Annotated in this window: 48 protein-coding genes (2 of these 48 cut by a window edge); 21 read left to right on the top strand and 27 right to left on the bottom strand. The window is 59.8% G+C overall.

Features of this window, described 5'->3' with window-relative positions; translation table 11 throughout:
- From yccS to betI, 12 genes are all read right to left on the bottom strand, one after another.
- Positions 1–940 carry the 5' portion of a YccS family putative transporter gene (gene yccS / locus F8N62_RS12645; protein WP_150711230.1) on the bottom strand. The gene continues 1,244 nt to the left of window position 1, outside the view, so the window shows 940 of its 2,184 coding nt (coding positions 1–940); the start codon lies at positions 938–940; its stop codon lies off the left edge, out of view.
- A gap of 280 nt (positions 941–1,220) precedes the next feature.
- Positions 1,221–2,399, bottom strand: coding sequence for an NAD(P)/FAD-dependent oxidoreductase (locus F8N62_RS12640; protein ID WP_150711229.1), 1,179 nt, complete (start codon positions 2,397–2,399; stop codon positions 1,221–1,223).
- 145 nt (positions 2,400–2,544) lie between these two features.
- The gene (dbpA, locus tag F8N62_RS12635) at positions 2,545–3,882 is read right to left on the bottom strand and encodes an ATP-dependent RNA helicase DbpA (protein ID WP_263597213.1); all 1,338 of its coding nucleotides are present in this window, start codon (positions 3,880–3,882) and stop codon (positions 2,545–2,547) included.
- A gap of 105 nt (positions 3,883–3,987) precedes the next feature.
- Positions 3,988–5,415, bottom strand: coding sequence for a multidrug transporter subunit MdtD (gene mdtD / locus F8N62_RS12630; protein WP_150711227.1), 1,428 nt, complete (start codon positions 5,413–5,415; stop codon positions 3,988–3,990).
- Positions 5,416–5,603: 188 nt separating this feature from the next.
- Positions 5,604–6,941, bottom strand: coding sequence for a TldD/PmbA family protein (locus tag F8N62_RS12625; protein ID WP_150711226.1), 1,338 nt, complete (start codon positions 6,939–6,941; stop codon positions 5,604–5,606).
- Positions 6,938–8,383: a TldD/PmbA family protein gene (locus tag F8N62_RS12620; protein WP_150711225.1), complete on the bottom strand. Its 1,446-nt coding sequence runs from the start codon at positions 8,381–8,383 to the stop codon at positions 6,938–6,940. Before F8N62_RS12620 ends, F8N62_RS12625 begins: the two co-directional genes overlap by 4 nt.
- A 229-nt stretch (positions 8,384–8,612) precedes the next feature.
- Positions 8,613–8,957: an AzlD domain-containing protein gene (locus F8N62_RS12615; protein WP_150711224.1), complete on the bottom strand. Its 345-nt coding sequence runs from the start codon at positions 8,955–8,957 to the stop codon at positions 8,613–8,615.
- Positions 8,954–9,679, bottom strand: coding sequence for an AzlC family ABC transporter permease (locus tag F8N62_RS12610; RefSeq protein ID WP_150711223.1), 726 nt, complete (start codon positions 9,677–9,679; stop codon positions 8,954–8,956). Before F8N62_RS12610 ends, F8N62_RS12615 begins: the two co-directional genes overlap by 4 nt.
- Positions 9,679–10,671: a hypothetical protein gene (locus F8N62_RS12605; protein ID WP_150711222.1), complete on the bottom strand. Its 993-nt coding sequence runs from the start codon at positions 10,669–10,671 to the stop codon at positions 9,679–9,681. Before F8N62_RS12605 ends, F8N62_RS12610 begins: the two co-directional genes overlap by 1 nt.
- Before the next feature lie 228 nt (positions 10,672–10,899).
- Entirely contained in the window at positions 10,900–12,603 is a 1,704-nt protein-coding gene (gene betA / locus F8N62_RS12600) for a choline dehydrogenase (RefSeq protein ID WP_150711221.1), read from the bottom strand.
- A gap of 217 nt (positions 12,604–12,820) precedes the next feature.
- Complete coding sequence (gene betB, locus F8N62_RS12595; protein ID WP_150711220.1) at positions 12,821–14,293, bottom strand: betaine-aldehyde dehydrogenase; 1,473 nt, start codon at positions 14,291–14,293, stop codon at positions 12,821–12,823.
- A 109-nt stretch (positions 14,294–14,402) separates the two neighbouring features.
- Positions 14,403–14,996, bottom strand: a complete 594-nt coding sequence (betI, locus tag F8N62_RS12590; protein WP_150711219.1) for a transcriptional regulator BetI — start codon at positions 14,994–14,996, stop codon at positions 14,403–14,405.
- Positions 14,997–15,375: 379 nt separating this feature from the next.
- Between betI and F8N62_RS12585 the strand changes: the two genes are divergently transcribed.
- Complete coding sequence (locus tag F8N62_RS12585; RefSeq protein ID WP_224791367.1) at positions 15,376–17,325, top strand: BCCT family transporter; 1,950 nt, start codon at positions 15,376–15,378, stop codon at positions 17,323–17,325.
- Positions 17,326–17,500: 175 nt separating this feature from the next.
- On the opposite strand, the gene choV is transcribed toward F8N62_RS12585, so the two are convergent.
- From choV to F8N62_RS12570, 3 genes are all read right to left on the bottom strand, one after another.
- Positions 17,501–18,679: a choline ABC transporter ATP-binding protein gene (gene choV, locus F8N62_RS12580; RefSeq protein WP_150711217.1), complete on the bottom strand. Its 1,179-nt coding sequence runs from the start codon at positions 18,677–18,679 to the stop codon at positions 17,501–17,503.
- On the bottom strand, positions 18,676–19,521 hold the full coding sequence (gene choW / locus F8N62_RS12575; protein WP_109635476.1) for a choline ABC transporter permease subunit: 846 nt from the start codon (positions 19,519–19,521) through the stop codon (positions 18,676–18,678). The genes choV and choW overlap by 4 nt, the downstream gene beginning before the upstream one ends.
- Positions 19,522–19,593: 72 nt before the next feature.
- On the bottom strand, positions 19,594–20,541 hold the full coding sequence (locus F8N62_RS12570; protein WP_150711216.1) for a choline ABC transporter substrate-binding protein: 948 nt from the start codon (positions 20,539–20,541) through the stop codon (positions 19,594–19,596).
- Positions 20,542–20,976: 435 nt separating this feature from the next.
- On the opposite strand from F8N62_RS12570, the gene F8N62_RS12565 reads away from it, so the two are divergent.
- Together F8N62_RS12565 and F8N62_RS12560 are read left to right on the top strand one after the other, a co-directional pair.
- Positions 20,977–22,353, top strand: coding sequence for an L-serine ammonia-lyase (locus F8N62_RS12565; RefSeq protein ID WP_150711215.1), 1,377 nt, complete (start codon positions 20,977–20,979; stop codon positions 22,351–22,353).
- Positions 22,354–22,963: 610 nt separating this feature from the next.
- Positions 22,964–24,067: a GlxA family transcriptional regulator gene (locus tag F8N62_RS12560; RefSeq protein WP_150579272.1), complete on the top strand. Its 1,104-nt coding sequence runs from the start codon at positions 22,964–22,966 to the stop codon at positions 24,065–24,067.
- A gap of 81 nt (positions 24,068–24,148) precedes the next feature.
- On the opposite strand, the gene F8N62_RS12555 is transcribed toward F8N62_RS12560, so the two are convergent.
- From F8N62_RS12555 to choX, 6 genes are all read right to left on the bottom strand, one after another.
- Positions 24,149–24,412 carry a hypothetical protein gene (locus F8N62_RS12555; RefSeq protein WP_150711214.1) on the bottom strand — a complete coding sequence of 88 codons (264 nt, stop codon included), beginning with the start codon at positions 24,410–24,412 and terminating at the stop codon, positions 24,149–24,151.
- Between the two features lie 394 nt (positions 24,413–24,806).
- On the bottom strand, positions 24,807–25,970 hold the full coding sequence (locus F8N62_RS12550; RefSeq protein WP_150711213.1) for a gamma-butyrobetaine dioxygenase: 1,164 nt from the start codon (positions 25,968–25,970) through the stop codon (positions 24,807–24,809).
- A gap of 13 nt (positions 25,971–25,983) precedes the next feature.
- Positions 25,984–26,460 carry a thioesterase family protein gene (locus F8N62_RS12545; protein ID WP_150711212.1) on the bottom strand — a complete coding sequence of 159 codons (477 nt, stop codon included), beginning with the start codon at positions 26,458–26,460 and terminating at the stop codon, positions 25,984–25,986.
- Between the two features lie 135 nt (positions 26,461–26,595).
- A complete protein-coding gene (locus F8N62_RS12540; RefSeq protein ID WP_150711211.1) occupies positions 26,596–27,561 on the bottom strand; it encodes an L-carnitine dehydrogenase in 966 nt (321 codons plus the stop codon).
- A 128-nt stretch (positions 27,562–27,689) separates the two neighbouring features.
- Positions 27,690–28,577 (bottom strand): 3-keto-5-aminohexanoate cleavage protein, encoded by an 888-nt coding sequence (locus tag F8N62_RS12535; RefSeq protein ID WP_150711210.1) that lies wholly within the window; start codon positions 28,575–28,577, stop codon positions 27,690–27,692.
- A gap of 75 nt (positions 28,578–28,652) precedes the next feature.
- Positions 28,653–29,597, bottom strand: coding sequence for a choline ABC transporter substrate-binding protein (gene choX, locus F8N62_RS12530; protein WP_150711209.1), 945 nt, complete (start codon positions 29,595–29,597; stop codon positions 28,653–28,655).
- 193 nt (positions 29,598–29,790) lie between these two features.
- Between choX and F8N62_RS12525 the strand changes: the two genes are divergently transcribed.
- Positions 29,791–30,735, top strand: a complete 945-nt coding sequence (locus tag F8N62_RS12525) for a GlxA family transcriptional regulator (RefSeq protein WP_150711208.1) — start codon at positions 29,791–29,793, stop codon at positions 30,733–30,735.
- 121 nt (positions 30,736–30,856) lie between these two features.
- Here the strand turns inward: F8N62_RS12525 and F8N62_RS12515 are convergent, their stop codons facing one another.
- From F8N62_RS12515 to F8N62_RS12505, 3 genes are all read right to left on the bottom strand, one after another.
- Positions 30,857–31,273, bottom strand: a complete 417-nt coding sequence (locus F8N62_RS12515) for a DUF3010 family protein (RefSeq protein WP_150711207.1) — start codon at positions 31,271–31,273, stop codon at positions 30,857–30,859.
- Between the two features lie 32 nt (positions 31,274–31,305).
- Positions 31,306–31,629 carry a helix-turn-helix domain-containing protein gene (locus tag F8N62_RS12510; RefSeq protein ID WP_150711351.1) on the bottom strand — a complete coding sequence of 108 codons (324 nt, stop codon included), beginning with the start codon at positions 31,627–31,629 and terminating at the stop codon, positions 31,306–31,308.
- A gap of 243 nt (positions 31,630–31,872) precedes the next feature.
- Positions 31,873–32,274: a lysozyme inhibitor LprI family protein gene (locus tag F8N62_RS12505; protein ID WP_150711206.1), complete on the bottom strand. Its 402-nt coding sequence runs from the start codon at positions 32,272–32,274 to the stop codon at positions 31,873–31,875.
- A 220-nt stretch (positions 32,275–32,494) separates the two neighbouring features.
- On the opposite strand from F8N62_RS12505, the gene F8N62_RS12495 reads away from it, so the two are divergent.
- From F8N62_RS12495 to F8N62_RS12460, 7 genes are all read left to right on the top strand, one after another.
- Positions 32,495–33,472 (top strand): dipeptidase, encoded by a 978-nt coding sequence (locus tag F8N62_RS12495; protein ID WP_008033250.1) that lies wholly within the window; start codon positions 32,495–32,497, stop codon positions 33,470–33,472.
- Between the two features lie 77 nt (positions 33,473–33,549).
- Positions 33,550–34,080, top strand: a complete 531-nt coding sequence (locus F8N62_RS12490; RefSeq protein WP_010565965.1) for a DUF5943 domain-containing protein — start codon at positions 33,550–33,552, stop codon at positions 34,078–34,080.
- A gap of 15 nt (positions 34,081–34,095) precedes the next feature.
- Positions 34,096–36,156, top strand: a complete 2,061-nt coding sequence (gene dgcA, locus F8N62_RS12485) for a dimethylglycine demethylation protein DgcA (protein ID WP_150711204.1) — start codon at positions 34,096–34,098, stop codon at positions 36,154–36,156.
- A gap of 145 nt (positions 36,157–36,301) precedes the next feature.
- Complete coding sequence (gene dgcB / locus F8N62_RS12480) at positions 36,302–38,251, top strand: dimethylglycine demethylation protein DgcB (RefSeq protein ID WP_150711203.1); 1,950 nt, start codon at positions 36,302–36,304, stop codon at positions 38,249–38,251.
- On the top strand, positions 38,251–39,471 hold the full coding sequence (locus tag F8N62_RS12475) for an electron transfer flavoprotein subunit alpha/FixB family protein (protein WP_150711202.1): 1,221 nt from the start codon (positions 38,251–38,253) through the stop codon (positions 39,469–39,471). Before dgcB ends, F8N62_RS12475 begins: the two co-directional genes overlap by 1 nt.
- Positions 39,472–39,486: 15 nt before the next feature.
- A complete protein-coding gene (locus F8N62_RS12470) occupies positions 39,487–40,257 on the top strand; it encodes an electron transfer flavoprotein subunit beta (RefSeq protein ID WP_150711201.1) in 771 nt (256 codons plus the stop codon).
- 105 nt (positions 40,258–40,362) lie between these two features.
- A complete protein-coding gene (locus F8N62_RS12460) occupies positions 40,363–40,929 on the top strand; it encodes a GNAT family N-acetyltransferase (RefSeq protein WP_150711200.1) in 567 nt (188 codons plus the stop codon).
- Between the two features lie 855 nt (positions 40,930–41,784).
- On the opposite strand, the gene gbcA is transcribed toward F8N62_RS12460, so the two are convergent.
- Positions 41,785–43,080 carry a glycine-betaine demethylase subunit GbcA gene (gbcA, locus tag F8N62_RS12455; protein WP_150711199.1) on the bottom strand — a complete coding sequence of 432 codons (1,296 nt, stop codon included), beginning with the start codon at positions 43,078–43,080 and terminating at the stop codon, positions 41,785–41,787.
- A gap of 295 nt (positions 43,081–43,375) precedes the next feature.
- On the opposite strand from gbcA, the gene gbcB reads away from it, so the two are divergent.
- On the top strand, positions 43,376–44,476 hold the full coding sequence (gbcB, locus tag F8N62_RS12445; protein ID WP_150711197.1) for a glycine-betaine demethylase subunit GbcB: 1,101 nt from the start codon (positions 43,376–43,378) through the stop codon (positions 44,474–44,476).
- Between the two features lie 105 nt (positions 44,477–44,581).
- Here gbcB and F8N62_RS12440 read toward each other — a convergent pair whose 3' ends face one another.
- Both F8N62_RS12440 and F8N62_RS12435 read right to left on the bottom strand, forming a co-directional pair.
- On the bottom strand, positions 44,582–45,409 hold the full coding sequence (locus tag F8N62_RS12440; RefSeq protein WP_150711196.1) for an SDR family oxidoreductase: 828 nt from the start codon (positions 45,407–45,409) through the stop codon (positions 44,582–44,584).
- 233 nt (positions 45,410–45,642) lie between these two features.
- Positions 45,643–46,683 (bottom strand): low specificity L-threonine aldolase, encoded by a 1,041-nt coding sequence (locus F8N62_RS12435; protein WP_150711195.1) that lies wholly within the window; start codon positions 46,681–46,683, stop codon positions 45,643–45,645.
- 133 nt (positions 46,684–46,816) lie between these two features.
- Here F8N62_RS12435 and F8N62_RS12430 point away from each other — a divergent pair, with 133 nt between their 5' ends.
- The 9 genes from F8N62_RS12430 to F8N62_RS12390 all read left to right on the top strand — a co-directional run.
- Positions 46,817–47,527: a TraX family protein gene (locus tag F8N62_RS12430; protein WP_150711194.1), complete on the top strand. Its 711-nt coding sequence runs from the start codon at positions 46,817–46,819 to the stop codon at positions 47,525–47,527.
- A 283-nt stretch (positions 47,528–47,810) separates the two neighbouring features.
- Complete coding sequence (gene glyA / locus F8N62_RS12425; protein WP_150711193.1) at positions 47,811–49,064, top strand: serine hydroxymethyltransferase; 1,254 nt, start codon at positions 47,811–47,813, stop codon at positions 49,062–49,064.
- 23 nt (positions 49,065–49,087) lie between these two features.
- Positions 49,088–50,338, top strand: a complete 1,251-nt coding sequence (locus F8N62_RS12420) for a sarcosine oxidase subunit beta (RefSeq protein ID WP_038981138.1) — start codon at positions 49,088–49,090, stop codon at positions 50,336–50,338.
- A gap of 14 nt (positions 50,339–50,352) precedes the next feature.
- Positions 50,353–50,682 carry a sarcosine oxidase subunit delta gene (locus tag F8N62_RS12415; RefSeq protein ID WP_150711192.1) on the top strand — a complete coding sequence of 110 codons (330 nt, stop codon included), beginning with the start codon at positions 50,353–50,355 and terminating at the stop codon, positions 50,680–50,682.
- Entirely contained in the window at positions 50,679–53,696 is a 3,018-nt protein-coding gene (locus F8N62_RS12410) for a sarcosine oxidase subunit alpha (RefSeq protein WP_150711191.1), read from the top strand. Before F8N62_RS12415 ends, F8N62_RS12410 begins: the two co-directional genes overlap by 4 nt.
- Positions 53,697–53,845: 149 nt before the next feature.
- A complete protein-coding gene (locus F8N62_RS12405; protein ID WP_150711190.1) occupies positions 53,846–54,478 on the top strand; it encodes a sarcosine oxidase subunit gamma in 633 nt (210 codons plus the stop codon).
- Between the two features lie 154 nt (positions 54,479–54,632).
- Positions 54,633–55,490, top strand: coding sequence for a formyltetrahydrofolate deformylase (gene purU, locus F8N62_RS12400; RefSeq protein WP_150711189.1), 858 nt, complete (start codon positions 54,633–54,635; stop codon positions 55,488–55,490).
- A gap of 164 nt (positions 55,491–55,654) precedes the next feature.
- A complete protein-coding gene (gene fdhA / locus F8N62_RS12395) occupies positions 55,655–56,854 on the top strand; it encodes a formaldehyde dehydrogenase, glutathione-independent (protein WP_007947729.1) in 1,200 nt (399 codons plus the stop codon).
- A gap of 314 nt (positions 56,855–57,168) precedes the next feature.
- Positions 57,169–57,671 carry the 5' portion of a DUF2780 domain-containing protein gene (locus F8N62_RS12390; RefSeq protein WP_150711188.1) on the top strand. It continues 52 nt past the right edge of the window, so the window shows 503 of its 555 coding nt (coding positions 1–503); the start codon lies at positions 57,169–57,171; its stop codon lies beyond the right edge, outside the window.

The raw sequence follows: 57,671 nt of genomic DNA, 5'->3' as shown, positions 1-57,671 counted from the left end.
CGGCGAAACTGGCGTCATAGATGAACGGCTGACGCATCTGGATCGATTCCGCCAGCGCCCGGCACGCTTTGCCTTGCTGGCGTAACAGGCGCTGACAGCGGAACAGCACATCACTGTGGAAGAAGGCGTCGGCCAGCGCGTTGTATGGGTAGTGCGACGAACTGGCGCGCTCGTGGATATCCTGGGCAAGGAAGTAAAGCTTGAGGTAGCGGCTGACTTTCGAGCCCGGTCGACCATTGCCCACCCGGTGCAGAATGATTTCCTTGGCCGCGTTCAGTGCCGCCACCACGCGCCCGTTCTGCTGGGCCAGTTCCAGGCGCCGTGCCTCCACGTCCATCTGCCGGATCGGCTCGAACAGCGAGGATTTCAGCTTCAGGTAAAACCCCAGCTCCCGGAATAACCGCGCCAGACTTTGCTGCACCGGTTGATTGGAAAACATCGCCTGCCACAACACCGACAGCGCGCCGTACCAGGCCGCGCCAGCCACCAGCAGCAGCGGCTCGTGCCAGAAATCGGTCACCGCGCCGCCGCGCTGGTCCACGCCGATCATGGTGTAGACCGACAGAATCAGCGTCGCCGAGGCAATCGCACCATAGCGTTCGCCGAGGGCGCCGAGCATGGTCAGGCCGAAACTCGCCAATGCCAGGGCAATGACAAAAATGATGGGGTAGGGGAACAGCAGTTCGACAGAGAGGGCGGCAATGCTGAAGCACACCAGCGTCACGGCCAGCGAGTTGAGGCGACCCTGCCAACTGTCGTCGGTCTCGGCCAGGGCGCTGGCGATGATCCCGAGGAACAACGGGATCAGCAGCCCCATTTCATCCTGATACCAACACAGCGCCATGCTGCCGGTCAGGGCGATGAATACCCGCACGCTGTAGCTGAATTTATCCAGCGCCCAGAGGCGACGCAGTGACTGATGGAATGGGGTCGATGGCATGAAGTGCGAGGGCCTTCCGAGGCAATGACGCTAAATTGAGCCAGTAATGACGCCGACGCAATGGCGCCGATCACATCTGACAGCAAAATCTGTTCCTTCTCTGTGCGAACCATTCCAGCATTTGAAATGCAATCCCCCTGTAGGAGCTGTCGAGTGAAACGAGGCTGCGATCTTTTGACTTTGTTTTTTAAGATCAAAAGATCGCAGCCTCGTTTCACTCGACAGCTCCTACGGGGAACAGAGTGATCAGGTCGGGGCGGTTGATCAGGGGGCGATGGTGTCAGACGTACTGCGCGGCGGCGTAACCTGAAGCCCAGGCCCACTGGAAGTTGAAACCGCCGAGGTGGCCGGTGACATCAAGCACTTCGCCGACAAAATACAGACCCGGGCTTTTCAGGGATTCCATGGTCTTGGACGACACCTCACGCGTATCGACGCCACCCAATGTCACTTCCGCCGTGCGATACCCTTCGGTCCCGGCCGGCACCACTTTCCAGCTCGCCAGCTTCTCGGCGATGTCGGCGATTTCAGCGTGGGTGTATTGCTTCATCGGTTTGGAGACGAACCAGTTATCCGCCAGCAGGTTGGCCATCTTCTTGGTGAAGATCTCGCCGAGCAGGGTTTTCAACTCGCTGTTCGGGCGTTCGGCTTGCTGCTGTTGCAGCCAGCCCGGCACGTCGTGATCGGGCATCAGGTTGATTTCAACCGTGTCGCCGGATTCCCAGAACGAAGAAATCTGCAAAATCGCCGGCCCGCTGAGGCCGCGGTGGGTGAACAGGATGTTCTCGCGGAAACTCTGCTCGTTGCAGCTCACCAGGCAATCGACCGAGGTCCCGGACAACTCGGTGCACAGCTCTTTGAGCTGATCGGTGATGGTGAACGGCACCAGGCCGGCGCGGGTCGGCAGCAAGTCATGGCCAAACTGCCGGGCGACCTGGTAACCGAAACCGCTGGCGCCCAAGGTCGGAATCGATAGCCCGCCGGTGGCGATGACCAGCGATTGGCAGGTGATCTGGCCCAGCGTGGTGTCCAGCAGGTAACCGCTTTCCAGCTTCTCGATGGTCTGGATCGAGGTGTCCAGATGCAGGCTGACACCGACTTGGTCGCACTCGTTGAGCAGCATGTCGAGGATGTCGCTGGATTTGTTATCGCAGAACAGCTGGCCGAGCTTTTTCTCGTGGTACGGCACGCCGTGTTTGGCGACCATGCCGATGAAATCCCACTGGGTGTAGCGCGCCAGTGCAGATTTGCAGAAGTGTTCGTTTTGCGAGAGGAAATTACCGGGTTCGCTGTACATATTGGTGAAATTGCAGCGGCCACCGCCCGACATCAGGATTTTCTTGCCGGCCTTGTTCGCATGGTCGAGCAACATCACCTTGCGCCCACGCCCGGCGGCGGTCAGCGCACACATCAACCCTGCGGCGCCAGCGCCAATGATCACGACTTCGGTAGAGCGCAAAACGGTGTCCTCGGAATAGAAAAGCCTGTAGGAGCTGTCGAGTAAAACGAGGCTGCGATCTTTTGATCTTGCCTTTAAAAATCTAAAGTCAAAAGATCGCAGCCTCGTTTTACTCGACAGCTCCTACAGGGGGTGTGCGGTGTGCTTACAGGATACGCACGCGCAACGAGCGGCCTTTGATTTTGCCGTCGTTCAGGCGCTGCAAGGCCTGTTTGGCGATCCCGCGTTCAACCGCCACGTAAGCCTGGAAGTCGAAGATCGCGATCTTGCCAACCTGGGCGCCCGGAATCCCGGCATCGCCGGTCAGTGCGCCAAGAATGTCGCCCGGACGCACCTTGTCTTTACGGCCAGCGCCGATCACCAACGTGCTCATCACCGGCAGCAACGGGCCGCCGCCCTGGGACTTGAGGTTGTCCAGCTGATCCCAGCTCAACGGCGACTTCTGCAGCTGCTCGATGGCCTGGGCGCGGTGCGCTTCGGATGGCGCCACCAGGCTGATCGCAATGCCTTTCTCACCGGCGCGACCGGTACGGCCCACACGGTGGATGTGGATTTCCGAATCACGGGCCAGCTCGACGTTGAGCACCATGTCCAGGGCATCAATGTCCAGACCGCGGGCGGCGACGTCGGTGGCAACCAGCACCGAAGTGCTGCGATTGGCGAACATCGCCAGCACCTGGTCACGATCACGCTGTTCCAGATCGCCATGCAGGCCGACGGCGGAGATGCCTTTGGACGTCAGGTGATCGACGGTTTCCTGAACCTGCTGCTTGGTGAAGCAGAAAGCGACGCAGGACGCCGGGCGGTGATGCGCGAGGACTTTGACCACGGCCTCCATGCGCTCGTCGGGGGAAATCTCGTAGAAGCGCTGCTCGATCTGTGTGTCGTCGTGGAACGCTTCGGCTTTGACTTGCTGCGGGTTACGCATGAACTTCGAAGCCAACTGCTTGATGCCCACCGGATAAGTGGCGGAGAACAGCAGGGTCTGGCGACGTTCCGGGCACTGGGCGATGATTTCTTCGATGGAATCGTAGAAACCCATGTCGAGCATGCGGTCGGCTTCGTCGAGGATCAGCGTGTTCAAGCCGTGAAGGATCAGCGAACCCTTGCGCAAGTGCTGCTGGATACGCCCCGGAGTGCCGACGATGATGTGCGCGCCATGTTCCAGCGAGCCGATTTGCGGGCCGAACGCCACGCCGCCGCACAAGGTCAGAACCTTGATGTTGTCTTCGGAACGGGCCAGTCGACGGATTTCCTTGGCAACCTGGTCCGCCAGCTCGCGAGTCGGGCAAATCACCAGTGCCTGGCAACCGAAGAAGCGCGGGTTGATCGGGTTCAGCAGGCCGATACCGAAGGCCGCGGTCTTGCCGCTGCCGGTCTTGGCCTGGGCGATCAGGTCCATCCCCTTGAGGATCACCGGCAAGCTTTGCGCCTGAATCGGCGTCATCTGGGCATAACCGAGGGAGTCGAGGTTAGCCAGCATGGCGGCGGACAGCGGCAAAGTATTAAAAGCGGTGGCGATGGTGGTCACGGGACTGGCCTGCAAAACAAAATGTCGCGCAGTGTACCAGCCCGGTGGCCATTCGCCCTAAGGCTCTATGTGTTGTTCCGGACGCTTGACGCGCCGTCCGTCTTCCCGTGAGAGCTGCGAAAAGATCGTCGCGGCCAGCATCGCCATGATTCCGACCGTCACAAACGTGAGTTGAAACGCGCCCAGAACCGTGTCCACACCATCGTTTCCGACCTCTGCGGTAAAGCCGCCAAGCAGGGCGCCAGCGCAGGCCACGCCAAGACTCAGGGACAATTGCGCAACCACCGACAGCAGGCTGTTGCCACTGCTGGCGCTGGCGTCGTCGAGGTCGATCAGGGTCACGGTGTTCATCGCGGTGAACTGCAACGAGTTGATCGCGCCGAGAATCGCCAGCATTCCCAACAGCAGCCAGTACGGTGTCTGCTCGCTGACCAGGCCCATGCTCGCCAGCATCAGGCCCAGCGCCAGGGTGTTGCCGGTGAGCACGATGCGATAACCCAGGCGCTCGATCAGCGGTCGCGCCACCGACTTGGCGACCATCGCCGCCGCCGCCAGCGGCAACATGCTCATGCCGGCTTGGGACGGCGAATACCCCAGCGCCACTTGCAGCAGCAACGGTACGAGAAACGGCAGCGCGCCACTGCCCAGACGGGCAAACAGGTTGCCGAGAATGCCCACGGCAAAAGTCCGGGTCTTGAACAGCGACGGCGCAAACAGCGGGTTATCGATGTGCCCGGCCCGCAGCCAATATGCCGCCAGGCACGCCATGCCGCCGAACAGCAGCAACATCACCCGCAAGTGCGGCAGGTGCAATTCGCCGAGACCTTCCATGGCGATGGTGATCAGGATCATCGCCGCGCCAAACAGCAAAAAGCCCAGGCTGTCGAAGCGCGTGCGCTCGGTGCCGCGCAGATCGGGAATGAATCTCCACACGGCATAGCAACCGATGGCGCCGACCGGCAGGTTGATCAGGAAGATCCAGTGCCAGGTCAGGTATTCGACCATCCAGCCGCCCATGGTCGGGCCGAGCAACGGGCCGAGCAGACCGGGAATGGTGATGAAGCCCATGATCCGCACCAGTTCCGAACGCGGGTAGGCGCGCAGTACCACCAGTCGCCCGACGGGCAGCATCAACGCACCGCCCAGGCCCTGGATCACTCGGGCGCCGATCAGCGTGCTCAGGGTGCTCGAAAGGGCGCAGAGCAACGAGCCGAGGCTGAACAAAAGGATCGCGCCGAAGAAGATTTTCTTGGTGCCGAAACGGTCGGCGATCCAGCCCGAAGCGGGGATCAGCAGGGCGACGGTGAGCATGTAGGCAATGATCACGCCCTGCATGCGCAGCGGGTTTTCCGCCAGGTCGCGGGCCATGGCCGGCAGCGCGGTGTTGAGGATCGTGCCGTCGAGCGATTGCATGAAGAAGGCAATGGCAACGACCCACGGCACCCAGCGGGCGGTAACAGCGTCGAGAGGTGGACGGTTGGGCATGGGACCTCAGTTGGGTTAGCCGGGAACCATTGTGGCGAGGGGATTCATCCCCGTCGGGTCGCGAAGCGACCCCAAAACCTTTCACTACGGAGTAACAGGCACACCGCGTTCACTGGTTTGCGACTGCTGCGCAGCCGACGGGGATAAATCCCCTCGCCACAGGAGCCCTGTGTGCTGGGGATCTGTGTCTATAGGGGCAAGGTCAGGCGGCTGATCAGGGCGCCCGGCAACAACGCCGAAGCCGTGGCCCGCTGGCTGTAAGTGCTCGCCGACAGCAGCAACTCGCGTTCTTCGGTCAACGCTTCCAGCTGCGATCCGAGCAAGCTGTAGGCACTGTCATCAAAGCGCATGGTGCTGACCGGTGCCTGAATCTCGCCGTTTTCCACCCAGAAAGTCGCAAACCGCGTCATGCCGGTCATGCGCGCCATCGGTTGGTCCGAGTAGTTCAGGTACCAGAGGTTGCTGATGTAAAGCCCGGTGCCCAGTTGCTTGAGAATCTGGGCATCCGGCAAGGTGCCGGCCGCCATGTTCAATGCGTTCGGCATTTCACCGCCGCTGGCGCCGTTGGCTGTCAAACCGTACTCGGCCGCACTGCGTGAACCGACCAGTTGCGCACCGGCCTTGCCCTCGATGATCAGTCGCAAATCACTGCGTGGATAGCCTTCGCCGGAAAACGCCGGACTCAAAGAACCGCTGACTTTTTCATCCAGAGACACCAGCGGGCTGAACGATTGATCGCCGGCATAGAGCTTCTGCAACGGACTGCTCTTGCTCGCAATCGACTGCGCCGAGAAGCCACCCCAGGACAACATGCCCATGATTTCTTCCAGCGCCGCCGGCGCCAGGTAAGCGCGGTACTGACCCGGTGCCAGGGTCCGTTGCGGTCTGCCCAGAAACGCCAACTGTTCGCGCGCCTGCTGGAAGCGTCTGGCAAAGCCTTCGTCGTTCCAGTCGTGCCCGGCATAACTGGCTTTCACGGCCTGACCGTTGTCGTGAAACAGGCTGAAATCGAAGTTGAAGCTATTGGCCTGATGCCAGCCAAACGCGCCCGATGAGCTGGCGAAGCCGCGACTGATCGGCCCGGCCGCATAGAAACCCACCAGATCCAGACCTTCAGCCGCTTCAGTGATTTGTGCGACCACGTGCTCGGTATCCGGCAGTGGATGTTCCTGCACGTTTTTGCTCTGCCAGCCATTGTGATTCAGCAGCAGGTACGGATCCTGCGGCAGCAGCGGCAGGGTGTCGCGCAACTGTTGCAGACCATCGGACAAACGCTGGACATCAACGCTTGCGTCACCCGATAGCGTGATGTCGAGGTCGGCATGACGCCCCTCGTTGATCAGTTTGAAACCGATGCTCGCCTGCTGCACCTGACCGGCCTGACGCACCTTCGCGTGGTTGAAACGCACGAAGGCCGACGACTCGGCGGCGTAGCTGAGGGTGAATTGCTCCGGCTCGCGAATTGCCTCGCGCAGCCAGTTGACCAGTGTTTTAAACGACTCGGCCTGATCTTTGGACATACTCATGAGGCATCTCCCCCAAACACATCCACGTTGTTGAACACGCAGGCCGGCGACGCATGGCCGACGCGGATCACCTGATTCGGTTCGCCCTTGCCACAGTTCGGCGTGCCAAGGACCTTGAACGTGCTGGCGTCGCCAACGGCGCTGAGGCTTTTCCAGAACTGCGCGGAAATCGCCCGGTAATTCGGGTTTTTCACCACGCCCGTCAGTTCGCCGTTCTCGATCAACTGGCCCCATTCGCAGCCGAACTGGAATTTGTTGCGCGCATCGTCGATCGACCACGAGCGGTTGGTGCTCATCAAAATGCCGTGTTCGATGTTGCCGATGAGTTGTTCCAGCGGTTGATCGCCGGGCTCGATGTTGAGGTTGGCCATGCGATCGATCGGTGGTCGGTTCCAGCCACAGGCACGGCTGTTGGCGACACCGGCCATGCCGGCGCGGAATTGCGACAACGCACCGCCCAATGGCCGCAGCAGCAAACCTTCCTTGATCAAAAACTGTTTGCTCGCGGCGGTGCCGTCGTCGTCATGACCATAGCTGGCGAGCTGCTCGGGGATATCCGGGTCGAAGGTTACGTTGAGCAGTTTCGAGCCATATTGCAGATGGCCGAAGTCGGCTGCCTTGACGAAACTGGTGCCGGCGTAATTGCGCTCGTCGCCGAGGATGCGGTCCAGTTCCAGCGGGTGACCGATGGATTCGTGAATCTGCAGCATCATCTGGTCCGGCATCAACAGCAGGTCACGCGGACCTTGCGGCGTGTTTGGTGCCAGCAGCAATTGCAGCGCTTGATCGGCGATTTTCGGGCCGGCGCCGATCAGGCCACAGCGGCTGATCACATCAAAGCCGCCCTGCTGGCCGAAATTTTCCCGGCCAAGGGTGCGGGTCTGGCTGTCGTTGCCGTCGTAGGCCGTAACGTCGAGGCTCGGATACACGAAACGTTGGGCCTGGCGCAACTCGGCACCAGCGCTGTTGAGGTAAATCTGCTCGACGTGGGTAATGCCGATGCTCACTTGCCAGTTCACCAGGCGCTCGTCCTTGGGCACAGCCGCGGACTCGGCGCCGAGCAATTGGTAGCAATCGCTCAGGGACGGGAAGGGCTGGTCAAGGTTCGGCGAAAGGTAATCGGCGCGGTCGCTGGAAACGGCGTGGTCGCGCAGGTCGAGCAAGGCGTGGGGCTTGAGTCGACGAGCTTGCAGTTCGGCCTGGTCCAGCGCGGCTTGCAGGCCGGATGGCGACAGGTCGTTGGTCGCGGCATAGGCTTCAACGCCGTTGACGCGCACGGTCAACATCGCACCTTCGTCACGGCTCATGCCCGGAGGTTCGGCAACGTTCTTGCGCACCGACAAGTACTGGCCGGACTCGCGCACATAACGCAGCGAAAAGAATTCAGCGCCCGTGCGCAAGGCAGCGAAGCGCTGCTTGAGCTGGGGGTGGAAATCGAACATTCGGGAACCTCCCTGGTATGGAGTGGCGATGCAGCGGTGTTGCGAGGGGGTGAAACGTTTGTGTGGCGCTAGATTAGGCTTGGGCGAAGGGTAGATCAAGGGTGGGGCGGTGTGGGAAAGGATCAGGTAGTGCAGAGGGCGCGTGCCCACTTGGCTGATTAATCGGAAGTTCGCGAACACCCCATTGCGGCTTGCTCGCGATCAAGACTTCTCCAGACGAAGGCTGCTTTCAACTGTTCAGATAGGCGAACGCTGCGACATAAATGAAGAGGCTGGCAAAAAAAGCAGGCAGGATCTTCTTCGTTTTGGCGACGGCGATGAAGGTGCCCACAAGCAAAAACATTTTCAGCGCATCCAGAATTTGAAACTGCTGTATCAGTGTTAATCCATCCATCTTGTTGAATGCAGTGTCGTAAATAATGACCCCCAACATGGCTTGCGCGCTGTAGCTGATAAAGCGGTAGAGGGAACCTTGGGTTTGTGTGAGTGCATTGCTGTTTTTGAAGGCGAAGGGCAGGGCACGAAATGCGAAGGCGGTAAAAGCTGAAAACGCGATAAGAAGCCAGATTGTCATGAGTCCACCATTTCTCGTTTTTTGTAATTGTTTTCAATAAGCACGATCAAGCCGCCGATCAGGAAAGGGGTGCAAAGCAAGCTGTAATCCTTGAATAAATAGACCAGGAATGGCGCACCGACGAAGCCGAGCCAGTAACTCGATACTTCCGCATGATGAGGCCAGTGCTTCCCGGCCAAGGCGGTGAATTGAAGTGGTAATAGAAGTGTCATGGCTGCATAGATAATCGGCGAGGTCAATTCTGCACCGGCAACGAAACCGATATAGGTGCAGATAACCGACACGCCGAATATCGGAAGCCCCAGCCCGATCAAATAACTAAAAGGGTGGTCGGTTCGCCGTTTGAAACGAGTGACGCATCCGGTGAATATCGACGGGGTAATCAGGATTAACGAGGCCATGGTGGTCATGGTTGAAGTGTTTCTTATATATGGCGCAAGGGTTGCGGAGAGTAAAACGAAGCGAGCATTGAGCGCCATGATGATGGGGAGCAGCATCCAACCGTCGTGATGGTTCTGTACTATCAAAAACTGCAGTGGAGTGGAGAATATAAGCAGGGTCGTTGCAAGAGCCTGGCTTAAGGTTAGTGATTGCGAAGCGCTTAAAATGCCAATTGATAGGTAAAGAAAGATAAACGCGACGCCGAACGTGATTGCATCGCGTGCCCCTTCTTTAAATACGCAAGCAGATGAAGATTGAGCAGGTGCGTGCGCGGCAACCATCAACATGCCTCCCGCGTGCAAGCTGTTTCATCCAGTGGATAGTATTGCTTTCTAGGGCCTTTGCTTCGGAACAATAGTCGAGGCGTATTGTTGAACGTCGAATTGTTCGCCTGTTCGCGAACCTCGTCGGCATGGAGATTGAGCATCGGCCGTGCATGCAATACTTTGTGGTTGGCCACGATCAGGAACGTGCCGGTTTCAGCGATTGAGACGTGACTTTTCGCGTCGCAAAGACCTGCCCGTATTTTGTCCAGGACGTGTTGGCCGCCGTTTGTCGCACGCATCCGCTCACCGTTCTGCGAGTCAACACGAAAATCCAGCGAAAAGTGAAAGCCGTGGGTCTGAGAAAACTCAACCACATGGCGAACCCGTTTTTTTAGTCCGCTGACGTTTTTGCCGGAAATAAACGCAGCTTTCATCGTCAGTAGTTCGCGAATCTCTTGATCGTTCAATTCGCAGAGCAAGTCACTCGGGAAATAGTAGGCCGTAGGGGTTTTTGTCACGTCGCGGCAAACGGTCAAGGCCAAATAATCAACATTCAGATTTTCATATAAATCATCGGAATGTGGTGTGATATCACCATGCCCGTTGCCCCATTCCCGATACTGTTCTGCCGAGGGTTTTAGAAACAACGCTTTGTGTTCTTCGTATTCGTATTTTATGTCAGTGAGATGAAACAGGTCAGCCAAAGCCTCGTGCACAGTTAACGCCAGTTTCGGCGAGTCAAGGTTGAATATATTTTTTATACAAACTGCAGCGCTGCCATTCTCCAGTCCTACTGTGTCGAAGTAGGAAATATCTTCGGCGCGCAGGTAAGTTAGAAAAAGGCTGATTAATTGGGATTTTAAGATGTGCGTGCCTTGGTTGTTGTTTTTTTTCCACCAAGACTCAATGACGCCAGTTAAATAGCCGAAGTCCAGCATGATTGTCTTTTCTTCTGAGATTTTTTCTCGAAAGAAAGTCACGTCGGTAATTCGGTCGAGGTCGTGCAAGATATTGATTTCCATGAATATTGTTAGCGGCCAGCTTAAGCAGGGGCGCGGATAGTAATGGAAGTTCTTAAGTGTGTGTAAATGCAAGTGTTTCTAGTTTTGTAAAGATATAGCCTTATTATTTAATTGCTTGATGTGTAGATTGTTGGCTGAGGAATTAACTTGTGTTAGACGAAAAAAAACCGCCGACTCGGAAGGTTGACGGTTTTTTAAACTAGTGGGCCAATGTTACTGAGCAGTCAGGCTCACATCCCGCAACGGCTTGCCACGCACCGGCGCATCGCCGGCCACGTAGTAATCCGCCGTGCTGCGCGGCAATGGTTGGCGACCGCGGATCTTGTCGGCGATTTTTTCGGCGATCATGATCGTCGGCGCATTCAGGTTGCCGGTGGTGATGATCGGCATGATCGAGGCATCGACCACGCGCAGGGCTTGCAGGCCATGCACACGACCTTCGCCATCGACCACGGCCATGTCGTCGGTGCCCATTTTGCACGAGCAGGACGGGTGGAACGCGGTTTCGGCGTGTTCGCGGATGAACTTGTCCAGCTGCTCGTCGGTTTGCACGTCGATGCCCGGGCTGATCTCGCGACCCCGGAAAGCGTCCAGTGCCGGCTGCTGCATGATTTCACGGGTCAGGCGGATGCCGTCGCGGAATTCCTGCCAGTCCTGCTCGGTGGCCATGTAGTTGAAGAGAATGCTCGGGTATTCGCGCGGATCTTTCGACTTGGCCTGGATGCGACCACGGCTCGGCGAACGCATGGAACCCATATGCGCCTGGAAGCCATGCTCTTTCACGCCATTGCTGCCGTTGTAGTTAATCGCAACCGGCAGGAAGTGGTACTGAATGTTCGGCCAGTCGAAATCTTCACGGGTGCGAATGAAACCGCCGGCTTCGAACTGGTTGCTGGCGCCGATGCCGGTGCCGTTGAACAGCCATTCGGCACCGATGGCCGGCTGGTTGTACCAGAGCAGCGACGGGTACAGGGAGACCGGTTGGGTGCAGGCGTATTGCAGGTACAGCTCGAGGTGATCCTGCAGGTTTTCGCCGACGCCTGGCAGGTCGTGGACTACCGGGATGTCGAGCTTGTTCAGCAGTTCGGCCGGGCCGACGCCGGAGCGTTGCAGGATCTGCGGCGAAGCGATGGCGCCGGAGCACAGCAGCACTTCTTTGCGGGCGCGAGCTTCAACACGCTCTTCAGCGGCGCCGATCAGGTAACGCACGCCGACCGCACGCTTGCCTTCGAACAGGATCTTGTCGGTCAGGGCGTGGGTGACGATGGTCAGGGTCGAGCGCTTCTTGGCTGTGTCCAGGTAACCGCGAGCGGTGCTGGCGCGACGGCCGTTCGGCGTCACGGTGCGGTCCATCGGGCCGAACCCTTCTTGCTGGTAACCGTTCAAGTCTTCGGTGCGCGGGTAACCGGCTTGCACGCCGGCTTCAACCATCGCGTGGAACAGCGGGTTGTTGCCGGCTTTCGGCGTGGTCACGCTGACCGGACCGTCGCCACCGTGGTAGTCGTTCGGGCCGATGTCGCGGGTTTCAGCCTTGCGGAAATACGGCAGGCAGTTCAGGTAATCCCAGTCTTCCAGGCCTGGCAGTTTCGACCAGTTGTCGTAGTCCATCGCGTTGCCGCGGATATAGCACATGCCGTTGATCAGCGAAGAACCGCCCAGGCCCTTGCCGCGACCGCATTCCATGCGACGACCGTCCATGTGTGGCTCTGGATCGGTTTCGTAGGCCCAGTTGTAGCGACGACCCTGCAACGGGAACGCCAGGGCGGCCGGCATTTGCGTGCGGAAATCCAGGCGATAGTCCGGGCCGCCTGCTTCGAGCAGCAGGACGGTGACGCCTTCGTCTTCAGTCAGACGGGTCGCCAGGGTGTTACCGGCCGAGCCGGCACCGATGATGATGTAATCGAATTCTTGGGACATTGAATGCACCCTCTTTGAAGTTGGTTCAGGTCGCAGTCGCCTTGACGCCGCGCAACCTGTGGCGAGGGGATTTATCCCCGTCCGGCTGCGCAGCAGTCGTAAACTCAGCGACTGGTTCTATCTAAAGAGTCGCGGTGTCTGGATAGGGGCCGCTGCGCAGCCCCAACGGGGATAAATCCCCTCGCCACAAAGGCGCTTGCTCCAGACTTCGCGGGTCTCAGAAAACCGAGGCGTAATCGCCCAGCTCAACCTGTACCGATTTGATGCGGGTGAAGTTGTTCAGCGAGCTGATGCCGTTCTCACGGCCCACACCGGATTGCTTGTAGCCGCCGACCGGCATCTTCGCGTCGGACTCGCCCCAGGCGTTGATCCAGCAGATACCGGCTTCCAGTTGATGAATCACGCGGTGAGCGCGGTTCAGGTCCTTGGTGACGATACCGGCGGCCAGGCCGAAGTCGGTGTCGTTGGCACGACGGATCACTTCTTCTTCGGTGTCGTAGGTCAGGATGCTCATCACCGGGCCGAAGATTTCTTCGCGCACGATAGTCATCTCGTCGGTGCAGTCGGTGAACACGGTCGGTGCCACGAACGCGCCTTTGGCGAATTCGCCGTCGGTCAGACGGTTGCCGCCGCACAGCACGCGAGCGCCTTCTTCCTTACCTTTGGCGATGTAACCCAGCACGCTTTCCATGTGGGCAAAGCTGACCAGCGGGCCGAAGTTGGTGTTCTCGTCTTCCGGGTTGCCGATGCGGATGCGCGCAACACGCTCAGCGATCTTGGCTTCAAACGCGGCTTTCAGGTGCGTCGGTACGAACACGCGAGTGCCGTTGGTGCAGACCTGGCCGGAGCTGTAGAAGTTGGCCATCATCGCGGTGTCGGCAGCGCGATCGAGATCGGCGTCGTCGAAAATGATCAGTGGGGACTTGCCGCCCAGTTCCATGGTCACGTCTTTCAGCGACGACGCGGACGCGCTGGCCATGACTTTCTTGCCGGTGTCGGTGCCGCCGGTGAAGTAAATCTTGTCGATGCGCGGGTGTTCGGTCAGCCAGGTGCCGACTTCACGGCCGCTGCCGGTCAGCACGTTGAACACGCCTGCCGGAACGCCAGCTTCGGTGTAGATCTCGGCCAGTTTCAGCGTGGTCAGCGAGGTGACTTCGCTTGGCTTGAAGATCATCGCGTTACCGGCCGCCAGGGCGGGTGCGGATTTCCACAGGGCGATCTGGATAGGGTAGTTCCACGCGCCGATACCGGCGACGACGCCCAGCGGCTCGCGACGGGTGTAAACGAACGAAGTGGTGCGCAGTGGAATCTGCTCGCCTTCGATGGCGGGCACCAGGCCTGCGTAGTATTCCAGTACGTCAGCGCCGGTGACGATGTCGACGTACTTGGTTTCGGAGAACGACTTGCCGGTGTCCAGGGTTTCCAGGGCGGCCAGTTCATCGTTGCGCTCGCGCAGGATGTCAACGGCACGGCGCAGGATGCGCGAACGCTCCATGGCGGTCATCGCGGCCCAGATTTTCTGGCCCTTTTCGGCGCTGACCACAGCGCGCTCGACGTCTTCCTTGGTCGCACGCTGGACGTTTGCGAGGACTTCACCGGTAGCCGGGTTGATGGCTTCGAAAGTGGCGTCGCTGCTGGCGTCGGAGTAACCGCCATCGATGTAGAGTTTTTGCAGTTCGAAACGGGCCATAGTGTCCTCGCAAGTGCATAAGTGGTTGGCGTAAGCCACTGCGTTGGAGCCATATAGTTGTGGCAACACCGATCAGTAGCAGTTCAGGGGTTGAGCGGTTATGTGTGCTCTAACTCACCTGCTTGGCCAATTGGAAATCCATGTATTCGTAAGCGATCCGGTGCGCCTGTTCGGTGTCGAAAGCATCTCCGGACAGCGCACCGCGCAACCACAAACCGTCAATGAGGGCTGCCAGGCCCCGGGCGGCACTGCGCGCGTCATCGAGCGGCAATACACGGCGGAACTGGCAGCACAGGTTGGAATACAGACGGTGATCGTTGATCCGCTGCAACCTGTGCAAAGACGGGTGGTGCATGCTGGTGGCCCAGAAGGCCAGCCAGGTTTTCATTGCCGGGCCATTGACCTGGCTGGCGTCGAAGTTGCCTTCGATGATCACCTGCAGATGCGCCCGCGGGCTGTCATCTGTGAGCGCCTGCCGGCGCGCGGTGACGTTCTCGCTGAGGACACTCATCAGGTACTGCGCCGTGGCAGCGATCAGGCCGTTCTTGTCCTGAAAGTAATGACTGATGATGCCATTCGAGACACCGGCCAGACGGGCGATCAACGCAATGCTGGCATCCCCCATCCCGACCTGATCAACGGCCTGCAATGTGGCTTCGATCAACTGCTGGCGACGGATGGGTTGCATACCGACCTTGGGCATCTTGCACATCTCCTTAGGCCTTCCGGCAGACGTCAGACGTCTATCGGATTGAGGACCAGTCTATTTTGTTTTGATTGAACGTTCAATCAACAAAGAATAAGATCTGCGACAAATCGTCGCTATTTACAGAAATTTCCTACGAGTAAATGGCGGCAAACCGACATTCAAAACTGCTCGAAACCCGTGCGCACTGGCGCTCCCGGGCTTCGGGCTTTTTTCGGGGTGTCTTTATATCACCCGCCGGTCGGCTGCCAACTAACCGATTGGTCGGGTAACGCGTTGCCTTGCGTTCTTCTCTCGCACTGCCTGGAGCATCTGTGCCATGAGTTCTGCCTCTCTTATAAAGACCCCGCCCGATAAGGTGACGGTCAACGGTTGGGTGTTCTACACCTCTACCGCGCTGATCCTGCTGTTGACCGCCATTCTGATCATCGCCCCGCAAGAGGCCGGCAGATTGCTTGCAACGGCGCAGGCCTGGCTGTCCCGCAGCTTCGGCTGGTACTACATGGTGGTGATTGCCGCCTATCTGGTGTTCGTCGTCGGTCTGGCGTTTTCGTCCTACGGCAAGCTCAAGCTGGGCAGCAAGGACGACACGCCGGACTTCAGCTACGGCGCCTGGGCGGGGATGCTGTTCTCGTCGGGTATCGGCATCTCGCTGCTGTACTTCGGCGCTTCCGAGCCGCTGGATCACTACTTCAACCCGCCGGAAGGCGTTTCGGCCAGCAACATGGCCGCGCGTCAGGCGGTGCAGCTGACCTTCCTGCACTGGGGTTTGCACGGTTGGGCGATCTACGCACTGGTCGGCCTCGCCGTCGCGTACTTTGCCTACCGGCATAACCAGCCGCTGGCTTTGCGTTCGGCGCTGTATCCGCTGGTGGGCGAGCGTTGGGTCAAAGGCGCGGCCGGTCACGCGGTGGACGGCTTCGGCATGTTCGTGACCCTGCTGGGGCTGGTGACGAACCTGGGGATTGGTTCGCTGCAAGTGTCGTCGGGCCTGGAAAACCTGTTCGGCATGGAACACAGCAACACCAACCTGTTGATCGTGATCATTGTGATGAGCACCGTGGCCACCATCGCCGCCGTGTCCGGCGTGGAAAACGGCATTCGGCGCCTGTCCAACCTGAACATCGTGCTGTTCAGCGGCCTGCTGATTTTCGTCCTGCTGTTCGGCCCGACCTTGCACCTGCTCAACGGCTTCGTGCAAAACGTCGGCGATTATCTGAACGGCGTGGTGCTGAAGACTTTCGATCTGTATGTGTACGAAGGCGACAGTGACAAGTCCGACCGCTGGTTGGGCCTGTGGACCCTGTTCTACTGGGCGTGGTGGATTTCCTGGGCGCCATTCGTAGGCATGTTCATCGCGCGTATCTCCCGTGGTCGCACCGTGCGTGAGCTGGTGGCCGGCGTGCTGCTGATCCCGCTGGGTTTCACCTTGGCGTGGCTGTCGATCTTCGGCAACTCGGCCCTGGACCTGGTGATGAACCACGGGGCGGTGGAGCTCGGGAAGACGGCGCTGGAACAGCCGTCGATGGCGATCTATCAGTTGCTGGAGCATTACCCGGCGTCGAAAGTGGTGATCGGCGTGTCGATCTTTGTCGGCTTCGTGCTGTTCCTGACCCCGGCGGATTCCGGCGCGGTGATGATGGCCAACCTGTCGTGCAAGGGCGGCAACGTCGACGAAGACGCCCCGCACTGGCTGCGGATCTTCTGGTCGGCGGTGATCACGCTGGTGACCATCGGCCTGTTGTTTGCCGGCAACTTCGAAGCCATGCAAACCATGGTGGTGCTGGCCGGTCTGCCGTTCTCGGTGGTGCTGGTGTTCTTCATGTTCGGCTTGCACAAGGCCATGCGTCAGGACGTGCAGATCGAACAGGAGCAAGCGGAACTGGCGGCACGCGGTCGGCGTGGTTTCAGCGAGCGTCTGACGCAACTGGACCTGCAACCGAACCAGTCGATCGTTCAGCGTTTCATGGACAAGCAAGTCAGCCCGGCGCTGGAAGATGCGACCGTGCAATTGCGCGCTCAGGGTCTGGAGGTGCAAACATTGCTGGGCAAGTCCAAGCGGTGCATGGGCGTGCGCATCGAGATGGAAGAGGGCAACCCTTTTGTCTACGAAGTGAGCCTGGATGGGTATCTGGCGGCGGCGAGCGAAACGGTTTCGGCTGAGAGCGCTGACGAGCCACGCGCGCGCTACTACCGCGCCGAGGTGTACCTGCACAACGGCAGCCAGGATTACGACTTGATGGGTTTCACCCAGGATCAGATCACCCGTGACGTGCTCGATCAGTTTGAAAGCCATCGGCAGCTCCTTGGCCGGGTTTATAGCTAAGGTGTAAATGGCGCGGTGTTTCAGTGACACCGCGTCAAAACTTTAAAGATCGCAGCCTTCGGCAGCTCATACGTCGATCGCATTCCGTAGGAGCTGCCGAAGGCTGCGATCTTTTGATCTTGCTCCTCAAACAAAAACGCCGCGATCCTCTCGCGGCGTTTTTGTGTCTGCGGTCTTACCCCAGGTTCTTGCCGAGCAGCGCGTGATACAACTCGCTGTCGCCGAGTATCCCGACCACTTTGTTGTTGTCGTGCAGCACCAGTTTGTTGCCGGTCTGATAACGAATCTGCAGCGCATCGCGCATGCCGATGTTCGAATCCACCAGCGTCGGCCGGCGACCCAGACCTTCAACCGCCTGCCCTGGAATCCAGTTCTGCAGGTCCAGGCTCTCGCCATTCTGGCGTGCGCCTTTGATGGTGTTGCCTTCGGCCAGGTCGAGCCACGAATCACCGCCCGGATCGAGACACACCGAACCGTTGATGCGTTTGCAGTTGTCGAGGGTTCGCATCAGGCTGCGACCGCACAGAACGTTCAGCGGGTTGGTGTGCGCGACAAAGGTCCGCACATAGTCATCTGCCGGGTTCAGCACGATTTCTTCAGGCTTGCTGTACTGGACAATCCGACCGTCTTTCATGATTGCGATACGGCTGCCCAGCTTCAGTGCCTCATCGAGATCGTGGCTGACGAAGACGATGGTTTTGTTCAGCTTGCTTTGCAGCGCCAGCAGTTCGTCTTGCAGGCCTTGGCGAATCAGCGGGTCGAGGGCCGAGAACGGTTCGTCCATCAGCAGAATGTCGGCGTCCATCGCCAGGGCGCGGGCCAGGCCGACGCGCTGCTGCATACCGCCGGAAAGCTCGTCGGGTTTCTTGTTGCGCCACTGGGTCAGGCCCACCAGCTCCAGCTTTTCGTCCACCAGCTTGCGCCGTTCTTTCTCTGGGCGACCCTGCATTTCCAGACCGAAGCTGATGTTTTCGCGCACCGTCAGCCAAGGCATCAGGGCGAACTTCTGGAACACCATGGCGATGCGCTTGGTGCGCATCATTTTCAGTTCGGCCGGGGTGCATGAAGCGATGTCGATCTGCTGGCCTTCGTGTTCGACGAACAGCTTGCCGCGGCTCACGGTATTGAGCCCGTTGATGCAGCGCAGCAGGCTGGATTTGCCCGAGCCGGAGAGGCCCATCAGCACGCAGATTTCACCCTTTTCAACGTCCAGACTGGCTTTTTCAACGCCGACAATCTGCCCGGTCTTTTTCAGGATCTGGTCACGGGTCATGCCTTGGTCAAGCAGTTTCAAGGCCTCGCGCGGGTCTTTGGAGAAGATTACGTCGACGTCTTCGAAGCGAATAATGCTCATGCGTCACCCCCTACTTTAGCGTCGGGTTGTTTGCAGATACGGTCGAGCATGATCGCCAGCAATACGATCGCCAGACCGGCTTCGAAGCCCAGAGCGATATCAGCCGTGTTCAGTGCGTTGACCACGGGTTTGCCCAGGCCGTCGGCCCCCACCAGTGCCGCGATCACCACCATCGACAGCGACAGCATGATGCACTGGGTGATACCGGCCGCGATGCTTGGCATGGCGTAGGGCAGTTCGATGCGTGCGAGCAGTTGGCGGCGCGAACAGCCGAAGGCTTTGCCGGCGTCCATCAATTCTGCGGGAACATCACGGATACCCAGGTAGGTCAGGCGGATCGGCGCGGCAATCGCGAACACCACCGTGGAGATCAGGCCCGGGACCACACCCAGCCCGAAGAGGGTCAGGGTAGGAATGAGGTAAACGAAGGTCGGTACGGTCTGCATCAGATCGAGCACCGGACGCATCAGGGTGTAGAACATCGGTTTGTGCGCGGCAACGATACCCAAGGGTACGCCGATGACCACGCAGACCAGGGTGGCGAACAGCACCTGGGCGAGGGTTTCCATGGTTTCCTGCCAGTACCCCAGATTGAGAATCAGCAGGAAGGAAGCGATGACGAAAACCGTCAGCCCCCACTTTCGTTGAATGAAGTGAGCCAGTAGCGCGATGAGGCCGATCAATGCCAGCGGGTTGAACCAGGTGAGCGCAAACGTCACGCCGTGGATCATCGTTTCCAGTGACACGGCGATTGCGTCGAAGGTGTTGGCGCCGTGTTGCGTCAACCATTCAACGAAGCCCGCGATGTACTGGCCTAGAGGTATTTTCTGATCAATCAGCATGGTAGTGAACGTCCGCATGCAAGGAAATAAACAGCCCGGACGGCCGAAGCCATCCGGCGTAAGCGGTGCTTCTTACTGCGCGAGCTTGGCTTTCACGGCTTCCAGGCCTGGTTTACCGTCAATGGTGGTCACGCCAGCGAGCCAGGTATCGAGCACCTGTGGATTTTTTTTCAGCCAGGCCTTGGCGGCCGCGTCAGGCTTCATTTTGTCGTCCAGGACGTTGCCCATCAGCGTGCTTTCCATGTCGAGGGTGAACACCAGGTTTTTCAGCAACTGTCCAACGTTGCTGCATTCCTGGGCGTAACCCTTGCGGGTGTTGGTGTAGATGGTTGCCTGACCGAAATTGGGGCCGAAGAAGTCGTCGCCGCCGGTCAGGTATTTCATCTTGAATCGCGTGTTCATCGGGTGCGGTTCCCAGCCCAGGAACACCACGGCGGTGTTGCGGCGCTGGGCGCGATCGACTTGCGAGAGCATGCCGGCCTCGCTGGACTCGACCACCTTGAAGCCGGCGTCTTTCAAGCCGAAGGCGTTCTTGTCGATCATGCTCTGGATCAGGCGGTTGCCGTCGTTACCCGGTTCGATGCCGTATATCTTGCCGTCGAGTTCTTTCTTGAACTTGGCGATGTCGGCGAAATCTTTCAGACCTTTGTTATACAACTCTTCCGGAACGGCGAGTGTGTATTTTGCGTTTTCCAGGTTGGCGCGCAGGGTGTCCACGGTGCCGGCATCGCGGTAGGCCTTGATGTCGTTTTCCATGGTCGGCATCCAGTTACCGAGGAAAACGTCCATGTTCTTGCCGTCGGCCAGGGACTTGTAGGTCACCGGCACGGAAATCATCGTGGTTTTGGTTTTGTAGCCCAGGGCATCGAGGACGACGCTGGTGGTGGCGGTGGTGACGGTAATGTCAGTCCAGCCGACATCGGAGAAGTTTACGGTACTGCATTGCGCCGGTTCGGCGGCTTGCGCCAGAACCGGCAGACTAAGCATGGCGGCCAACAACAACGACGGGGAACCTTTCATGGATGGACTCCTTGGTGTTTTTTTTGGCAGTGTTCCGACTGGACCACCGCACTTATAGGTTGCGGTTGGATGGCGTTTTGGAGACATCTCTACCACGGCGCCTTGCAATCGAGTCGATACGATCATGTACCAGTGAAAATCTGACGCCTACAGGGTGCGTCGTATCCAGTACAGGGATGGTCGCATCCAGTGTCGGTGACGTCGTTTACAGATTTTTTCAGCCCCTTTTGCCCACCTGAACCGCAAAAAAACGGCGAAACCACAGCGTAAAACCAGCGCGGCGTTCGTGGACATGAGTGCGTCGGTGTGAGACGTCGAACGACACCGCAAAAGCCCGATGATGCGGCCATCCCGGCGGATTGCAGCTTGAGCGTAGCAGCTCCGTCACTGGGCGCTTTTGCGTCCGGAGTTGGCACATCCAGGAGTTCGGCAGTAATGGCTATCAGCGTTTTCGACCTGTTCAAAATCGGCATCGGCCCTTCCAGTTCGCACACCGTGGGGCCGATGCGCGCCGCGGCGCTGTTCGTGCAAGGTTTGCGTGAACAGGGACTTCTGGAACAAGTACGGCGTGTCGAAGTTCAGCTCTATGGTTCGTTGTCCGCCACCGGTATCGGTCACGGCAGCGACAACGCGGTGATCATGGGCCTGATGAGCGAGTGGCCGGATGCGATCGATCCGTCGCAAATCGGCATCCGCATCGAAACCCTGCGCGAAACCCACACGCTATTACTCGACGGTCGCTTGTCGGTGCCGTTTATCTGGGCTCGCGACATGCGCCTGATCGACGAAAACCTGCCATTCCATCCCAACGCCATGACGCTGATTGCCGAAGACGATCACGGTGAGCTGCATCGTGACACTTACTATTCCATTGGCGGCGGTTTTGTCGTCGACGAAGCCCAGGCTTCCAGCGGCGTGGTGGATCTGGATCGCACCGAGCTGCCGTACGATTTCTCCAGTGCCGTCGAGCTGCTCAGCCTGTGCCAACAGCACAACCTGCGGGTGGCCGAATTGATGATGGCCAACGAAAAGGTGTGGCGCAGCGAAGAAGAAATACGCGCCGGGCTGATGAAACTCTGGCGGGCCATGCAGGATTGCGTCGAACAAGGCCTCAAACACGAAGGCATCTTGCCCGGCGGTCTCAATGTGCGCCGGCGTGCGGCCAAACTGCACCGCAGCCTGCAAGAGCTGGGCAAACCCAACGTGATCGGCTCGACCCTGAGCGCCATGGAGTGGGTCAACCTGTTCGCCTTGGCGGTCAACGAAGAAAACGCCGCCGGCGGGCGCATGGTCACGGCCCCCACCAATGGCGCGGCGGGGATTATTCCGGCGGTGTTGCACTACTTCATGAAATTCAGCGAGGCCGTGACCGACGCCAACGTGGTCGACTATTTCCTCAGCGCCGCAGCGGTGGGGATTTTGTGCAAAAAGAACGCGTCGATCTCGGGCGCTGAAGTCGGTTGCCAGGGCGAAGTCGGGTCGGCCTGCGCGATGGCGGCAGCCGGGTTGGCGGAGATTCTCGGCGCCACGCCAGAGCAATTGTGCAACGCGGCGGAAATCGGCCTGGAACACAACCTTGGTCTGACCTGCGATCCAGTGGGCGGACTGGTGCAGGTGCCCTGTATCGAGCGCAACGCGATTGCCGCGGTGAAGGCGATCAACGCGGCGCAAATGGCATTGCGCGGGGATGGTCAGCACTTTATATCGCTGGACCGGGTGATCCGCACCATGCGCGATACCGGGGCGGATATGCATGACAAATACAAGGAGACTTCGCGAGGCGGGTTGGCGGTGAGTGCGGTGGAGTGTTGAGACCGAGTTGACCTGTGGTGGGGAGAATTCTGAAGCCAAGGAAATTCCTGTGGTGAGGGCATTTCTGTGGCGAGGGGATTTATCCCCGTTGGGCTGCGAAGCGGCCCCAAAATTTATACGACTGCTGCGCAGCCGAACGGGGATAAATCCCCTCACCACAACCGACCTCGCTAAGCCCGACCTGACCAGTCAAAACTGCGCGCTAAGTGAACACCCGATTCAAACCGCGCCACGTTTTGGCGCGTCGCTTAGAGATAAGCGACACGCGACAAGTCAGGGATCCAAACCGGCCCCGATCGTCTGTCCGTCGTGCCTGCGGTGACACTCTCTCCCGAGTCGCCGCAGCCCAGTTCCCACAAGTGCTACCGATTTGCTCACCCGCAACGTGGCAATGCACTTGCAGCCATTGATGGCACTTAAATCTCAGCCGCCTTTCGCGTCATATCCAGACACATCACGACGTCGTTTTCAGGAGTTATTGAACGCGCATTCAATTTTAGGCATGGCATTTGCTCTGTCATTACAAAGCCCGTCTCCCACGCGAGAACGATGGCAATAACAAGAGCCTCCGCCTGAGGCCATCACCCGCTTTGTGTGAGGAGATACCGCGATGACGACGTCCAACTCCGGGGCCCAACCCCAGAACCGTGCGCCTCAATCCATCGGCTTTCTGCTGCTGGACAATTTCACGCTTATTTCTCTGGCCTCTGCCGTAGAACCCCTGCGGATGGCCAACCAATTGTCCGGTCGCGAGCTGTATCGCTGGACCACACTCACCGTCGACGGCGGTCAGGTCTGGGCCAGTGATGGTCTGCAGATCACCCCCGACGCCTCCATGCACAAAGCACCGTCCCTGGACACCATCATCGTCTGCGGCGGTATCGGCATTCAGCGCACCGTCACCCGCGAACACGTTTCATGGCTGCAAAGCCAGGCGCGTCAGTCCAAGCGCCTTGGCGCGGTCTGCACCGGCAGCTGGGCCCTGGCCTGCGCCGGTCTGCTGGACGGTTTCGATTGCAGCGTGCACTGGGAATGCCTGGCGTCGATGCAGGAAGCCTTCCCGCGTGTGGCCATGAGCACGCGCCTGTTCACCCTCGACCGCAACCGTTTCACCAGCTCCGGCGGCACCGCGCCGCTGGACATGATGTTGCACCTGATCAGCCGCGATCATGGCCGTGAATTGTCGGCGGCGATTTCGGAGATGTTTGTCTACGAGCGCATCCGCAACGAGCAGGATCACCAGCGCGTGCCGCTCAAGCACATGCTCGGTACCAACCAGCCGAAATTGCAGGAAATCGTCGCGCTGATGGAAGCCAACCTCGAAGAGCCGATCGACCTCGACGAACTGGCGGTGTACGTCGCCGTGTCCCGTCGCCAGCTCGAGCGCCTGTTCCAGAAATACCTGCACTGCTCGCCGTCGCGTTACTACCTGAAACTGCGCCTGATCCGCGCCCGGCAGTTGCTCAAGCAAACGCCGATGTCGATCATCGAAGTGGCATCGGTGTGCGGGTTTGTGTCCACGCCGCACTTTTCCAAGTGCTACCGCGAATACTTCGGCATTCCACCACGTGACGAGCGCGTAGGCTCCAACACCACGCAGCAAGTGGCGATGATGCCGCTGCCGCAAGCGTTGGTGCTGTCACCGTTGTCCGGGCCGTTGTCGGCGCTGAGTCAGGCGCGCAACGAGTCGACTTTCGCCAGCGTAAGGCTTTAAACAGAAAAAGATCGCAGCCTGCGGCAGCTCCTACAGAGGTCGGCGTAGGAGCTGCCGAAGGCTGCGATCTTTTGCTTTCTGTCAGGCGCTACGGCTCTGCTGATACGCCGCCAACGCCGGCAACAATTGCTTGTCTATCGCCTGGCGCACGGCCGGCAGAATGGTCGCGCTGCTGGTGTACATCTGCTTGACCATCGTGCGCAGGATCATCGCCCGCTCATCGTTCAAGCCGCGCACCGCGCACTCGCAAGCCTGCTCGGCGGTTGATCCGCCCGGCACTTGAAAACCCAGCGATTTCAGCTGGCCCAACAGGTCTTCCTGGTCTATCAAATCGGCGTGCATCATGACGCAATCCTTCTTCAGGGAACGGTGTCGTGGCTTGATTCTGGTAGGGGTGCGGGGTAGCGGGCAAGGGTGAATTGCCGCAATGGCCGCAATGGCTATGAACAGGTCGTTTTCGGCTAACTTGCCTTCGAGGGGAGGGGGCACACTGGATTCAGCTGGCAACACGAAGGTTTGGTCACCCTCGCGCAACGGCTCCTCAACAGTACCCACCTCTGCCCCGATCCTGTCACGGCTTGATCGGGGTTTTTTTGCCTGTGATTCGGGGGTTTTTGTGTTGCCTGTGCAGACGCCATCGCGGGCAAGCCCGCTCCCACAAGATTGGGGTTGCCGCAGATTTCGCGAGCGCCATCGAACCTGTGGGAGCGGGCTTGCCCGCGATGAACGTTAACTCGATCTAACGTTGCAACACGAGAATCCGCGACAACAACTCATCCCGATCGACATAACAACCCTGAAAATGCCGGGCGCCTGTCGCGGGATCAAACGCATTGCGCGCATGCAGGGTGCGGCGGTTATCGAAGCACCACAATTCCCCCGGATTCAGCCGTTGCATCACCCGGAATCGCGGTTCGCGAGTCATCGCAATAAAGCGGCGATAAGCGCGATACAACCTGGGCATCTGCTCCACCGAAGCCTCGAACGGCCCGCGCAAAAAGTTCGCCATGCGGATTTCCGACACCTGCCCCAGCGCATCCAGAGCAATGATCGGCGCCAGGCAGCGATAGTCGCTGTGGCGGTCTTTGTTGCGAAATTCCACAGGGACCTCGCAGAGGCTCTGGAACGCCTCGGGATCTTCCTGACGCAAGGCCTCGGCAATGGCAAAACCATCGACGAAGATACTCTCGCCTCCGTCCGCGTCATTGACCAGGCAATGCAGAAATTGCAGCCCCGGTTGCAGCTCCCGCGTTGGCAGGTCGCTGTGCAGCGGCAAGTTGAAAGCGGTGTAGGCATTGCTGTCGGCATCGGCTTTGGATTGCACGTTGAACAACACGCCGAAATTGCTTTCGCGGATGAATGAAATCCGCTGCGCGATTAGCTTCAACGAGCCCGGTTCGGTGGGCACGCCGCGCACTTGCGTCAAGCCGATATCCCGCACCGCCAGCAACCATTGCAGCAAGGCGTCGTTGTCGGTCATCAGCGCTTGATAGTCGAACACGGGCAGCTGCAAGTCGCTTTTCCACAGCCAGGATTTCGGCTTGCCAGCCCGGCGTTCTGCACGGGATTCGTCGTCATAGGCGTGGGCCCGTAACCAGCCCGGATCGAAACGACTCTGATGGCCGTCCTGCCAATCGACGCAAAGACAACCTTCTCCATCGATCCAGGTGTTTATCGCTGTCAGGTTCTCTGCCACATCAACGATTTCCAGCACCTGCTCACGGGTCACCGCGTAGACACATTGCGGGCACGGGCAGTTGTCGCGCAGCCATTGATGGTGGAAAGGGCTGACACGGTCATCGGCCCATGTCACCAGAACGCAATCCGCCTGGAGCTGCACGCCACTGAGCGCGCTGATCAACGGATAGGTACGAAAGTCGGCAAATGCAGCGGCAGTGTTCATGGCGATCTCCTTGTTATTTTTTTGCCGGTAAAGCGATCACTCGGCCGATGTAGTCGGGAGTCGGCAGGTCGGACTGCGCGGCGACCATGGCTTGCAACCTGCCCAGCGTTTCTTCGCTGAACGGCGCGGATCGTGGCCCGGCGAGGTCGACGTGCAGCAGCATTTGTTCATTGCCCGCCAGTTCCTTGGCATCGCCCGCCAGATGCAGGCTGTGGTAGAGGTGCAGGCGTTTACTGTCGTGACCGATGATTTGCGTGCGCACTTCAACGTCGGCATTGAGCTTCACTTCGTGCAGGTAATTGAGGTGCAGTTCGAGGGTGAACAACGAATGGCCGCTGGCTTCGCGGTTGTTGCTATCCATGCCCAGGCTGTCCATCAAGGCGTCGGTGGCGTAGCTGAAGATCAGCAGGTAAAACGCGTCGCGCAGGTGGCCGTTGTAGTCGACCCAGTCGGGGATGATTTTGGTTTGGTAGGTAGTGAGGGTGGGCATGATGAATGATCCAAGATGTGTAGTGACTGGACTGCCGCAATCGCGAGCAAGCTCGCTCCCACAAGGACGGCGCAAAACCGGTGGGAGCGAGCTTGCTCGCGATGGGGCCAGACCTGCCGGCCCCTAAGCTGAGGGTTACTCGCTAAACGCCATCCCATGCTTCTCTTTGGTGGTTTTCACCGCCTCCAGCACCGCGAGCAGGCAATCATCACGATAGCGCTCCAGCGCCGAAATGCTGTGGTTGCCCAACTGCTCGCTGGTGCCGTCCACCACATCATCGATCAATTTGTCAGTCAGTTCCGGGGCAGGAAGATAGGTCCACGGCAACTGCAACGCCGGACCGAACTGCGCCATGAAGTGCCGCATCCCCGCATCGCCGCCGGCCAGGGTGTAGGTCAAAAACGTGCCCATGAACGACCAGCGCAGACCCGCGCCAAAACGAATCGCGTCGTCGATTTCACCGGTCGTTGCCACACCATCGTTCACCAGGTGCAGCGCCTCGCGCCACAGTGCTTCGAGCAAGCGGTCGGCGATAAAGCCTGGCACTTCCTTACGCACATGCAGCGGGCGCATGCCCAGGGATTCGTAGACTTTTATCGCTGCTTGAATGGCCTCCGGCGCGGTGTTCTTGCCGCCGACTACTTCCACCAGCGGCAGCAGATAAACCGGGTTGAACGGGTGGCCGACCACGCAGCGTTGCGGGTGGGTCGAGCTCTCGTAGAACTCGCTCGGCAACAGGCCCGACGTGCTGGAACCGATCAACGCATCGGGCTTGGCCGCCGCGCTGATTTTGCTGTGCAGTTCCAGTTTCAGATCGAGGCGTTCAGGGGCGCTCTCCTGGATGAAATCCGCGTCGCGAACACACTCTTCGATGGTCGCGACAAAGCGCAACCGCTCCTGCGATGCGCCGGGTGCCAGGCCTTGTTTCTCCAGCGCGCCCCAGGCATTGGCGACCCGTTTGCGCAGGGCCGTTTCGGCACCGGGCGCCGGGTCCCAGGCCACGACATCGAGGCCGTGGGCGAGGGCGCGGGATACCCAACCGCTGCCGATGACACCGCTGCCCAGGGCGGCGAAGGTTTTGATTTCGGTGATAAAACTCATGGCGATTTCCTGAATGAATTCGGTAATCCCCGTAGGAGCTGCCGAAGGCTGCGATCTTTTGATTTGGTTTTTAAGATCAAGATCAAAAGATCGCAGCCTTCGGCAGCTCCTACGGGGTGTAGGTTTGGTTAACCGCGCTTGGTCAGGCCCATTTTTGCCCGGCCTTCTGCCGGTGTAAGAACGCGGGCGCCGAGGCGGCTGAGGATCTCCGAGGCGCGTTCGACCAGTTGGCCATTGGTCGCCAATACGCCCTTGTCCAGCCAGATGTTGTCTTCCAGCCCGACCCGCACGTTGCCGCCGAGCAACACTGCCTGTGCGGCCATCGGCATCTGCATGCGACCAATGCCGAAGCCGGCCCAGACTGCATTGGCCGGCAAGTTGTCGACCATGGCTTTCATGGTGGTGGTGTCGGCCGGCGCGCCCCACGGGATGCCCAGGCACAGTTGAAACAGCGGGTCGTCGAGCAAGCCTTCCTTGATCATTTGCTTGGCGAACCACAGATGACCGGTGTCGAAGATTTCCAGCTCGGCCTTCACGCCCAGCTCCTGAATGCGTTTGGCGCCCGCCCGCAGTTGCGCCGGGGTGGACACGTAAATGGTGTCGCCGTCGCCGAAGTTCAGGGTGCCGCAATCGAGGGTGCAGATTTCCGGCAGCAGTTCTTCGACGTGTGCCAGACGGGTCAGCGGGCCGACCAGATCGGTGTTCGGGCCGAACTCCATCGGGTTCTCGCCCGCGCCGATTTCCAGGTCGCCGCCCATGCCGGCGGTGAGGTTGACGATGATGTCGACGTCGGCTTCGCGGATGCGCTCCATGACTTCGCGATACAGCGCCACGTCACGGCTGAACTTGCCGGTTTCGGGGTTGCGCACGTGGCAGTGGACTACGGTGGCGCCGGCCTTGGCGGCTTCCACGGCGGCAGCGGCGATTTGTTTCGGGGTGACCGGCACGTGTGGGCTCTTGGCGGTCGTGTCGCCAGCACCGGTGAGTGCGCAGGTGATGATGACGTCGTGATTCATTTGAGGGTTCCTTACAGGCGTGGTTGTCCCGTTCGCAGCCCATGCGGGGCTGCGAATCGGTGATTCGGTTGGGCTTTACTTGGTGGTGAGTTTCAGATTGTCAGCCGCCGGTTTGCCATCGAAGGTCGTCACGCCTTCGAGCCAGCGCTGTTTGTCTTGCGGGTGATCCTTGAGCCATTGCTTGGCCGATTCAAACGCGTCCTTGTGATCCAGCAGCGGCTGCATCATCCGGCTCTCGTCTTCGGCGGTGTAGGTCAGATTGCTCAGCAGGCGACCGATGTTCGGGCATTGTTCGGTGTACTTCGGTGCGGTGACGGTCCACACGGTGGCCATGCCTTCGTTCGGACCCAGAGCGTCTTCGCTGCCGGTCAGATAAGTCATCTGCACGTTGACGTTCATCGGGTGCGGCGCCCAGCCGAAGAACACCACGGCTTCTTTGCGGCGCACGGCGCGATCCACTGCCGCGAGCATGCCGGCCTCGCTGGACTCGACCAGCTGGAACTTGCCGAGGCCGAACTGATTCTTGGCAATCATCGCTTTGATTTGGGTGTTGGCGCCCGAACCCGGCTCAATGCCGTAAATTTTGCCACCCAGTTCTTTCTCGAATTTGGCAATGTCGGCGAAGGTTTTCAGGCCCTTGTCGGCGAGGTAAGTCGGGACGGCGAGGGTGGCGCGGGCGTCCTTCAGGCTGGGCGCTTCAAGGACCTTGACCTGATTGGCGTCGACAAACGGCGTGATGGTCTGCGTCATCAGCGGGTTCCAGTAGCCCAGAAACAGGTCCAGGCGCTGGTCGCGAATCCCGGCGAAAATGATTTGCTGGGAGGCGCTGGTTTGTTTGGTGTTGTAGCCGAGGCCGTCGAGCAGAACCTGGGTCATGGCGCTGGTGGCGATCACGTCGGTCCAGTTGACCACGCCCATGCGCACGTTCTGGCAAGACGCGGGTTCGGCGGCCATGACACTGGCGCTCAGGAAAGCGGTACCGCTGAGTGCAAGAACACAGCTGCTGATCAGTCGTTTCATCTCAGGTTTCCTCGGCAGTTCATTATTGTGGATTCCGGCGTCTGTGCGCCGGTGATGCCAAGTTACGCAGCATAGTCCCCGTAAACACGCACTACGGCGACCCGCTCTTGCACTGCAGCGACCTCTGCTCTTGAATGCCTTCGGCAAGTGGCGTATCAACACCCACACGCTACCCGCCAACCGAGTGCGCTCCATGTCCCAGGATTTCTACTTCTTGTTGATGCCGGGTTTTTCGGCCATCGGTTTTATCTCGGCCATCGAGCCGCTGCGCGTTGCCAATCGCTTTCGCGGCGAACTGTATCGCTGGCATGTGCTGAGTGCAGATGGCGGGGCGGTGCTGGCCAGTAACGGCATGTCGGTCAACGCCGATGCGGCGCTGGAACCGCTGAGGAAAGGCGCAACGTTACTGGTAATCGCCGGCTTCGAACCGTTGAAATTCGCCACCCCGGCGCTGGAGCACTGGCTGCGCCGACTGGACATCGAAGGGGTGACCCTCGGCGCCATCGACACTGGCAGTTTTGTCCTCGCCGAAGCGGGCCTTCTCGACGGTCATCGCCTGACCCTGCACTGGGAAGCCATCGACGCGTTCAAGGAGTCTTATCCACAGCTCAGCGTCACCCAGGAGCTGTTCGAGATCGACCGCCGCCGCATCACCTCCGCCGGCGGCACCGCGTCCATCGACCTGATGCTCGACCTCATCGCCCAGGCCCACGGCCCGGAACTGGCGATCCAGGTCAGCGAACAATTCGTACTCGGGCGCATTCGTCCGCGCAAAGACCACCAGCGCATGGAAGTCGCCACGCGCTATGGCATCAGCAACAAAAAACTGGTGCAGGTTATCGGGGAGATGGAGCAACACAGCGAGCCGCCGCTGAGCACGCTGGCGCTGGCCGAGTTGATCAAAGTGACGCGACGGCAGCTGGAGCGATTGTTTCGCCTGCATTTGAACGACACGCCGAGTAATTTCTATTTGCGGTTAAGGCTGGAAAAGGCTCGGCAGTTGTTGCGGCAGACGGACATGAGCGTGCTGGAAGTGAGTATCGCGTGCGGGTTTGAATCGCCGTCGTATTTCACCCGTAGTTATCGGGCGCGGTTTGAGCGGTGTCCAAGGGAGGATCGGCGTACCGCGAAGGCATGAACGATAGAGAAATCTGTGGGAGTCGGGCTTGCCCGCGATGAGGCGGGCACATTCAACAATGATGGTAACTGACACACCGCCATCGCGGGCAAGCCCGCTCCCACAGGGAATCTGTTTAACTCTACTTCTTCATCAGCGCCGAACAGGCCGCTTTGTAAGCCTCATGCTGATACTTGTTCAACGTCGCCGGCAGCTCAAAATCAAACTTCTTGTTCTGCGCATTGATCGTCTGCGGCGACAGCAGCGTCACCTCGCAACTCTCCAGCAACTGGAAAACACCCTCGATCTTGAACGTCGTCGGCCCACCGGCAAACTCACCTTTCTTGCTGCGCTTCTTGATCGCGATTCGGTCAATGGAATTCTCGCGCACAAACGACGCTACCTGAGCGGCAAAGACTTTGACATTGGCCGCCTCGTCGTCATCGTCGAGGGCGATTTTCTTGGTGGTCAATGCAACGTGGCTCAGCGCCATACCGTCGAGGGACGCCACGGCGATGATCGCTTCGCTGCCTTTGATTTCGATGCCGCAGATTTTCATTTTGGTTCCTTTCACAAATGGTTTGGTGCAGCTTACAACTCGAGTTGATTCGCGCTGATACCAAACGCCGCAGCGACTCGCTCGCGTGTGGCCCTGCGCGGCTTCGCGACGGTTTCCTGCTGCGCAAACGCCGGTTGGGAGATACCCATTCGTTTGGCCACTTCATCCTGTGTAAGGTTCAAGTGTTCGCGCCAGGCACGAATCGGGGTCGCGCCGTCGACGATGCGGCTGACCACTTCATGGGGGATCAGATCGGGCTCAATCTTCTGCGCCACATATTGCGCATAGGGGATGACCACGAAAGCAGGATTTCCCTCTGCGTCGTTGATGATTTGAACGTCAGTAGGTGCGTTCATCGCGTTTTTTGACCTGTGGATGCTGTTCATGGCAGGATATAAGTCTTTTATAAGATTTGCGAATCCTTACTTATATTTCTCTGCCGGCCAATAAACGAAGCATGGCGGGATGTTGCCCAACCGATAGGGTCTGCTCCGGAGTGGTGGGAGCGCTGTAGGCCCGGTCAGCCGCATCTGTGGGAAAGATCATTTCTAGAGGGGCGAAAGCTGGCGGCGGCGCCAGCATCCGACAAACGAACGGCATCACTCCTGCCCAATCGACTCCAAAAACTCCGACCGCTCGTCACTCATCCGTGCCACGCAATCATTCTGCGCAATGGTGAACGCTTTGCTGCCGCTGGTCGCCGGAAAGGCTTCCACTGCGCAATCGGCATCCCGGGTCTTGAGCCACTGTTGTTGCGCGGCCTTGAGTTTGGCGGTGATGTCGGCCAGTTGCGTCGGGTTTTTGCCGTAGGTTGTTTGCAGGCGTTCGGTCAGGCTCTGGTAGTTGTCCTTGAGCAGGTCTTCGGCGGTGGTTCGGCCGTAGACCGAGCATTCCAGGGTCTGGATGTCGTTTTCGACTGCGTCGCAGGGGTTGTTGTCGGACTCTTCGGCCGCCTGTACGCCGGTCGCTATCAGTGCCAAAGCCAGGAAGATCGATTTCATTGCGTCACCCCATTTTCCGTAATGCCGCGAATTCTGGCGCATGCGCAGGCCCTTGAACAGGTGGGCGATTGTGCCCGGCGACGACCCTTTGTCGCGGATTGACGCTTTCGGCAAACCCCCTGTCGTTTTTGCACCCGGCTGCCCCGGTCCTCAGGCATATGCTGGCCCCAAAGCGCCGGCACACGATTCGGCGCATGAATCGCTAATAGGGGACTGCCTGATGAGCCCAGCCGAATTGCACGCCGACAGCATCGTTATCGACGGGCTGATTATCGCCAAGTGGAACCGTGAGCTGTTTGAAGACATGCGCAAGGGCGGTCTGACCGCGGCCAACTGCACCGTGTCGGTGTGGGAGGGCTTTCAGGCCACCGTCAACAACATCGCCGCCAGCCAGAAGCTGATCCGCGAGAACAGCGACCTGGTGATTCCGGTGCGCACCACCGCCGACATCCGTAAAGCCAAGGAGCAGGGCAAGACCGGCATCCTGTTTGGCTTCCAGAATGCCCACGCGTTTGAAGACCAGATCGGCTATGTCGAGGTGTTCAAGCAGCTCGGCGTCGGCATCGTGCAGATGTGCTACAACACCCAGAACCTGGTGGGCACCGGTTGCTACGAGCGCGATGGCGGCCTGTCGGGTTTCGGCCGCGAAATCGTTGCCGAGATGAACCGCGTAGGCGTCATGTGCGACCTGTCCCACGTCGGCTCGAAAACTTCTGAAGAAGTGATCCTCGAATCGAAAAAACCGGTGTGCTACTCCCACTGCCTGCCGTCGGGCCTGAAAATCCACCCGCGCAACAAATCCGATGAAGAGCTTAAGTTTATTGCCGATCACGGCGGTTTCGTCGGCGTGACCATGTTCGCGCCGTTTCTCGCCAAGGGCATCGATTCGACCATCGACGACTACGCCGAAGCCATCGAATACACCATGAATATCGTCGGTGAAGACGCCATCGGCATCGGCACCGACTTCACCCAGGGCCATGGCCAGGACTTCTTCGAATACCTGACCCATGACAAGGGCTACGCCCGCCGCCTGACCAGCTTCGGCAAGATCATCAATCCGCTGGGTATCCGCACCGTCGGCGAGTTCCCGAACCTGACCGAAACCCTGCTCAAGCGCGGCCACTCCGAGCGCGTGGTCCGCAAGATCATGGGCGAGAACTGGGTGAATGTTTTGAAAGACGTCTGGGGCGAATAAGCCGCCGCATCTGAAAAATCCTTTCCCCGGCCGTCCGCGCCGGGGCAACACCACGAATTTTCTGGAGTTAAGTTTCCATGGCCAAGATCGCCCCGCAATTGCCAATCGAAGTCGACAGCGAGACCGGTGTCTGGACCTCGGACGCCCTGCCGATGCTGTACGTGCCGCGTCACTTCTTCGTCAACAACCACATGGGTATCGAAGAAGTTTTGGGCGCTGAGGCCTACGCGGAAATCCTCTACAAGGCCGGCTACAAATCCGCCTGGCACTGGTGTGAGAAAGAAGCTGAATGCCACGGCCTGGAAGGCGTTGCGGTGTTCGAGCACTACATGAAACGCCTGTCGCAACGCGGCTGGGGCCTGTTCAAGATCCAGGACATCGACCTCGACAAAGGCACCGCCAGCGTCAAGCTCGAACACTCGGCGTTCGTCTACGTGTACGGGAAGGTCGGGCGCAAGGTCGACTACATGTTCACCGGCTGGTTTGCCGGTGCGATGGACCAGATTCTGCAGGCTCGCGGCAGCAACATTCGCACAGTTGCCGAGCAAGTCTACGGTGGCTCCGAAGAAGGCCACGACGACGGTTTATTCACCGTCAAGCCGTTGTAAGTCGAGGAACCCGTCATGGCTTTCGAAGCAATGTTCCAGCCGATCCAGATCGGCAAACTGACCATCCGCAACCGCGTGCTCAGCACCGCGCACGCCGAGGTCTATGCGACCGACGGCGGCATGACCACCGACCGGTACGTCAAGTATTACGAAGAGAAAGCCAAGGGCGGGATCGGCCTGGCGATTTGCGGCGGTTCCTCCAGCGTGGCCATCGACAGCCCGCAAGGCTGGTGGAAGTCGGTCAACCTGGCCGACGACCGGATCATTCCGCACTTCCAGAACCTGGCCGATGCCATGCACAAGCATGGCGCCAAGATCATGATCCAGATTACCCACATGGGCCGCCGTTCGCGTTGGGACGGTGAGCATTGGCCAACCCTGCTGTCGCCGTCGGGCATCCGTGAGCCGGTGCACCGCGCGACCTGTAAAACCATCGAGCCGGAAGAAATCTGGCGGGTGATCGGCAACTATGCCAGCGCCGCTGCGCGGGCCAAAGCGGGTGGGCTGGATGGCGTTGAATTGTCGGCAGTGCACCAGCACATGATCGACCAGTTCTGGAGCCCTCGCGTCAACAAGCGTACCGACGAATGGGGCGGCAGCTTCGAGAACCGCATGCGTTTCGGCCTCGAAGTGATCAAGGCTGTGCGGGCTGAAGTCGGTCCGGATTTCTGCGTCGGCATCCGTCTGTGTGGTGATGAGTTCCACCCGGACGGCTTGTCCCACGAGGACATGAAGCAGATCGCCAAGTATTACGACGACACCGGCATGATCGATTTCATCGGCGTGGTCGGTTCGGGGTGCGACACCCACAACACCCTGGCCAACGTTATCCCGAACATGAGTTATCCACCGGAGCCGTTCCTGCATTTGGCCGCCGGCATCAAGGAAGTGGTCAAGGCGCCGGTGTTGCACGCGCAGAACATCAAAGACCCGAACCAGGCCACGCGGATTCTGGAAGGCGGTTACGTCGACATGGTCGGCATGACCCGCGCGCACATCGCCGACCCGCACCTGATCGCCAAGATCAAGATGGGCCAGGTCGACCAGATCAAACAATGCGTCGGCGCCAACTACTGCATCGACCGTCAGTATCAAGGCCTGGACGTGCTGTGCATCCAGAACGCCGCGACGTCCCGTGAATACATGGGTGTGCCACACATCATCGAGAAATCGACCGGTGTGAAGCGCAAAGTCGTGGTGGTCGGTGCCGGTCCTGCCGGGATGGAAGCGGCGCGGGTGTCCGCTGAACGTGGCCACGACGTGACCCTGTTCGAGAAAAAAGAATTCATCGGCGGGCAGATCACCACCGCCTCGAAAGCGCCGCAGCGGGACCAGATCGCCGGTATCACGCGCTGGTTCCAGCTGGAGCTGGCGCGCTTGAAAGTTGACCTGCGCCTTGGCGTGGCGGCCGATGCGGCAACCATCCTGGATCTGCGTCCGGACGTGGTGGTGCTCGCCGTCGGCGGTCATCCGTTCCTAGAGCAAAACGAACATTGGGGTGCGGCGGAAGGCCTGGTGGTCAGCAGCTGGGACATCCTCGACGGCAAGGTCGCACCGGGCAAGAACGTGCTGGTATACGACACCATTTGCGAGTTCACCGGCATGTCTGCCGCCGACTACCTTGCCGACAAGGGCAGCCAGGTCGAGATCGTGACGGACGACATCAAACCGGGCGTGGCGATTGGCGGCACCTCGTTCCCGACTTACTACCGCAGCATGTACCCCAAAGAAGTGATCATGACCGGGGACATGATGCTGGAGAAGGTCTACCGCGAAGGCGACAAGCTGATCGCGGTACTGGAAAACGAGTACACCGGTGCCAAAGAGGAGCGGGTGGTGGATCAGGTTGTCGTCGAGAACGGCGTGCGTCCGGACGAAGAAATCTACTACGCCATGAAGGAAGGCTCGCGCAACAAAGGCCAGATGGACATCGAAGCCTTGTTCGCGATCAAGCCGCAACCTTCGCTGAGTCAACCGGGCGATGGCTACTTGCTGTTTCGCATCGGCGACTGCGTGGCGCAACGCAACACCCACGCCGCCATCTATGACGCGCTGCGGCTATGTAAGGATTTCTAAGCCGGGCTAACCCCTGTAGGAGCTGCCGAAGGCTGCGATCTTTTGATCTTTAGAGGTCGCGACTTTCAAAGATCAAAAGATCGCAGCCTGCGGCAGCTCCTACGCCGACCGCGTTTCTCCAAGTTGTACTGGTGGGAGCTTCACCATGTTGAACACCCTTCTTCCAATCCTGTTGTTCGCTGCCCTGGGCCTTGCTGTCCTCGGCGCGTTGCGGCGGGTGGCTATGTGGCGCCGGGGCCGGGCTTCGAAAGTCGACCTGATCGGCGGCCTGTTCGCCATGCCCAAGCGCTACATGGTGGATTTGCACCACGTGGTCGCTCGGGACAAGTACATCGCCAACACCCACGTCGCCACGGCCGGTGGCGCGGTGGCGTCAGCGGTGCTGGCGATTCTGGTGCACGGGTTTGGCCTGCATAACCGCATTCTCGGTTATGCACTGCTGTTGATGACGGTGGTGATGTTCGTCGGTGCGATCTTCGTTTATCTGCGTCGGCGTAACCCACCGGCCCGTTTGTCCAAAGGCCCGTGGATGCGTTTGCCGAAAAGCCTGTTGGCGTTTTCGGCGAGCTTCTTTTTGTTGACCCTGCCCGTCGCCGGAATCCTCCCGGAAAACTTCGGTGGCTGGATCGTCGCTGCAATCCTCGGCGTCGGTGTGCTGTGGGGCGTCAGCGAACTGTTTTTCGGCATGACCTGGGGCGGGCCGATGAAACACGCCTTCGCCGGCGCGCTGCACCTGGCCTGGCACCGTCGCGCCGAACGCTTTGGTGGCGGCCGTTCCACCGGTTTGAAACCGCTGGACCTCAACGACCCGAACGCACCGCTGGGCGTGGAAAAACCCAAGGATTTCACCTGGAACCAGCTCCTTGGTTTCGACGCCTGTGTACAGTGCGGCAAGTGCGAAGCGGCGTGCCCGGCATTCGCCGCTGGCCAGCCGCTGAACCCGAAAAAACTGATTCAGGACATGGTCGTTGGCCTCGCCGGCGGCACTGACGCCAAGTTCGCCGGCAGCCCGTACCCTGGCAAAGAAGTCGGTTTGCACGCCGGCAATCCACATCAACCGATCGTCAACGGTCTGGTCGACGCTGAAACCCTGTGGTCCTGCACCACCTGTCGTGCCTGCGTCGAGGAATGCCCGATGATGATCGAGCATGTCGACGCCATCGTCGACATGCGCCGTCACCTGACCCTGGAGAAAGGCGCGACCCCGAACAAGGGCGCCGAAGTCCTGGAAAACCTGATCGCCACCGACAACCCGGGCGGTTTCGCCCCGGGCGGGCGGATGAACTGGGCGGCGGATTTGAACCTCAATCTGATGAGCGAGAAAAAATCCGTCGACGTGCTGTTCTGGGTCGGCGACGGCGCCTTCGACATGCGCAACCAACGCACCTTGCGCGCCTTCGTCAAAGTGCTGAAAGCGGCCAAGGTCGACTTTGCGGTGCTCGGCCTCGAAGAACGTGACAGCGGCGACGTGGCCCGGCGTCTGGGTGACGAAGCAACCTTCCAGCTGTTGGCCAAGCGCAACATCCAGACCTTGGCCAAGTACAGCTTCAACCGAATCGTCACTTGCGATCCGCACAGCTTCCACGTGCTGAAAAACGAGTACGGCGCATTCGACGGTCATTACCTGGTGCAGCACCACAGCACCTACATGGCCGAAATCATCGGCGCCGGCGCGCTGAATCTCGGCCAGCACAAAGGCAGCAGCGTGACCTATCACGACCCCTGCTACCTCGGGCGCTACAACGGCGAATACGAGGCGCCGCGCGAAGTGTTGCGCGCCCTCGGGATTGAAGTAAAAGAGATGCAACGTTCCGGCTTCCGTTCGCGCTGCTGCGGCGGTGGCGGCGGCGCACCAATCACCGACATCCCGGGCAAGCAGCGGATCCCCGACATGCGCATGGAAGACATCCGCGAAACCGGCGCCGAACTGGTGGCCGTGGGTTGTCCACAATGCACCGCGATGCTCGAAGGCGTGGTTGAACCGCGTCCGTTGATCAAGGACATCGCCGAACTGGTGGCCGATGCATTGCTCGAAGACGCGGCACCGAGCAAGCCGATCACGCCGGCCCAACGTGAACCTGCGGAGGCCCACTGATGAGCGACATTATCCGCCGCGACCCCCGCGCCGAATGGATTGCCCGTAACCGCCTGCACCCGCTGCACGCGGCCATGCAACCGGCGCTACACAGCTGGATGGGCCCGAACGGGGTCATCCGCAAGAATCCCCATGGGATCGGTTTTATTGGCCCTAACGGGATCAAGCGTATTGACCGCAGCGGCGCTCAACAGGGCGGCGTGAGCAAGCGTACGGCCGCGGTTGAAGTGCAATTGCCGCTGCATCAAGTGCCTGCACCTGCGTTTTACATCAGCGTGGTGCCGGACATGGTCGGTGGCCGCCTGAGCAGTCACGACCGTGACTTGCTCGGGCTGGCGCATCAGTTGGCCGGCAAGGACGGCGCGGTGTTGGCCGTGGTCTTCGGCGAGCACAAAGAGAATGCCTTCGCCACGGCTGGCGTCGATCGCTTGTTGGTGCTTGATGGAGAGGAATTCAGTGGTTATGCACCGGAACAGCGAGTCCAGGGCCTGCGGGCTGTGGATAACCAGTTCAACCCCCGACACTGGCTATTGCCGGACAGCCGTAGCGGTGGTGGCGAACTCGGTCGACGCTTTGCCGCTGCACTGGGCGAACGCCCGGCCACGCGGGTCTGGCAGGTCAAGGATCAGGAATGCATCGGCCGTGCCGGTGCGGGTCTGCAAGATCTTGCACGCCCGGTTCCACGCCTGATCCTGGCTGCCGTCGAATGTGCCGAACCCGTCAGCGAAACCCGACACGAAGCCTTGCCAGTGGAGTTATCCACAACCGTGGCGCGAAGTCTGTCGCGGATCGAGGATCTGGGCGCCGTGGCCGTGGATCCGGCGGCAATTCCGATGGCCGAAGCCGAGTTCATCTTCTCGGGCGGCAACGGCGTCAAGGACTGGGGACTTTTCCACAGGACTGCCGAAGCGCTCGGCGCCACTGAAGGCGCGTCCCGAGTGGCGGTGGACGATGGTTTCATGGCGCGCGACCGTCAGGTCGGCGCGTCCGGCACCTGGGTCACCGCGCGGGTCTATGTGGCGGTGGGGATTTCCGGGGCGATCCAGCACCTGCAAGGCATTGGTGCCTGCGACAAGGTGGTGGCGATCAACCTCGACCCTAGCTGCGACATGATCAAACGGGCCGACCTGTCGGTGATCGGCGAAAGCGCCGGGATACTTCAAGCCTTGATCGATGCAGTAGCGGCTTACCGCAACGACGCCAAGCGCGATGCGGCTTAAGGGAAGGAAAGGGTTATGAGCACGAAAATCATCAGCCTGGTGTCCATCGGCGCCCACCCGACCTCCGGCCGGCCACGTCGCGCGGAGCAAGATGCGCGGGCGGTGGAACTGGGACTGCAACTGGCTGGGGATAACCTGCAAGTACTGCATGCCGGCGACGTCGCCGAGCCTGCGCTGCGTGCGTATCTGGGCATGGGCCTTGAGCAACTCCACGTGTTGGAACAACCGGAAGGCGCCGATGCCTTGCCGGCGTTGACCGCGTATTTGCGCGATGCCGGCGCTCAGGTTGTGCTCACTGGGAGTCAGGCGGAGACCGGCGAAGGCTCGGGCATGTTGCCGTTTCTGTTGGCGGAAAGGCTTGGCTGGCCGCTGGTGGTGGGACTGGCGCAGGTGGAATCCATCGACGGCGGTTCGGCGCTTGTCCTGCAAGCTTTGCCCCGTGGCCAGCGACGTCGTTTGAAGGTGCGCTTGCCGTTTCTGGCGACTGTGGATAACGCCGCGCCCAAACCGCGGCAGAGCGCCTACGGACCCGCACGGCGCGGGGCGTTGCAGGCCGATGAGGTCGAAGTGGTCGACGATGAACTGTTGGCGGTCGCCACCCTGCAACCGGCCAAGCCACGGCCCAAACGCTTGAAAGTGATCAAGGCCAAAAGCGGCGCTGATCGCATGAAAGCCGCCACGGCGAAAGCCAGCGGCGGGGGTGGGCAAGTACTCAAAGGCGTGACGGCGCAAGCGGGTGCGGAAGCCATCCTCAAATTGCTGATCGAAGAAGGCGTGGTCCGCTAACGAATATTGGTAGGAGCTGCCGCAGGCTGCGATCTTTTGATCTTGTTTTTAAAAATCAAAGTCAAGAGATCGCAGCCTTCGGCAGCTCCTACATAAGGGAAAAGTATGGCTGTTGAATTTCGTTCTGCCCTGCGCAGTGATGCGCGGGAGATTGCTCGTTTATTCCAGATTTCATCCGAAGGCGCTGCAGATTACATCTGGAGCCAGCTGGCAGAGCCCGGCCAGGATCTGCTCGACGTCGGCGCCCAGCGCTACGCCCGTGACGATGTGGATTTCTCCTGGCAGAACTGCCTGATCGCCGAGGCCGGCGGCCAGGTCATCGGCATGCTGCACAGCTACGTGATGCGTCACGATCCCTTCGCGGAGCCGGTCACCGATCCAGTCCTGGCACCCTACGCCACGATGGAAATCCCCGACACGCTGTACATTTCCAGCCTGGCGCTGCATGAAGGCTGGCGCAATCAGGGGCTGGGCCAACAATTTCTTGCCTACGCCTACGACCGTGCCAATCAGCTGGGGCTCAATGGCCTGAGCCTGATCGACTACGCCGCGAACACCGGTGCGCGTCGGTTCTATGAACGGCATGGCTTTCGTATCGTCGATACCTGCCAAATCACGCCACATCCGATGATTCGGGTGACGGGTGAGGCTTATCTGATGTATCGGCCATAGGGCAGAACCGCGAATCCTGTGGGAGCGAGCCTGCTCGCGATGACGGACGGACATCCAACATCTATTTCGCCTGAAAAATTGCTTCGCGAGCAGGCTCGCTCCCACAGTGGACGGTTTTACCCACAATCCCTGTTAGCCGTTCTGTGGATAACATGTTTGTTCCTCGCTGTTCCCCAGGCAGATCAAGCCCTGCAAGCCTCCGTACAAAAAATACACAACCTAACTTACGGTTTTTACGGACTTTTTCTGAGGAAAAAGCCATGCGGGGGAAAATAGTTGCCCCCAATCTCTGTTGGCGCTTCTGTGGATAAGATGTTCGCTGTCCGCTGCAGGCCTTATGATTCGGGGTGTTCAGGCAGTTGTGTGAAATTTGATCAATTTGTCAATTCAGGGTCTGAAACGGCTCGCAAACGTTGAATTATCGAGGCTTGCAGCAGTTTTCCACAGATGTGCCGAAGTTGCCCCCAAAGTCTGTTGGCGCTTCTGTGGATAACGTGTTTGCGATCTTCTACAGGCCACGTCGCACGTGGCTTTAAAGCGTTAGATTAAAAAACGACCAATCGAACGTTAAAAACCGGCTTTTGGATAAGTCACGGATTTTCTTGGCTTTCTGCGGGGAAAGTTATCCTTCACCCTGCACTTGTCCCCATTAACTGTGGGCGGAGGTGTGGATAACTTGTTTGCGGATGGCTGGGGGCCACGGTGGGTATAGCGCTGAACGCAATAGATCATATTTCGTACAGTTCTAAGCGGTATGAGTGTTGCGACTAAAAAGATCGCAGCCTGCGGCAGCTCCTACAGGTGTACACAAAACCCTGTAGGAGCTGCCGCAGGCTGCGATCTTTTGATCTTTATTTAACCCTGAACCGGCACGCCTTTGAGGTACGGCGCAGGCTCGGCGCCCAGATTGTTCAGCAACCGCTCGCTGTACCAATCCACAAAATTCACCACACCAAATTCGTAGGTCTTCGAATAAGGCCCGGGCTGGTACGCCGTGGAATTGATCCCACGCTGGTTCTCTTCGGCCAGACGCCGGTCCTGATCATTGGTCGCATCCCAGACCTGGCGCATGCGCTCCACGTCATAGTCCACGCCTTCAACGGCATCCTTGTGCACGATCCACTTGGTGGTGACCATGGTTTCCTGGGCACTGATCGGCCACACGGTGAACACGATGATGTGGTCGCCCATGCAGTGGTTCCAGGAGTGCGGCAGGTGCAGGATGCGCATCGAACCGAGGTCCGGGTTCTTGATGCGGCCCATGAGTTTCGCGCAGCCCTGTTTGCCGTCTAGGGTCATCGACACGGTGCCTTTGAGAAGCGGCATGCGCACGATGCGGTTACGCAGGCCGAAGCTGGCGTGGGCGTAAGGAATCTTCTCGGCTTCCCAGGCGGCAGCGGAGGCGGCGACGTGGTCCTTGAACGCCTGGTCGGCGCGCGGGTCGGTGACGTCGTCCCATTCCAGCAGGGTTTTCAGCAGTTCCGGGTGCGACGCGTTGCAGTGGTAGCACTCGCGGTTGTTTTCCAGCACCAGTTTCCAGTTGGCCTTTTCCATCAAGGTGGTGGTGATCGCCACCTTGGTGTTCTCCATGTCGTACGGTTCCATGTAATGGTTCAGCGTCGACAGGAAGTCATCAATGGCTGGCGGATTCTCCGACAAGCTGATGAAGACATAGCCGCCGGCGGTCTTCACGTTCACCGGTTTCAGGCCGTACTGCTTCATGTCGAAATCGGCGCCCATTTCGGTGCCGGCGAACAACAGGCGACCGTCCAGTTCGTAGGTCCACTGGTGGTAGTGGCAGACCAGTTTGGCGACCTTGCCTTTTTCACTGGTGCACAGGCGCGAACCGCGGTGGCGGCAGACGTTGTGGAACGCATGGATCACGCCTTCGGCGCCGCGAATCACGATGATCGGGTTCTTGCCGACTTGCAGGGTCAGGTAGTTGCCCTTGCTCGGGATCTCGCAGGCCATGCCGGCAATCAACCACTCTTTCTGGAAGATTTCCTGCATGTCGATATCAAACAGCCGCTCGTCAGAGTAAAACGGCTGCGGCAGCGAGTACGTGCGTTCACGCTCTTGCAGCATCTGCGCGGTGGCCTTGCGTGCGGGTTCCAGCGGATCGCCCAGGCTGATTTTTGCGGTGACGTCCATCGATGTGATCCTCAGGGCCATTCTGTGTGGCCGGCGAAAGTGGCTAATCAGGTTGCTGCTCAGGATTGCTACGCAAGGTGTAAAGGTTGTGTATTGGTATGGGGCGAGTGTGGGGCCGCCGTTGCCCGGAACCTTATCCACGAGCGACATGGCCCACTCTGTTCCCGACGCCGAACCCCCGGTCGTTGGGGGCTGGTCGCGATAAGTATGTGAATGTCGCAGATAGGTAAATGGGCGATCTGCGCTATACGCAGAATCGCCAACATAAGGCCGACCATCGGCGGTGGAGAACAGCATGTCCAACAGCTTCCTGAATCCGGTAACCACCCAGACCTGGGCCAACGGTCGACACATCGTCCGTTGCGTCAAAGTCATCCAGGAAACCTGGGACGTGCGCACCTTCTGTTTTATGGCTGATCAACCGATCCTGTTCTTCTTCAAGCCGGGTCAGTTCGTCACCCTGGAGCTGGAAATCGAAGGCCAGCCGATCATGCGCTCCTACACCATTTCCAGCTCGCCATCAGTGCCCTACAGCTTCTCGGTGACGATCAAGCGCGTGCCGGGCGGCAAGGTGTCGAACTGGTTGCACGACACGCTGCACGAAGGTCAGGAGCTGGCCGTGCACGGCCCGGTCGGGCTGTTCAACGCCATGGACTTCACCGCGCCGAAAGTGCTGTACCTCAGCGGCGGCGTTGGCATCACCCCGGTGATGTCGATGGCGCGCTGGTTTTACGACACCAACGGCAATATCGATATGGTGTTTATCCACAGCGCCCGTTCGCCCAAAGACATCATTTATCACCGCGAGCTGGAACACATGGCGTCGCGGATCGATAACTTCAGCCTGCACCTGATCTGCGAGAAGCACGGTCTGGGTGAACCTTGGGCCGGTTATCGCGGTTACCTGAATCACAAAATGCTCGAGTTGATGACCCCGGACTTCATGGAGCGCGAGGTGTTCTGCTGCGGCCCGACGCCGTATATGAATGCGGTCAAGCGCATGCTGGAATCGGTGGGTTTCGACATGTCGCGGTATCACGAAGAGTCCTTCGGTGCGACGCCACCGGAAGCTCGCGCCGACGCGGTCGAGCAGGCGGAACAAGCGGCGGATGCCCCGGAAGTCGATGCCGCAGACCTGCATCAAGTGGAATTCACCGCGTCTGGCAAAAGTATTCGCGTGGCGCCGGGCGAGACCGTTCACGCCGCGGCGGCCAAGGTTGGCTTGCTGATTCCCAAGGCGTGCGGCATGGGGATTTGCGGGACGTGCAAAGTGATGAAACTCGGTGGTGAAGTCGAGATGGATCACAACGGCGGCATCACCGAGGAAGACGAAGCGGACGGGTTCATCCTGTCGTGCTGCAGCGTGCCGAAGGGTGATGTGCGTATCGATTTCTAGCTGAATAGCCCCTGTAGGAGCTGCCGAAGGCTGCGATCTTTTGATCTTGATGCTAAAAAGCAAAGTCAAAAGATCGCAGCCTTCGGCAGCTCCTACGGGTTCGTTTCAGTCGTCGATAAAGAGGTCTGTCATCAGCGGGTCGGTCGTGTCGGGCGCGAATCGATAGATTTGAAAATCCGTTACTCCGTATTCACCCAGAATCTCTTCATCAATTAGCAACCGACCGGTGATGCTGCGTTCAGTGCTGCTCAGAATGACGTGGGCGGCGTCCGCCATGATCGCGGGCGTGCGCGCATGTTTGAAAGACTCACGTGATCCCAACTGAAATTCGATGGCAGCGGTGGCGATCATCGTCTGCGGCCACAGCGAATTGACGCTGATGCCGTAATGCTTGAATTCCTCGCTCATGCCCAATGTAAGCATGCTCATGCCGTATTTGGTCACGGTGTACGGGCTGTATTGGGCGAACCATTTGCTCGCCAGATTCAGCGGCGGCGACAGGTTGAGAATATGCCCGCCGGACTTCTTCAAATAGGGCAGCGCCGCCTGACTGCACAGCAATACCGCGCGGGTGTTGATCTGGTGCATCAGGTCGAAACGCTTGAGTTCGATGTGCTGGACGCCGGTCAACTTGATCGCGCCGGCATTGTTGATCAAGGCATCAATAGCGCCGAAATGTTCGTTGGCCTGGGCCAAAGCATCACGCACCGCGACTTCATCACGCACATCCACTTGCAGCGCCAGGGCCTTGCCGCCAGCGGCTTCAACTTCCTTTGCCACACTGAAAATCGTACCCGGCAACTTGGCATGGGGCTCGGCGCTTTTGGCCGCAATCACAATGTTGGCCCCATCCCGCGCCGCCCGCAGCGCGATCTCACGACCAATGCCGCGACTGGCGCCGGTGATGAACAGGGTTTTGTCTTTTAGCGACATGCGTTAGCTCCTGCTTATTATTGTTTGAGCGAGTGGAACGGCTCGCAGGACAATGTAGACCAAGACGCTGTGTTGAGTGGCGAGGGAGCTTGCTCCCGCTGGGCTGCGGAGCAGCCCCAAACCCTATGAGTGCGGTCTATCAGGCAGACCCCGTTGGCCGGTTTTACGACGGCTACGCCGCCGAGCGGGAGCAAGCTCCCTCGCCACAGGGGATTGGTGCAGTGCGCGGACAGTTAGCGCGACATCACTTCACGGATATCCGCCGCCAATTCCCGCACGCGTTCTTCTTCGGTATCCCACGAGCACATGAACCGTGCGCCGCCGTTGCCGATGAAGGTGTAGAAGCGCCAGCTCTTGGCCGTCAGCGCGGCGATGGCCGGTTCCGAGAGTTGCAGGAATACCCCGTTGGCCTGCACCGGGAACATCAGTTCCACGCCCGGTATGTCGCTGACCAGTTCGGCGAGCAATTGCGCGCAGTGGTTGGCGTGGCGGGCGTATTTGAGCCAGGCGTCGTTTTCCAGGATCCCGACCCACGGCGCCGACAGGAAGCGCATTTTCGACGCCAGTTGGCCGGCCTGTTTGCAGCGGTAGTCGAAGTCTTCGGCCAGTTTATGGTTGAAGAACAAAATCGCTTCACCCACCGCCATGCCGTTTTTCGTGCCGCCGAAGCACAAGACATCGACCCCGGCCTTCCAGGTCAGGTCCGCTGGCGAGCATCCCAGAAATGCGCAAGCATTGGAGAAACGGGCGCCGTCCATGTGCAGGTTCAGGCCTAGCTCTTTGCAGGTGGCGCTGATGGCGCGGATTTCTTCCGGGGTGTAGACGCTGCCGACTTCAGTGGCCTGGGTCAGGGTCACGACGCGCGGTTTCGGGTAGTGAATGTCCTGGCGTTTGAGGGCGACTTCGCGGATCGATTCCGGGGTCAGCTTGCCGTTTTCAGTGCGCGCCACCAGCAGCTTGGAACCGTTGGAAAAGAATTCCGGCGCGCCACATTCGTCGGTTTCGACGTGGGCGGTTTCCGAGCAGATCACGCTGTGGTAACTCTGGCACAGCGACGACAGCGCCAGCGAGTTGGCGGCGGTGCCGTTGAAGGCGAAGAACACTTCGCAGTCGGTTTCGAACAGTTTGCGGAAATCATCGGACGCGCGAGCGGTCCATTCATCGTCACCGTAAGCGCGCTGGTGGCCGTGGTTGGCCTGTTCCATGGCCGCCCAGGCTTCAGGGCAGATACCGGAATAGTTGTCGCTGGCGAATTGTTGGCTCTTATCGGTCATGGCCCTGCTTTCCGTGGTCGAGTCGCTTATGGTGAAGCGCCTCGTGGTCAATGATGGTGCGCACTTTACCGAAGATCATCCGGCGAGCACACGGGATGCGTCTGACAGAACAATACAAAGACGACGGACAATTATGCACATGACGCAAAGGGATGGGGCACTGGATCTGCTCAAGTGGCTGGCGTTGTTGAGCATGGTGCTCGATCACCTGCGATATGTCGGTTATTCCGTCGATATCCTGTATGTGCCGGGACGGTTGGCGTTTCCGTGGTTTTGTCTGGCGATGGCGGCGAATCTTGCTCGCTCACGGGAAGTCACACATCTGTGGCGGTATCTGGGTTGGTTGGTGCTGTTCAGTGCCCTCAGCGAAATCCCGTATCGCCTGTTTATTCCTGATCCCGACACCTTGAACGTATTGCCCACGCTGGCGTTGGGATTGCTGGTAGCGCGGGGTTGGCAGCACGAAATGCTGCAGTCGCGTTTGCTCGCGGCCGGCGCTCTAACGCTGGCGGCGCTGTTCCCGGAGCGCCTGATGTTCGGTTTCTTTGGTGTTCTGTTGCCGCTGACGATGCTGCTGGTGATCAAACGGCCGTGGTATTTCAGCCTGCTGCCGGGGCTGGTGTGCCTGGCTGCCAATCAATGGGAAGTGCTGTTCAATTCCGCCCGGTTCGGCAACAGTGCGGCCATCCTCGGGATCGCCACTTGTCTGATCGCGCCCTGTCTTGGGCTGGTCTTGTTGCGACATGCCCGTCACTTAAAACCGCCACCGATGCGGCGGTGGGCGTATGCGCTCTATCCCGCGCATTTCCTTGCGCTGTTACTCATCCGCCAGATCACCCCATAACCCTGTGGGAGCGGGCTTGCCCGCGAATGCGTCAGGTCAGCCAACATCAGTGGCGGATGACAAACCGCATTCGCGGGCAAGCCCGCTCCCACAGTGATCTATGTTGATCTCGCGATCGAGTCGGATGAGTCCATTTCAGTCCATGTCGTAAACGCACCTTTGCGTGGCGTCCGTAGGCATTTGACCTGTCTGCGCCGGTCATACCATCGCATCAAAGGGCACTGCCGCAAGGTACGTGCCTCACCGAGACGAATGGCGCACCGCCGCCGCTGGGAGAGATGCGATGTTCAGCAAGCAAGACCAGATCAAGGGTTACGACGATGCACTGCTGGCGGCGATGAATGCCGAGGAGCAACGCCAGGAAGATCACATCGAGCTGATCGCGTCAGAGAACTACACCAGCAAACGCGTCATGGAAGCGCAAGGCAGTGGCCTGACCAACAAATACGCCGAAGGTTATCCGGGCAAGCGCTACTACGGTGGTTGCGAGCACGTCGACAAAGTCGAAGCCCTGGCCATCGAGCGCGCCAAGCAACTGTTCGGCGCCGATTACGCCAACGTCCAGCCGCACTCCGGTTCCTCGGCCAACAGCGCTGTTTACCTGGCCCTGCTGAACGCCGGCGACACCATCCTCGGCATGAGCCTGGCCCATGGCGGTCACCTGACCCACGGTGCCAAAGTGTCGTCCTCGGGCAAGTTGTACAACGCCGTGCAGTACGGCATTGACACCAAGACCGGCTTGATCGACTACGACGAAGTCGAGCGCCTGGCCGTCGAGTGCAAGCCGAAGATGATCGTCGCCGGCTTCTCGGCCTACTCCAAGACCCTCGACTTCCCGCGCTTCCGGCAGATCGCCGACAAGGTCGGTGCGCTGCTGTTCGTCGACATGGCGCACGTCGCCGGTCTGGTCGCTGCCGGTCTGTACCCGAATCCGCTGCCGTACGCCGATGTGGTCACCACCACCACCCACAAGACCCTGCGCGGTCCGCGTGGTGGCCTGATCCTGTGCAAGGCCAACGAAGAAATCGAGAAAAAGCTCAACTCCGCCGTGTTCCCGGGTGCCCAGGGCGGCCCGCTGATGCACGTGATCGCCGGTAAGGCGGTGTGCTTCAAGGAAGCGCTGGAGCCTGGTTTCAAGGCTTATCAACAACAAGTGATCGACAACGCCCAGGCCATGGCCGGCGTGTTTATCAAACGCGGCTACGATGTAGTGTCCGGTGGCACCGATAACCACCTGTTCCTGGTCAGCCTGATCCGTCAGGGCCTCACCGGCAAAGAGGCGGATGCAGCGCTCGGTCGCTCCCACATCACCGTGAACAAGAACGCTGTGCCGAACGATCCACAGTCACCGTTCGTCACGTCCGGCCTGCGCATCGGCACCCCGGCGGTGACCACGCGCGGCTTCAAGGTGAGCCAGTGCGTCACGCTGGCCGGCTGGATCTGCGACATCCTCGACAACCTCGGCGATGCCGACGTGGAAGCGAATGTCGCGCAGCAAGTGTCGGCCCTGTGCGCGGACTTCCCGGTTTATCGCTGAGCGCGGTTTTGGAGTAAATGACTATGCAACGCTACTCGGGCTTCGGCCTCTTCAAACACTCCCTCAGCCATCACGAAAACTGGCAGAAAATGTGGCGCACGCCGACCCCTAAAAAGGTCTACGACGTGGTCATCGTCGGCGGTGGCGGGCATGGCCTCGCCACGGCTTACTACCTGGCCAAAGAGCACGGCATCACCAACGTGGCCGTGGTCGAAAAAGGCTGGCTGGGCGGCGGTAACACTGCGCGTAACACCACCATCGTTCGCTCCAACTACCTGTGGGACGAGTCGGCGCATTTGTACGAACACGCGATGAAACTGTGGGAAGGCCTGTCCCAGGACCTGAACTACAACGTGATGTTCTCCCAACGCGGCGTTTACAACCTGTGCCACACCCTGCAAGACATCCGTGATTCCGAGCGTCGAGTCAGCGCCAACCGCCTCAACGGCGTCGACGGCGAACTGCTCGATGCCAAGCAAGTCGCCGACGAGATTCCGTACCTCGACTGCTCGAAAAACACCCGCTACCCGGTGATGGGCGCCACCGTCCAGCGTCGCGGCGGCGTCGCCCGTCACGATGCCGTGGCGTGGGGCTTCGCCCGTGCCGCCGATGCACTCGGCGTGGACCTGATCCAGCAGACCGAAGTGATCGGTTTCCGCAAGGAAAACGGCGTGTGCATCGGCGTTGAAACCAACAAGGGTTTCATCGGCGCCAAGCGCGTCGGCGTCGTGACGGCCGGTAACTCCGGGCATATGGCCAAGCTCGCCGGTTTCCGCCTGCCAATCGAATCCCACCCGCTGCAAGCGCTGGTGTCCGAGCCGATCAAGCCGATTATCGACAGCGTGATCATGTCCAACGCCGTACACGGTTACATCAGCCAGTCCGACAAGGGCGACCTGGTGATCGGCGCCGGCATCGACGGCTACAACGGCTACGGTCAGCGTGGTTCGTACCCGGTGATCGAGCACACCGTCCAGGCCATCGTCGAGATGTTCCCGGTGTTGTCCCGCGTGCGCATGAACCGGCAGTGGGGCGGCATCGTCGACACCACGCCGGATGCCTGCCCGATCATTTCGAAAACTCCGGTACCGAACATGTTCTTCAACTGCGGTTGGGGCACCGGTGGCTTCAAGGCCACACCTGGCTCGGGCAACGTATTTGCCGCAAGCCTGGCCAAGGGTGAAATGCACCCATTGGCCGCACCTTTTTCCATCGACCGTTTCCACAACGGTGCGTTGATCGATGAACACGGCGCTGCTGCGGTTGCCCACTAACAGGAGAAATCCCCATGTTGCATATCTTCTGTCCTCACTGCGGCGAGCTGCGCTCCGAAGAGGAATTCCACGCATCCGGCCAGGCGCACATCCCGCGTCCACTGGACCCGACCAGCTGCACCGACGAGGAGTGGGGCGACTACATGTTCTTCCGCGATAACCCTCGCGGCCTGCACCACGAGCTGTGGGATCACGTTGCCGGCTGCCGTCAGTATTTCAACGCGACCCGCGACACCGTGACTTACGAGATTCTCGAAACCTACAAGATCGGCACCAAGCCACAATTCACCGACAAGACCGATAGCTCGAAAGCGGCTACGACGGCTCTGGGAGAGAAGGTATGAGCCAGATCAATCGCCTGTCCAACGGCGGACGGATCGACCGCAACAAAGTGCTGAGCTTCACCTTCAACGGCCAGACCTACAAAGGCTTTGAAGGCGATTCCCTCGCTGCTGCATTGTTGGCCAACGGTGTCGACATCATCGGTCGCAGCTTCAAGTATTCCCGTCCGCGTGGCATCGTCGCCGCCGGTGCCGAAGAGCCGAACGCGGTGCTGCAGATCGGCGCCACCGAAGCCACGCAAATCCCCAACGTGCGTGCCACGCAACAAGCGCTTTATCAAGGCCTGGTCGCCACCAGCACCAACGGTTGGCCAAGCGTGAACAACGACGTGATGGGGATTCTCGGCAAGGTCGGCGGCAAGCTGATGCCGCCGGGTTTCTACTACAAAACCTTCATGTACCCGCAATCGTTCTGGATGACGTACGAGAAGTACATTCGCAAGGCTGCCGGTCTTGGTCGTTCGCCGACCGAGAACGATCCGGACACCTATGACTACATGAACCAGCACTGCGATGTGCTGATCGTCGGCGGTGGCCCCGCCGGCCTCGCTGCTGCACTGGCAGCCGCGCGCAGCGGTGCGCGGGTGATTCTCGCCGATGAGCAGGAAGAGTTCGGCGGCAGCCTGCTCGATTCCCGCGAAAGCCTCGACGGCAAGCCAGCGGCCGAATGGGTTGCCAGCGTGATCGCCGAACTGAAGGACACCCCGGACGTACTGCTGTTGCCGCGCGCCACGGTCAACGGTTACCACGACCATAACTTCCTGACCATTCACGAGCGCCTGACCGATCACCTCGGCGACCGCGCTCCGATTGGCCAGGTCCGCCAGCGCATCCACCGGGTTCGCGCCAAACGTGTGGTGCTGGCCACCGGCGCGCACGAGCGTCCACTGGTCTACGGCAACAACGACGTACCGGGCAACATGCTCGCGGGCGCTGTCTCGACGTATGTCCGCCGCTACGGCGTGGCACCGGGCAAGAAGCTTGTCCTGAGCACCAACAACGACCACGCGTATCGCGTTGCTCTGGATTGGCTCGACGCCAGCCTGCAAGTCGTGGCCATCGCCGACGCCCGCAGCAATCCGCGCGGTGCGCTGGTGGAAGAGGCGCGTGCCAAAGGCATTCGTATCCTGACCGGCAGCGCGGTGATCGAGGCCCGTGGCAGCAAGCACGTGACCGCCGCTCGCGTCGCCGCCATCGATGTCAAAGCGCACGCCGTAACCAGCCCAGGCGAGTGGCTCGATTGCGATCTGATCGCCACCTCCGGCGGTTACAGCCCAGTGGTTCACTTGGCTTCGCACCTGGGCGGCAAGCCGACCTGGCGTGAAGACATCCTCGGTTTCGTACCGGGCGAAGCACCGCAGAAACGCGTGTGCGTCGGTGGCATCAACGGCGTTTACGGACTCGGTGATTCATTGGCCGACGGTTTTGAAGGCGGCGCTCGTGCGGCCAGCGAAGCCGGTTTCAGCGTGGTCGAAGGCACCTTGCCGAAAGCCTTGAGCCGTCTGGAAGAACCGACGCTGGCGCTGTTCCAGGTGCCTCACGAAAAAAACTCTGCCCGTGCGCCGAAGCAATTCGTCGACTTCCAGAACGACGTCACTGCCGGCGGCATCGAACTGGCGACCCGCGAAGGCTTCGAGTCGGTCGAGCACGTCAAACGCTACACGGCGCTGGGCTTTGGCACCGACCAGGGCAAACTCGGCAACGTCAATGGCCTGGCCATTGCCGCCCGTTCGCTGAACGTGACCATCCCGCAGATGGGCACCACGATGTTCCGTCCGAACTACACGCCGGTGACTTTCGGTGCAGTAGCGGGCCGTCACTGCGGGCACATCTTCGAACCTGTGCGTCACACCGCCCTGCATCACTGGCACGTGAAGAATGGCGCCGAGTTCGAAGACGTCGGTCAGTGGAAACGTCCGTGGTACTTCCCGAAAAGCGGTGAAGACATTCACACCGCGGTCAAACGCGAATGCAAAGCCGTGCGCGACAGCGTCGGCCTGCTGGACGCCTCGACCCTCGGCAAGATCGACATTCAGGGCCCGGATGCGCGCGAGTTCCTCAACCGCATCTACACCAACGCCTGGACCAAGCTCGACGTGGGCAAGGCGCGTTACGGCCTGATGTGCAAAGAAGACGGCATGGTCTTCGACGACGGCGTCACCGCCTGCCTCGCCGACAACCATTTCGTGATGACCACCACCACCGGTGGCGCTGCACGCGTGCTGCAATGGCTGGAAATCTACTCGCAGACCGAATGGCCAGAACTGAAGGTGTACTTCACTTCCGTGACGGATCACTGGGCAACCATGACCCTGTCCGGGCCGAACAGCCGCAAGCTGCTAAGCGCGGTCACCGACATCGACCTGAGCAACGACGCGTTCCCGTTCATGACCTGGAAAGAAGGCCTGGTCGGCGGCGTGCCGGCGCGGGTGTTCCGGATTTCGTTTACCGGTGAGCTGTCGTACGAAGTCAACGTGCAGGCCGACTATGCGATGGGCGTGCTGGAAAAAATCGTCGAGGCCGGCAAGCAATACAACCTGACCCCGTACGGCACCGAAACCATGCACATTCTGCGGGCGGAGAAGGGCTTCATCATCGTCGGCCAGGACACTGACGGCTCGATGACGCCGGACGACCTGAACATGGGCTGGTGTGTCGGTCGCACCAAACCGTTTTCGTGGATTGGCCAGCGTGGCATGAACCGCGAAGACTGCGTGCGTGATCAGCGTAAACAGCTGGTCGGCCTGAAACCGATCGATCCGACCAAATGGCTGCCGGAGGGTGCGCAGTTGGTGTTCAACACCAAGCAGACGATTCCGATGACGATGGTTGGTCACGTGACCTCAAGCTACCTGCACAACTCCCTTGGCTATTCGTTTGCCATGGGCGTGGTCAAGGGCGGCTTGAGCCGCATCGGCGAGCGCGTGTTTGCGCCGCTGGCCGATGGCAGCGTGATCGAGGCGGAAATCGTTTCTTCGGTGTTCTTCGATCCGAAGGGTGATCGCCAGAACATCTAATGGCCTCGGGTCCTGTGGGGTGCCTGCTACCGCCTTCGCGAGCAGGCTCGCTCCCACAGGAGATCGCGGTCAAATGTGGGAGCGAGCCTGCTCGCGAAAGCGGCAGAACAGCCTCCACAGAAGCCAACAGAATTTAGAACAGGTGCTTTATGACCGCAGCCAATGTTTACCAACAACGCCCAACCACCGGGGCCAAGGCCGAATCGTCGCTGCATCATGCCGACCTCGCCAGCCTGGTGGGCAAGGGCCGCAAAAGCGCCGGCGTGATCGTGCGCGAGAAAAAACTCCTCGGCCACCTGACCATTCGCGGCGATGGCCACGATGCAGCGTTTGCCGCCGGCGTGCACAAAGCCCTCGGCATTGAATTGCCAGGCGCACTGAGCGTCATCGTCAAAGGTGAAACCAGCCTGCAATGGATGGGACCGGATGAATGGCTGCTGATCGTGCCCACCGGCGAAGAATTCGCCGCCGAGCAAAAACTCCGTGAAGCGCTGGGCGACCTGCATATCGCGATCACCAACGTCAGCGGCGGCCAGCAAATCCTCGAACTGAGCGGCCCGAACGTGCGCCAGGTGTTGATGAAATCCACCAGCTACGACGTGCACCCCAACAGTTTCCCGGTGGGCAAGGCCGTCGGCACCGTGTTCGCCAAGTCGCAACTGGTGATCCGCCACACGGCCGAAGACACCTGGGAGCTGCTGATCCGTCGCAGCTTCTCGGATTACTGGTGGTTGTGGTTGCAGGATGCATCGGCCGAGTACGGCCTAAGCGTTCAGGCTTGATCGCCAAAGAACTGTAGGAGCGAGCTTGCTCGCGATGGACTTGAAGGCGCCGCGTTGATCCAGGAAGTACGCGTTATCGTTGACGTCCATCGCGAGCAAGCTCGCTCCTACAGGGGGTAGTGTCGTTAACAGATCTAACAGGAGTCACCGCACTATGAGCCGCGCCCCAGACACATGGATTCTGACCGCCGACTGCCCAAGCGTTCTCGGCACCGTGGACGCGGTGACGCGCTTTCTGTTCGAGCAGGGCTGCTACGTCACCGAACACCATTCCTTCGATGATCGGCTCTCGGGCCGTTTTTTCATTCGTGTGGAATTCCGTCAGCCTGACGGCTTCGACGAACAAGCCTTTCGCGCAGGGCTGGAAGAGCGCGGCCAGGCCTTCGGCATGGTCTTCGAACTGACCGCGCCGAACTACCGGCCAAAAGTGGTGATCATGGTCTCCAAGGCCGATCACTGCCTCAACGATTTGCTCTACCGCCAACGCATCGGCCAGCTGTCGATGGACGTCGCCGCTGTGGTCTCCAATCACCCCGACCTCAAGCCGTTGGCCGACTGGCACCAGATTCCCTACTACCACTTCCCGCTCGACCCCAACGACAAGCCGTCGCAGGAGCGTCAGGTGTGGCAGGTGATCGAGGAGTCGGGTGCCGAACTGGTGATTCTTGCGCGCTACATGCAGGTAGTGTCGCCCGAGCTGTGCCGCAAACTCGACGGCAAGGCGATCAACATTCACCACTCCCTGCTGCCGGGTTTCAAAGGCGCGAAGCCGTATCACCAGGCCTACAACAAGGGCGTGAAACTGGTGGGCGCCACGGCGCACTACATCAACAACGACCTCGACGAAGGGCCGATCATCGCTCAGGGCGTGGAAGCTGTGGACCACAGTCATTACCCGGAAGACCTGATCGCCAAGGGGCGGGACATCGAGGGGCTGACGCTGGCGCGGGCCGTTGGATATCACATTGAGAGAAGAGTGTTTTTAAACGCCAACAGAACCGTCGTTCTGTAGCGTATTGAGGACCGCTGAAAGATCGCAGCCTTCGGCAGCTCCTACGCCGAGCGTGTTCCCCTGTAGGAGCTGCCGAAGGCTGCGATCTTTTGATCTACCGAGCACTTAACGCGCTGCCCGACTGGGGCAGCGCGGATCCATAAAAACAACAGCGAGGTGAAAGCATGTCTGGCAATCGTGGTGTGGTGTATCTCGGCAATGGCAAAGTCGAAATACAGAAGATCGACTATCCGAAAATGCAGGACCCGCGCGGCAGGAAGATTAACCATGCTGTCATCCTGCGCGTGGTTTCCACCAACATCTGTGGTTCCGATCAGCACATGGTGCGCGGTCGTACCACTGCCCAGACCGGCCTGGTGTTGGGCCACGAAATTACCGGTGAAGTGATCGAGAAGGGCAGCGACGTCGAGAACCTGCAGATCGGCGACCTGGTGTCCGTGCCGTTCAACGTGGCGTGCGGGCGTTGCCGTTCCTGCAAGGAAATGCACACCGGCGTCTGCCTCAGCGTCAATCCGGCACGTCCGGGCGGTGCTTACGGTTACGTCGACATGGGCGACTGGACCGGCGGCCAGGCGGAATACGCGATGGTGCCGTACGCCGACTTCAACCTGCTGAAACTGCCCGATCGCGATCGCGCGATGGAAAAAATCCGCGACCTGACCTGCCTCTCCGACATCTTGCCAACCGGCTATCACGGCGCCGTGACCGCCGGTGTTGGCCCCGGCAGCACCGTCTACATCGCCGGTGCCGGCCCGGTCGGTCTGGCCGCTGCCGCTTCCGCTCGCCTGCTGGGTGCGGCGGTGGTGATCATCGGTGACGTCAACACCGTGCGCCTGGCACACGCCAAGGCGCAGGGTTTCGAAATCGCCGACCTTTCGCTGGACACGCCGCTGCACGAGCAGATCGCCGCGCTGCTGGGCGAACCGGAAGTGGATTGCGCCGTCGACGCCGTTGGCTTCGAAGCGCGCGGCCACGGCCATGACGGGGTGAAACACGAAGCTCCGGCCACAGTACTCAACTCCCTGATGGGCGTGGTTCGCGTGGCGGGCAAAATCGGTATCCCGGGCCTGTACGTGACCGAGGATCCGGGTGCCGTGGACGCGGCCGCGAAAATGGGCAGCCTGAGTATTCGCTTCGGCCTGGGCTGGGCCAAATCCCACAGCTTCCACACCGGCCAGACGCCGGTGATGAAGTACAACCGCCAGTTGATGCAGGCGATCATGTGGGACCGCATCCACATTGCTGACATCGTTGGCGTGGAAGTCATCAGCCTGGATGACGCGCCACGTGGGTATGGTGAGTTCGATGCGGGCGTGCCGAAAAAATTCGTGATTGATCCGCACAAGTTGTTCAGCGCGGCCTAAGGCTTCACGCAAACCAAACGGCGACCTTAGGGTCGCCGTTTTTTTATGGATCAAAGGATCGCAGCCTGCGGCAGCTCCTACGCCGAATGATGTCCCCTGTAGGAGCTGCCGCAGGCTGCGATCTTTTGATCTTATGCTTCGATGGATCACCCAGCGCTGCCATTCATCGCGTAACTCCGGGATTTCACGCTTTATAGACGTGAGCCTGATGAAGATGAATGTACACCTGAGGAACATGCCGGCACTTACTCGGTCCAAACGGCAGTTTTGCCGCCCTGTTTCAGGCGGCTTTCATGGCACAAGAGGATGTCTGAATGAAGATTTCACGCGGTTTTGCACTGGCATCGCTCATGACTCTGGCGGCCAGCCCGGTCTTTGCTCAGTTCAACCTGAATGATGCGGCGAATGCCATTGCCGGCATGAAGGGCGACAACGCCGCCGCAGCGGCCGCGCCGACCTCGGAGACAGCGGGACTGCTGAGTGCACTCAGCCAGTTGAACGTGACACCGCAGCAGGCCGTCGGCGGCACGGGTGCGATGCTTGGGTTGGCGAAGAATCAGCTGAGTTCGACTGACTATTCCGAGTTGGCCAAAAGCGTACCCGGTATCGACAAACTGTCCGGTGGCGGTGAACTGGGCGCACTTGCCGGGTTGCTCGGCTCGAACGGCAAGGCCGCTGGTCTGGACAATGCGTTGGGCACGGTCAAGGACACCAACGACCTGAACAACGCGTTCAGCGCTCTGGGCATGGACAGCGGCATGATCGGCCAGTTTGCCCCGGTGATTCTGCAATACCTCGGTCAGCAGGGCGTTGGCGG

Origin of the sequence: Pseudomonas fluorescens (assembly GCF_902497785.1) — a bacterium.
Classification (GTDB): Bacteria; Pseudomonadota; Gammaproteobacteria; order Pseudomonadales; family Pseudomonadaceae; genus Aquipseudomonas; species Aquipseudomonas fluorescens_BO.
Note: the sequence above shows the minus strand (reverse complement) of the source record. Positions and strands in the feature narration are given on the sequence as shown.

What these genes read in the sequence shown, in the direction of transcription:
- F8N62_RS12555 (WP_150711214.1), bottom strand. Translation starts at nt 24,412, where the DNA reads ATGATGCACGCCGATTTGATAGACCAGGAAGACCTGTTGGGCCAGCTG.
- F8N62_RS12510 (WP_150711351.1), bottom strand. Translation starts at nt 31,629, where the DNA reads ATGAACGCACCTACTGACGTTCAAATCATCAACGACGCAGAGGGAAAT.
- dgcA (WP_150711204.1), top strand. Translation starts at nt 34,096, where the DNA reads ATGGCTTTCGAAGCAATGTTCCAGCCGATCCAGATCGGCAAACTGACC.
- choX (WP_150711209.1), bottom strand. Translation starts at nt 29,597, where the DNA reads ATGAAACGACTGATCAGCAGCTGTGTTCTTGCACTCAGCGGTACCGCT.
- F8N62_RS12565 (WP_150711215.1), top strand. Translation starts at nt 20,977, where the DNA reads ATGGCTATCAGCGTTTTCGACCTGTTCAAAATCGGCATCGGCCCTTCC.
- dgcB (WP_150711203.1), top strand. Translation starts at nt 36,302, where the DNA reads ATGTTGAACACCCTTCTTCCAATCCTGTTGTTCGCTGCCCTGGGCCTT.
- fdhA (WP_007947729.1), top strand. Translation starts at nt 55,655, where the DNA reads ATGTCTGGCAATCGTGGTGTGGTGTATCTCGGCAATGGCAAAGTCGAA.
- glyA (WP_150711193.1), top strand. Translation starts at nt 47,811, where the DNA reads ATGTTCAGCAAGCAAGACCAGATCAAGGGTTACGACGATGCACTGCTG.
- F8N62_RS12515 (WP_150711207.1), bottom strand. Translation starts at nt 31,273, where the DNA reads ATGAAAATCTGCGGCATCGAAATCAAAGGCAGCGAAGCGATCATCGCC.
- F8N62_RS12470 (WP_150711201.1), top strand. Translation starts at nt 39,487, where the DNA reads ATGAGCACGAAAATCATCAGCCTGGTGTCCATCGGCGCCCACCCGACC.
- gbcB (WP_150711197.1), top strand. Translation starts at nt 43,376, where the DNA reads ATGTCCAACAGCTTCCTGAATCCGGTAACCACCCAGACCTGGGCCAAC.
- mdtD (WP_150711227.1), bottom strand. Translation starts at nt 5,415, where the DNA reads ATGCCCAACCGTCCACCTCTCGACGCTGTTACCGCCCGCTGGGTGCCG.
- F8N62_RS12430 (WP_150711194.1), top strand. Translation starts at nt 46,817, where the DNA reads ATGCACATGACGCAAAGGGATGGGGCACTGGATCTGCTCAAGTGGCTG.
- F8N62_RS12435 (WP_150711195.1), bottom strand. Translation starts at nt 46,683, where the DNA reads ATGACCGATAAGAGCCAACAATTCGCCAGCGACAACTATTCCGGTATC.
- F8N62_RS12545 (WP_150711212.1), bottom strand. Translation starts at nt 26,460, where the DNA reads ATGCCCACCCTCACTACCTACCAAACCAAAATCATCCCCGACTGGGTC.
- F8N62_RS12475 (WP_150711202.1), top strand. Translation starts at nt 38,251, where the DNA reads ATGAGCGACATTATCCGCCGCGACCCCCGCGCCGAATGGATTGCCCGT.
- F8N62_RS12440 (WP_150711196.1), bottom strand. Translation starts at nt 45,409, where the DNA reads ATGTCGCTAAAAGACAAAACCCTGTTCATCACCGGCGCCAGTCGCGGC.
- F8N62_RS12620 (WP_150711225.1), bottom strand. Translation starts at nt 8,383, where the DNA reads ATGTTCGATTTCCACCCCCAGCTCAAGCAGCGCTTCGCTGCCTTGCGC.
- F8N62_RS12625 (WP_150711226.1), bottom strand. Translation starts at nt 6,941, where the DNA reads ATGAGTATGTCCAAAGATCAGGCCGAGTCGTTTAAAACACTGGTCAAC.
- choV (WP_150711217.1), bottom strand. Translation starts at nt 18,679, where the DNA reads ATGAGCATTATTCGCTTCGAAGACGTCGACGTAATCTTCTCCAAAGAC.
- F8N62_RS12460 (WP_150711200.1), top strand. Translation starts at nt 40,363, where the DNA reads ATGGCTGTTGAATTTCGTTCTGCCCTGCGCAGTGATGCGCGGGAGATT.
- F8N62_RS12535 (WP_150711210.1), bottom strand. Translation starts at nt 28,577, where the DNA reads ATGAATCACGACGTCATCATCACCTGCGCACTCACCGGTGCTGGCGAC.
- F8N62_RS12505 (WP_150711206.1), bottom strand. Translation starts at nt 32,274, where the DNA reads ATGAAATCGATCTTCCTGGCTTTGGCACTGATAGCGACCGGCGTACAG.
- purU (WP_150711189.1), top strand. Translation starts at nt 54,633, where the DNA reads ATGAGCCGCGCCCCAGACACATGGATTCTGACCGCCGACTGCCCAAGC.
- F8N62_RS12525 (WP_150711208.1), top strand. Translation starts at nt 29,791, where the DNA reads ATGTCCCAGGATTTCTACTTCTTGTTGATGCCGGGTTTTTCGGCCATC.
- F8N62_RS12610 (WP_150711223.1), bottom strand. Translation starts at nt 9,679, where the DNA reads ATGGTTGCCGCGCACGCACCTGCTCAATCTTCATCTGCTTGCGTATTT.
- F8N62_RS12540 (WP_150711211.1), bottom strand. Translation starts at nt 27,561, where the DNA reads ATGAGTTTTATCACCGAAATCAAAACCTTCGCCGCCCTGGGCAGCGGT.
- betI (WP_150711219.1), bottom strand. Translation starts at nt 14,996, where the DNA reads ATGCCCAAGGTCGGTATGCAACCCATCCGTCGCCAGCAGTTGATCGAA.
- F8N62_RS12420 (WP_038981138.1), top strand. Translation starts at nt 49,088, where the DNA reads ATGCAACGCTACTCGGGCTTCGGCCTCTTCAAACACTCCCTCAGCCAT.
- F8N62_RS12550 (WP_150711213.1), bottom strand. Translation starts at nt 25,970, where the DNA reads ATGAACACTGCCGCTGCATTTGCCGACTTTCGTACCTATCCGTTGATC.
- betA (WP_150711221.1), bottom strand. Translation starts at nt 12,603, where the DNA reads ATGTCCCAAGAATTCGATTACATCATCATCGGTGCCGGCTCGGCCGGT.
- dbpA (WP_263597213.1), bottom strand. Translation starts at nt 3,882, where the DNA reads ATGCTGGCTAACCTCGACTCCCTCGGTTATGCCCAGATGACGCCGATT.
- F8N62_RS12410 (WP_150711191.1), top strand. Translation starts at nt 50,679, where the DNA reads ATGAGCCAGATCAATCGCCTGTCCAACGGCGGACGGATCGACCGCAAC.
- choW (WP_109635476.1), bottom strand. Translation starts at nt 19,521, where the DNA reads ATGCTGATTGATCAGAAAATACCTCTAGGCCAGTACATCGCGGGCTTC.
- F8N62_RS12560 (WP_150579272.1), top strand. Translation starts at nt 22,964, where the DNA reads ATGACGACGTCCAACTCCGGGGCCCAACCCCAGAACCGTGCGCCTCAA.
- gbcA (WP_150711199.1), bottom strand. Translation starts at nt 43,080, where the DNA reads ATGGACGTCACCGCAAAAATCAGCCTGGGCGATCCGCTGGAACCCGCA.
- F8N62_RS12495 (WP_008033250.1), top strand. Translation starts at nt 32,495, where the DNA reads ATGAGCCCAGCCGAATTGCACGCCGACAGCATCGTTATCGACGGGCTG.
- F8N62_RS12490 (WP_010565965.1), top strand. Translation starts at nt 33,550, where the DNA reads ATGGCCAAGATCGCCCCGCAATTGCCAATCGAAGTCGACAGCGAGACC.
- F8N62_RS12415 (WP_150711192.1), top strand. Translation starts at nt 50,353, where the DNA reads ATGTTGCATATCTTCTGTCCTCACTGCGGCGAGCTGCGCTCCGAAGAG.
- F8N62_RS12405 (WP_150711190.1), top strand. Translation starts at nt 53,846, where the DNA reads ATGACCGCAGCCAATGTTTACCAACAACGCCCAACCACCGGGGCCAAG.
- F8N62_RS12615 (WP_150711224.1), bottom strand. Translation starts at nt 8,957, where the DNA reads ATGACAATCTGGCTTCTTATCGCGTTTTCAGCTTTTACCGCCTTCGCA.
- betB (WP_150711220.1), bottom strand. Translation starts at nt 14,293, where the DNA reads ATGGCCCGTTTCGAACTGCAAAAACTCTACATCGATGGCGGTTACTCC.
- F8N62_RS12570 (WP_150711216.1), bottom strand. Translation starts at nt 20,541, where the DNA reads ATGAAAGGTTCCCCGTCGTTGTTGTTGGCCGCCATGCTTAGTCTGCCG.